Here is a 57,671-nt window from a genome sequence, read left to right as displayed (position 1 = left end):
CTGCATCCGGCTGGCGTCGGGCACGATCGCCACCACCGAGATCGCGTTCTTTCGCAATGCGTTCGGGCTGTTGGCCCTGTTGCCGCTGATCCTGCGCGCCGGCAAGGCGCCGCGCACGCGGCAATTGCCGCAGTACTTGGCACGCACCCTGATCGGCCTGGCCTCGATGCTGTGCGGGTTCTGGGCGATCGGCCACCTGCCGTTGTCGCAGGCGATCTCGCTGTCGTATTCCACCCCGTTGTTCGTCACCGTGCTGGCCGTGGTGTGGCTGCACGAACAGGTGCGCCTGCGCCGCTGGCTGGCGGTGGCGGCCGGATTCATCGGCGTGTTGGTGATCCTGCGGCCGGGCTCGTCGACCTTTACGCCCGGCCTGCTGATTGCGCTGCTGGCAGCGGTGATCAGCGCCGTGGTGGCGATCCAGATCAAGCAGCTCTCGCGCAGCGACGACTCGGACACCGTGGTGTTCTACACCTATGTGTTCTGGGTGCCGATGTCGCTGATTCCGGCACTGTTTCAGTGGAGCTGGCCGCAGGGCATCGACTGGCTCTGGCTGGCGGCGACCGGCATCTTCGGCACCGCCGGCCAGCTGTTCTGGACGCGCGCGCTCAAGCTGGGCGAAGTCTCCGCACTACAGCCGATCAGCTTCATGCAGCTGCCGCTGGTGGCGCTGCTGGGCTGGTGGCTGTTCGGCGAGGCGATCGAACACCATACCCTGATCGGTGCGGCCATCATCATCTGTGCCAATGTCTACATCGCCCATCGTGAAAGCGTGCTGGCGCGTCGCGCCGCCACGCACGCACCGCTGGAAGGCGCAAAACCGGGCGAGTGATCGAGCGTCTGCGAGCGGCCTGACCGTCTGCAAGATGGCGTGGCGACGATGCCGACGTACACTGCGCTGGTACGCGCTCCCCGGCCATCGAAGGGGCGATGCGCACCCACTTCGTTGACGGTTCCAAGGTGAGGTCGGCATGCCGGTTCCAAGCAAGACCATCGGCCTGATCGGCGGCATGAGCTGGGAATCCACCCTGCCCTATTACCGCATCATCAACCAGCGGGTGCGCCTGGCCTGCGGCGGCCTGCATTCGGCCAGGCTGTTGCTGTACAGCGTCAATTTCCATGAGATCGAGCGCCTGCAACACGCCGGCGACTGGGACGGCGCAGGCCAGGCAATGGCGGCAGCGGCGCGCGCGCTGCATGCCGGCGGTGCCGACTTCCTGGTGCTGTGCACCAACACCATGCATTGCGTTGCAGATGCGATCACCTCCGCAACGCCGCTGCCCTTGCTGCATATCGCCGATGCCACCGCCGATGCGTTGATTGCCGCAGGGGTCATCCGGGTCGGGCTGCTCGGCACGCGTTTCACCATGGAACAGCCGTTCTATCGCGAGCGCCTGGCTGCGCGTGGCCTGCAGGTGCTGGTACCGCCGGCCGACGCACGCGCGCAACTGCATCGGGTGATCTACGACGAACTCTGCCAGGGCATCATCCGGCCGGAGTCGCGCGGCTATTTCCGCCAGGTCATGGCCGACCTCGGCCAGGAGGGTGCGCAAGCGATCATCCTGGGCTGCACCGAGATTTCGCTGTTGGTGGACAGCACCGATGCGCAGCTGCCGTTGTTCGACACCACCGCACTGCATGCCGAAGCGGCGGCGCACGCAAGTGTGCGCGACTGATCGGCACCGAAGGCGCAGCCAGCGCGCCTTTCCCGAAGTGCATGCGCCTGGCCGTGGCGGGCAAGCGTGCAAGCTGGGCATTGCCGCAGCAATGGCACGGATGACTCATACCTCACTGCTCCAGCACGCGCATGCGCGCGGGCACCTGCCACAGGATGTCATGCCTTGAAGACCCCTTCCGCAACAGGCACTGCACCCACAAGCCAGCTCACACGCGGCGATTACAAGACCCTGGCCCTGTCCGCGCTGGGCGGCGCGCTGGAATTCTACGACTTCATCATCTTCATCTTCTTCGCGACGGTGCTGGGAGAGCTGTTCTTTCCGCCGGGCATACCGGACTGGATGCGGCAGTTGCAGACCTTCGGCATCTTTGCTGCCGGCTACCTGATCCGTCCGCTGGGCGGGATCGTGATGGCGCACTTCGGCGATCTGCTCGGTCGCAAGCGCATGTTCGCGCTGAGCATCGGATTGATGGCCTTGCCGACGCTGGCCATCGGCGTGCTGCCGACCTACGCGCAGATCGGCCTGGCCGCCCCGCTCCTGCTGCTGACGATGCGGTTGCTGCAGGGTGCGGCCATCGGCGGCGAAGTTCCCAGTGCATGGGTCTTCGTCGCAGAACACGTGCCTGCGCAACGCAGGGGACTGGCCTGCGGAACACTGACCGCCGGCCTGGCAGCCGGCGTGTTGCTCGGTTCGCTCAGCGCCGGGGCGATCAATCGCGCCTTCACGCCGCAGGAAATCGCCGACTATGCCTGGCGCCTGCCGTTTTTGGCCGGCGGCCTCTTCGGCCTGCTTTCCGTGTATCTGCGGCGCTGGCTGCACGAAACGCCGGTGTTCGCCGAGCTGATGGCGATGCGTGCCGTCGCGCGTGAAACGCCGCTCAAGCTGGTGCTGCGCGATCATCCACGCAGTGTGGCGCAGTCGTTGTGGCTGACCTGGATGGTGGCAGCCGGGGTGCTGGTGGTGTCGTTGATGACGCCGACGCTGCTGCAGAGCGCGTACCACTACCCGGCAGCGGTCGCCTTGCAGGCCAACCTGCTCGCGGTCCTGCTGCAGGCGATCGGCTCGATCGTGGCCGGCGCCTTGTCCGATCGCTACGGCAACGGACGCGTGCTGCTTGCCGGCAGCGTGTTCCTGGGCGCCAGTGCCTGGCTGTTCTATCGCCTGGCCGGTGATCCGCAGTTGCTGTTCCCGCTGTACGCCCTGCTGGGCGCGGCGCTCGGCGTCCTGGGAGCGGTTCCGCGCGTCATGGTCGAAGCGTTTCCTCCGGTGGTGCGCCTGTCCGGCGTGTCGTTCGCCTACAACCTGGGCTATGCGGTATTCGGTGGCCTGACCCCGCTGGTGGTGGTGATGTTGCTCAAGCAACACCCGATGGGCCCGGCGTATTACATGATTCTGCTGGCCGCAATCGGCAGCGTGATCGGGCTGCAGTTGTGGCGCCGGGAGCGCGTACGTCGTTACTGAGTCGAACGCCGTGCCGGTCTGCGTCAGTCCCGGTCACACGCCTGCGCCGACCACGTTCGACGTCGGCCCGGCCGTACCCTCAGGCCGAGGTGAGATGGCGGCGCCAATGCGGCCGCCGTGCGCCGCGAAACATCACCAGATACAGCCCGACCACCCATACCAGCGCGGCCGACCAGCCGCCCAGGATATCGGAGGGATAATGCACGCCCAGGTAGATCCGCGACACGCCGACCAGCACCGCGAACAGGCTGGCGGCAGTGGTCACCGGCCAGCGCCAGCGCGTGTTCCAGGCCAGCGCGATGACCACCGCAGCGAGCGTCATCGAGCCCATCGCATGCCCGCTGGGAAAGCTGAAAGTGCTTTCCGGGGCGATCGATTCCCACAGGCTCGGGCGGTCGCGCTGGAACACCTGCTTGGCGCCCATATTCAACAAGGCCGAGCCGCCAAAGCCGAGTGCGGCAAAGGTTCCCTCGCGCCAGCGCCGCAACATCAGCAACACCAGCACGATGGCGATATCGGCCGGGATCACCCCGTACTGGTAGCCGATCTTGGAGACCACCCCGAAAAACGCATCCAGCCCCGGCGTGGCGATGCTGCGCATGCTCCACAGCAGGGGTTCGTCGAAATAGAAATTTTCCAGCTCGTGGACTTCGTCGGCCAGGTCGACGAACAAGCCCAACGGCAACAGCACGCCGGCAAACAGCAACGCCATGCGCCACGCATTGCTGCGCAGCCATCCCCTGAAACCGGCCGGCGATTCAGCCGGCGCGGCGGACATAGGTACGTTCGACGTACTGATCGATCAGATCGATGAACTCATAGGCGATGTTTTCGCCACGCAAGGTGACGCTTTTTTCGCCATCGATGAACACCGGTGCCGACGGCGCCTCTCCGGTGCCCGGCAACGAGATGCCGATGTTGGCGTGGCGCGATTCGCCCGGCCCGTTGACCACGCAGCCCATCACCGCCAGGGTCATGTTTTCCGCGCCGGGGTTGCTGATCTTCCACTCCGGCATCTTGGCGCGCACATGGTTCTGCACCACGCCGGCCAGTTCCTGGAAGAACTCGGAGGTGGTGCGGCCGCAGCCCGGGCAGGCCGTGACCATTGGGGTGAAGGCGCGCTGGCCGGTGGTCTGCAGCAGTTCCTGCGCGACGATCACTTCCTGGGTGCGCGACTGGCCCGGTTCCGGCGTCAGCGAGATGCGGATGGTGTCGCCGATGCCTTCCTGCAACAGCACGCTCAGCGCGGCGGCGGAGGCCACGATGCCCTTGCTGCCGATGCCGGCCTCTGTCAGGCCCAGATGCAGCGCAAAGTCGCAGCGGCTCGCCATGTCGCGATACACCGCGATCAGCTCCTGCACACCGGATACCTTGGCCGACAAAATGATGCGCTCGCGCGCCAGCCCCAGTTCCACCGCGCGCTCGGCCGAATCCACTGCCGAACGGATCAAGGCCTCGCGCAGCACGCGGCCGGCATCCCAGGGCGTGGCGCGCTGCGAGTTCTCGTCCATCAGCTGCGCAGCCAGCGACTGGTCCAGCGAGCCCCAGTTGGCACCGATACGTACCGGTTTGTCGTACTTGATCGCGAACTCGATCAACTGCGCGAACTGCAGGTCCTTCTTCTTGCCGAAGCCGACATTGCCCGGATTGATGCGGTACTTGGCCAGCGCTTCGGCGCAGGCCGGCTCGGCGGCGAGCAACTGGTGACCGTTGTAATGGAAGTCGCCGATCAACGGCACCTCGATCCCCATCATGCGCAGCTTGTCGACGATGCGCGGAATGGCCGCGGCCGACTCGGCATTGTTGACGGTCAGGCGCACCATTTCCGAGCCGGCGCGCCACAGGTCGGCCACCTGCTTGACGCTGCCGGCGATGTCGGCGGTATCGGTATTGGTCATCGACTGGACGACCACCGGGTGGCCGCCGCCCACAGTCACGCTGCCGATCTTGACGGCCTGGGTGATGCGGCGCGGCCAGGCGGTGGCGTCGGCGGGAGGGGTTGGGCGAGTCACGGCGTCGTACATCGCGGTATTTTAGCCTGTCATCGGTCCGCTCGCAGCTGAAGCGCTGCGCAGGCCGTCTTCCGGGCCGATGCGACGGTTTGTCGCAGGCCGCCACGCCCCCGAGCGCATAGCATTGCCGTGATGAATTCCTCAGACGCCTCCTTCCTGCGGACCCTGTGCAGCCTGCGCTGGCTGGCCACCGCCGGCCAGGCCGCCACCATCCTGGTCGCCACCGGCCTGATGGGCCTGGACCTGCCGCAGCAACCCTTGTGGGCCGGCGTGGCCGCACTGGCGGTGTTCAACCTGTATGCGCAACTGCGGGTGGCCCACCGCGGCGCGGTCAGCCCGGCCACCGAGTTCGGCCACATCCTGGTCGATGTCACCGTACTGACCTGGATGGTGGGCTGGAGCGGCGGCATCGCCAACCCGTTCGGCTCGCTGTTCCTGGTGCTGATCGCGCTGGCCGCGCTGGCCCTGCCGCTGGGCTGGGCGATGGCCGTGGCGGCATCCTGTGTGGCCGGCTATGTGATCAGTGCGGCGTTCGGCCTGCCGCTGCCCTACGGCAGCTTCGACCCGCTCAGCCTGCACATGTGGGGCATGGCCGCCAACTTCCTGCTGTCGACGGTGGTGGTGCTGGCCTTCGCCACCCGGCTGGCCTTGTCGATGCGCGAGCGCGAGCGCGAGATCTCCACGCTGCGCGAGCGCTTTGCGCGTAACGAGGGCATCGTCGCGCTGGCCACGCATGCGGCCTCGGTGGCGCATGAGCTCAACACGCCGCTGGCGACGATGACCCTGCTGGTCGACGACATCGCCGACCAATGCGACCAGGGCGAATTGCGCGAGGATCTGGACACCCTGCGCGAGCTGCTGGTGCAGTGCCACGAGCGCGTGCTGGCGCTGGCAGCACCGGCCGACAACGGCCACCTCAGCCGCGAGGTGGCGGTCAAGGACGTGCTGGAACAATGGCGGCTGGTGCGCCCGACCATCGAGCTGCGCCGCAACGACGACGCACCGATGCGCCTGCTGCTGCAGCCAGGCGTCAGCCATCTGCTGATGGTGCTGCTCAACAATGCGGCCGATGCCGGCGAACGTGCCGGCCGGCCGCAGATCGATCTCACCCTGCGCGTGGAGCAGGACCATCTCAGCGGCGAAGTCCGCGACTATGGTCCGGGCTTCGACACCTCGCAGGCCATGTTGCCGGGCACCTTGTTCAACAGCGGCAAGCACGACGGCATGGGCGTCGGGCTGGCGCTCTCGCACGCCACCGTCGAGCGGCTGCAGGGCGAGTTGTGGATGCTGCCCGCCGAAGGCAGCGGCGCCCGCGTCGGTTTCCGTCTGCCGCTCTCCGAACACGAGGCACTCGCATGACAACCACTCCCCTGCGTACCGGCCTGCTGGTCGACGACGACACCTTGTACCTGCGCACGCTGCAGCGCAGCCTCGCCCGCCGCGGCGTGGAAACCCTGACCGCCACCGACGCGGCCAGTGCCCTGTCGACCGCACGCAGCGCCTTGCCCGATTTCGCCTTGATCGATCTCAAGCTCGGCCACGATTCCGGCTTGAGCCTGATCCAGCCGCTGCGCGAGATCCGCGCCGACATGCGCATCCTGCTGGTCACCGGCTATGCGAGCATCGCCACCGCGGTGGAGGCGATCAAGCTCGGCGCCGACGACTACCTGCCCAAGCCGGCCAATATCCCCACCATCATGCGGGCGCTGGGCGAAGAGGACGACGAGCTGCCGGAGCCGGACGAAGAAGAAACCGCGCGGGAAATGATGACACCGCTCAGCCGCCTGCAGTGGGAGCACATCCAGCAGGCGCTGCACGAAACCGGCGGCAATGTCTCCGCCGCCGCACGCCTGCTCGGCATGCACCGCCGCTCGCTGCAGCGCAAGCTGACCAAGCGGCCAAGCCCGGGGCCGTTACGCGAGCCCGGGCGTTGAGGCCTGACATCGAGACGTTGAACCATTGCGTTTTTCAGGCGCTACCCGCGGCTTGATTCCGTTCAACCATGGCGCTGTTTTTGGCGAGATCCGATACATAGCTCAAACGCTCGGTGAGTCGACAGCGCGGTGCCCTCGCCGCTTGCGGGACACGCCGTGCATCCGTCCATGGAGGCTCCTTGGCGGCGTCCATGCCGCCAAGGGTCCCGCAACCGGCAAGAACACCGCGCCGGACAGTTGGCCGGCTGCTTTCTTGAAAGCGTGTTGCTCGGCTTGCGGCAGCAGCTGCGACGTTTGCAGCTTGCGTGTTGAAAGCCCGTTTGCTGCTCGGCTTGCGACGCGAAAATGGTCAGAGGTTGATCAACCGCTTAGTGATCCGACCGGTGCACGTCCTGCGTCGCTTCCACTATGACACCGACCATCTCGACTGGTCCTTGCCCGCCCACCGTCGCGGGACCTTACGCGGCATGGATGCCGCGTAAGAGCCTACAAGGATGTACTTGTGGCGTGTCCTGCGATGGTGGGCGGGCAAGGGACCTGCAGCTAATTCACAGCGTCGAGGGCGCGGCAAGGACACCGCACCGGTTGCCGGCTGTTTTGTTGAAAACCATGCATACCGACCAGCTCGACAGGTCCTTGTCCGCCCACCGTCGCGGGACCTTACGCGGCATGGATGCCGCGTAAGAGCCTACATGGACGTACTTGCGGCGTGTCCTGCGATGGTGGGCGGGCAAGGGCCCTGCAGCCAACTCACAGCGTCGAGAACACAGCGAGGACACCGCACCGGTTGCCGGCTGTTTTGTTGAAAACCATGCATACCGACCATCTCGACTGGTCCTTGTCCGCCCACCGTCGCGGAACCTTACGCGGCATGGATGCCGAGTAAGAGCCTACAGGGACGTACTTGCAGCGTGTCCCGCGATGGTGGGCGGGCAAGGGCCCTGCAGCCAAGCCGCAGTTCAACTGCGCTGCAGCTCTGCAGCAAACTATCCAGGCATCCCGAAAACCAGAGACGCTGACCGCAGGGCGTCACTACTCTCAACGTGGTCCGAACACGCTCGCCCTGCGCGAGGTCGCAGTAATGCCATCGGCGCCGAGGATCAGGTTGCGCCCCCAGCTGCTGAGGCGCGTGGCGTTCCAGCCGATTGCGATATCCAGCGATTGCGTGCTGCTGTCATTTCCCGACCACGACCAGCCCAGATAGCCGACGTTGTAGTCGCGGGCACGGCGCATGATCGCTGCCTCGTCCACATGCGCGCCGCGATGGTCCCCACCGAACTCGCCGATCACCAGCGCCAGCTTTTTATCGCGGAAGGCGCGCAGATAATTGTTGACCGTCGCATCGCTGCCGAACACTTCGTACATGTGGACGCTGAAGATCAGGTTGCGGCGGCTGTCGCGCGCCAGCAACGCGGCAGCGTTGTCGCGCATGTAGAACTTCCAGTCCTGGCCCCAGTTCGGCGCATCCACCATCAGAGCGTGAGTCAATCCGGCCTTGCGCAATGCGGCGATTGCGGTTGCATGGCCGTTGACCCATTCGCTGGCGCTCAACTGATTGCCGAACGGCTCGTTGCCGATGTTGATGATGACCTGGTCTTCGTTGCCAATCAGCGCCTTGCGGATGCTGGTCCAGTACGCAGTAGCGTGGGCCAGGCCAGCGGCAGCGCCGTCTTCGCCATAGCCAGTGGTGTCGTGCACTTCCAGCACCGCGATCAGGCCCAGGCTTTTGCAACGCGCGATGATGCGCGACACCTCGGCCTCCGGCGTGCGGTTCCAGCGATAACCGGAACTGAGCACCACGCGCACGCTATTGGCGCCGGTGGCAGCGATGGCTGCCAGGGCCGCGTCGGTGCGGCTCGCGTACCAGGCATGCGGCAGATTGACGCCACGCAGGACCACGGTGTTGCCATTGGACTCACGCAGTTGTGTGCCGGACACCGACAGCCCCGCGTGCGCGGCAGACGACACTGCCAGGCCTGCAACGACCAGCAGCATGCGGTGGGCAAAACGAGACAACGGTGATTTCACGATCGATTTTTCCAGACAGAGGGGAGGAGGACGAGCGATGACGGCACTCACAGTGCGCGTGAACACTGTGTCAATTTGACGTGCCAGCCGATGCAACCCCTGTCACATATCGAACAAGCGCCGAAACAAGTGCGCTGAACGATTACGTTGTTGTGGGGGACAAGGCAGGCGCACCCTCAGTCATCGGCGAGGGGGCGGCAATGTTTAGCGGTCGTGCGCCAGCGCCGACCACGACGCCGCACGTTTGCTTACATCACGCATGACGCGTGAGTCAGAGCGACCGTCGACCTGGCGCGTAGGCCGCCTCGTCATGCTGTGGCCTGATGCCATCGCACCGCTGTTGTCCCTGCAGCGGCGTTGGCGCAGCCATCGCGCGGCAATGCCGCCTCAACTGAACGCCACCTAGCAGCGTCGATCAAGGGATTACGCTTCAGGCCGATAGAAGCACATGCAATCGGTGCTTGCTCCTGCCAATTCCCCTCTTCCGCCCGTGGTCGACGAGTCGACCCGGTTGTCCGTCCTGCGTGGCCTGTGCCTGCTGGACTCGCCGCCGGACCCGGTGTTCGAGACCATCGCCGCCATGGCCGCCCGCAACCTTGGCGCAGAAATCGCGCTGGTGTCGCTGGTGGATGAGCATCGTCAGTGGTTCAAGGCCCGCATCGGCCTGGAACCGCAGGAAACGCCGCGCGACCAGGCGTTCTGCGCGCATGCGATCCGTGCCCCCGAGGTGATGGTAGTGCCCGACGCGCAACTGGATCCGCGCTTTTGCGACAACCCGCTGGTGCTGGGGCCACCCTTCATCCGCTTCTACGCCGGCGCGCCGCTGACGCTGCGCGACGGCCACCGCATCGGCACCTTGTGCGTGATCGGGACAAGCCCGCGTCCGGGCCTGGACGCCGAAGCGATCACCCAACTGGAAGGCCTGCGCGACCTGGCGGTGCTGCGGGTGGAAAACCTGCGCAGCACCACCTACCGCGACGGACCGACCGGGCTGCCCAATCGGTCGCGCTTTGCCGAAGACCTGGATGCCTGGCTGTCGCAACGCGATAGCGCGCCGGCCACTACCGCGGTGGCGGTCGACATCTGCGGCAGCGATTACTTCCGTGACATGGTCAAGGCGCTAGGCTGGGATTATGCCGACGGTTATGTGGCGATCGCGCAGCGTCGGCTGGCAGCGTATCTGCCCGCCGGCACCGCGCTGTATCGGCTGGACCCGACCACCTTCGGCTTTCTGGCCCAGGCCGAAACGCAGCGTCTGTCCGCGCTGTGCACCAAGGTCTCCAAGGCCTTTGCCGAAACGCTGGAACATCAGGGCATTCCGCATACCGCAGTGGCCTCGATCGGCGCGGTCTCGCTGCAGACCAGCTATGGCGCGGCCGACACCATCCGCTCACTGACCACCTCGGTGGACATCTCGCGCGAACGCGGCGTGCCGTGGAGCATGTACGAGCGCAAGCACGACGTGGCCCAGCGCAATACCTTCCGCCTGCTGGCTTCCCTGCCCGCCGCGCTGGACAGCGCCAGCCAGCTGCGCCTGCACTACCAGCCGCGCGTGGACCTGCACGATCACCGCTGCGTCGGAGTGGAGGCGCTGCTGCGCTGGCAGCATCCGATGATCGGCCCGGTGATGCCCGCCGACTTCGTGCCGATGGCCGAAAAAACCGCGTTGATCAACCGCATTACCGCCTGGGTCATCGACAACGGCATCGCCCAGGCCGCGCGCTGGCAGCAACAGGGCCTGGATTTCAACCTGGCCCTGAACGTGTCGGCCGCCGATCTGGACCGGCCCGGATTCGTCGGCCTGCTGCGGCGTGGCCTGGAGCGCCACAACCTGGATCCGCGCCGGCTGGAGATCGAATTCACCGAAAGCGCGATGATCCGCCACCCCGAGCATCTGGCCGAGCAATTGGCGGCCATCGCGGCGCTGGGCGTGCATATCGCCATCGACGACTTCGGCACCGGCTACAGCAATTTCAGCTATCTCAAGCAGCTGCCGGCCAGCTCGTTGAAGATCGATCAATCCTTCATCCGCTCATTGCCGGACAACCGCACCGACCGCACCCTGGTGCCGGCGATGATCCAGCTCGGCCACAGCCTGGGCCAGCGCGTGGTCGCCGAAGGCATCGAGTCGGCGGAGGCCTACGCGCAGCTGCGCACCTGGGGCTGCGACGAAGGTCAGGGCTACTGGATCGCCAAGCCGATGCCGGCGGCCGCACTGGAAACCTGGCTGCAAACGCCGTGGCATGAGCAGCTGGAAGCGCCGGTCAATCTGCTCGCCGCAAGCCTGGCCGCGGCGCGGGTGTAAGCGAAAGCAGCACAGCAGCCAAAACGCACGCGGCGCGACACCTGAGTGTCGCGCCGCGTGCGCACAACCAATTTCAGCGGACTGGCTGGGCGATTACCAGAACACCGCGTACAGCGCGACCAGGATCACCACCACCCCGATTGCACCGACCTTGAAGCCCAGCGTGGTGCCGTAGGCCACATCGTCGGTACGGATCAGGTCGCGCGCCTGGGTGGGCGCGGTCATCAACGACACCAGCACTGCCAGCACCAGCGCCGCCACGAACACCACGCCGATGCGGTCCATGAACGGCAGTTCCGGCCAGGCGAACTTGAGCGCGAACGACAGCACCACCGAGCCGATCGCCGCGGTCAGCGCGCCGGCCTCGTTGGCGCGCTTCCAGAACAGGCCAAGCATGAAGATCACCACCACGCCAGGCGTAAAGAAGCCGGTGAATTCCTGGATGAACTGGAAGCCCTGATCGAAGTTGCCCAGCAGCGGCCGCGCGGTCAGGATGCCGATCACCACCGCCACGATGGCCACGATGCGACCCACGCGCACCAGCTGCTTCTGCTCGGTCTGCGGGCGGAACTTGGCGTAGAAATCCAGGGTGAAGATCGTCGCCACCGAGTTGATCTTTGAAGCCAGCGAGGCCACGATCGCCGCCACCAGCGCCGCGAACACCAGGCCCAGGATGCCGGTCGGCAACAGCTGCATCATGGTCGGATAGGCCTGGTCGGGCTTGGCCAGGTCCGGCGCCAGCACCACCGCGGCGATGCCCGGCACCACGATCACCAACGGCATCAGCAGCTTCAGGAACGCGGCGAACACCATGCCCTTCTGCGCCTCGCCGATGTTCTTGGCCGCCAGCGCGCGCTGGATGATGTACTGGTTGAAACCCCAGTAACTGATGTTCATCACCCACAGACCGCCCAGCAGCACGCTCAGGCCGGGCAGGTCCTTGTAGAACGGGTTGTCCTTGCTCAGGATCATGTGGAAGTGCTCAGGGTGCGCACTCCACAGGTGCTTGAAGCCGGCCAGCACGCCGGCACCGTCGCCGATCCGTGCCAGGGTCAGCCCGGCCACCAGCAGGCCGCCCAGCACCAGCAGCGTGACCTGCACGATGTCGGTCAAGGCCACCGCTTTAAGACCGCCGTACAGCTGGTAGACCAGCGCGAACACGCCGATCAACGCCAGCGCCAGGGTCTGGTCCATGCCGGTGACCTGGCTGACCGCGATCGACCCCAGCCACAGGATCGAGGTGAGATTGACGAACACGTACAGCAGCAGCCAGAACACCGCCATCAGCGTGCGGATCCACTTGCCGTACCGCTGTTCCAGGAACTGCGGCATGGTGTAGATGCCGTTGCGCAGAAAGATCGGCAGGAAGAACTTGCCGACGATCAGCAGCGTCAGCGCCGCCATCCACTCGTAGGAGGCAATCGCCAGCCCGATCGCGTAGCCGGAACCGGCCATGCCGATGATCTGCTCGGCCGAGATGTTCGCGGCGATCAGCGAGGCGCCGATCGCCCACCACGGCAACGACTTGCTGGCCAGGAAGTAATCCTCGGCGCTCTTGCTGTGACCTGCCTTCTCGCGCGAGACCCACTGCGCGAGCACGAAGATGCCGGTCAGATAGACCAGCACAATCACGGTATCCAACGTCGCCAAACCCACTGCACTCTCCTGTCTGGCTCTGGGCCGAGCGTCGTGGACCGGACAGGTCTGCAGACTGCCGCCGCCCGCACTGCGTGCGTGGCGGCAGCGCGGCGAACCGCAGCTGCAGGCCGTCCCGGCCGATCGACGCGCGCGTCCCGCGGCGGCTGATGACACCACCGCTGAGGGTGGCCGCTTTGACACGTCGCCGGGGCCGGCGACGCATGTATGGGGTTGTTACCTGGGCATACCCGCAAGCGCGCCTGCGGGTGTGCTGCTTACTTGACCGGGCAGTCGAGCGTGACTTCGGCCTCGTTGAGTGCGCCCAGCGCGATCTTCGACACCGACAGGTCCAGGGCCGCAGCGCTTTCGATGCCGGCGACCTGGGTCAGCTTGGTCACATCCGCACCGGCCACCGCGAAGCACTTCAACGGCACGCCGACCACCTTCCACTGGCCCTGCGGCAGCGCGGCCAGGGTCTTTTGCGCATCGACGCGGCCGCCGCACTTGTCGCCACAGCCCACGCCCAGCCATACCGGCGCGGTCACCGCGCTGTCGCGGCGCACGGTCAGCTGCAACTGCACATCGCCGTTGCTCTCACGCGAGACATCGACCGGCTTGCCGGACACCAGCAATACGCTGGAGGCCTTGGCACCGGACCAGACCAGGCGCCGCGCATCTTCCTGCGCCTTGTGGTCGACCGCGGTCATCTTCAGGCTGCCGTCGGACAGACCCACCGGCAGCGTGGTGGCCGGCATGTTGGCCTGGCCGGCATTGGACAGCTGCATCGCAATGCCCAGTGCCGGCTTGCCGCGCACGAAGTACACCCCGCCCACCGACTGCTCGCCGGACACGCCCGATTCCTCCGGCAACGCAGCCAGGTCGCCCTTGTCGGCGTAGGTCAGGCCGAAGCCGAACTTGAACTGCGGGTCGTAATCCTTCTGCCCGACGTTGTTGGCGAACTGCACCGCGGTCTTGGGCCAGGAGAAGCTCAGCTTGCCCTTGAAGTCGTTCTGTACCGTGCCATCGGCCTTGCGCAGCAGCACGTCGGCAATGCCCTCGCCTTCCGAACCGGGCAACCAGGCGGCGACGAAGGCATCGGCGGCATTGATGTACTGGTTCATCCACAACGGACGCCCGCTCAGGAACACAGCTACCACCGGGATGCCTTCGGCCTTGAGCTTCTTGATCAGCGCCAGCTCGCTCTCGTCGCCCGGCTTGTACAGCAGGGTGGCGATGTCGCCCTGGAACTCGGCGTACGGGTTCTCACCGAACACCACCACCGCCACGTCGGGCTTGGTCTTGTACGCACCATCGACTGCCAGCTCGGCCTTGCCGCCGGCAGCCTTGATCTGCTTGTCCAGGCCTTCCCAGATGGTGTTGCCATTGGGGTAGTCGCTGCGCTTGGTGCCGGTGCCCTGCCAGTTCAGCGTCCAGCCGCCGGACTGCTTGCCCATGTCGTTGGCACCATCGCCCAGCACCAGCACGCGCTTTTTTGGATCCAGCGGCAGGATGCCGGCCTGGTTCTTGAGCAGCACCAGCGACTCGCGCACCGCCTGGCGGGCGATCGCGCGGTGTTCCGGCGCGCCCAGCAATTCGTACTTGCCGCCGAGCGGGCGCTTGGACGGCTTGCCGGCTTCGAACAAGCCCAGGCGCAGCTTGACGCGCAGGATCCGGCGCACCGCATCGTCCAGGCGCTCGGCGGAGATCTGGCCCGACTTCACTGCCGCCAGTTCGGTCTCGTAGATACCCTTCCAGCTGTCGGAGGCCATCGCCATGTCGACGCCGGCAATGAACGAGGCCGGGCAGTTTTCGTTGGTGCAGCCCTTGACCTGGCCATGGCCATTCCAGTCGCCGACCACGAAACCGCCGAAGTTCATGCGGCCCTTGAGCACGTCGGTCAGCATGACCTTGTTGCCGTGCATCTTCTCGCCATTGAAGCTGTTGAACGAGGCCATCACCGTCTGCGCACCGGCCGCGATCGCCGGCGGGTAACCGGCCGCGTGGATATCGCGCATGGTGGCTTCGGACACCTTGGTGTCGCCCTGGTCCTTGCCGTCGGTGGTGCCGCCGTCACCGACGAAATGCTTCACCGAGGAAATCACGTGGCTGCCGTCGAGGAACTGCGGGGTGCCCGGCACGCCCTGCACGCCTTCGACCATCTTGCCGGCGAAGCTGGCCACCACCTCCGGCGACTCGGAATAGCCTTCGTAGCTGCGGCCCCAGCGGTCGTCCTGCGGCACCGCCACGGTCGGCGCGAAGGTCCACTCCATGCCGGTGACGCGGGTTTCGGCGGCGGTGACTTCGCCGATCTGCTTGATCAGCTCCGGGTTGCGCGTCGCACCCAGGCCGATGTTGTGCGGGAACAGCGTGGCGCCGACGATGTTGCTCTGGCCGTGCACCGCATCGATCCCGAAGATGATCGGAATCGCGTTGCCGCCCTTGGAGGTGTCCATCGACGCTTCATAGAAGGCGTCGGCCAGCTTCAACCATTCGGCCGGGCTGGCGTCGTACTTGCCGCCCGGATCGGAATTGCCGCCGGCCAGCACCGAGCCGATGCGGTACTTGCGCACATCGTCCGGGGTCATGCTGGCAATGTCGCCCTGGATGGTCTGCGCGACCTTCTCTTCGACGCTCATCTTGGCCATCACATCGGTGATGCGCTGCTCCAGGGCCTGGTCCTGGGCGAACGGCCACTTCGGCGACGGCCACTGGTCGGGATGGATCGTGGTGGACGCCTCGGCAGGTGCGACGGCCGGTGCGGTCTTGCTCGCCTCGGCAGCGGTGTCCTTGCCTTGGCAGGCGGCCAGCATCAGCACCGCTGCGGCGGTGGCCAGAGAGAGGGCACGACGCGCCACGGGCGCGGCGGTACGACGAAGCAGCTTGTCCAAGATCCAGGTCTCCAGGTGGTTCTCCCCACGGCGATGCGTGACGCCGCAGGCCATTAGGCGGCGTACGCTTGCGTGATTCCCCTACCCTGTCAACAACACGCGCTTGTATGCCAAACGCCGGCCAACTTATTGGCCCGGGCTATAGGCTTGGAATACCGGCAGCACCTGTCAAACCACGGCAAAGCGCCGAATCCGGCGTGGCGCTTGATCTTTCGCGGCGGCGCAGTTTGCTGCAATGCACCACTGTCCGCGATCACCATTGCGCAGCTCCTGTCACCTGCACGCGCGTTGCTGGGTTCGCTTGCTGCACCGTGTACGAACGCCCGCCAACGGGTGAGCTCGCCGTCAAACAACTGTCATACCCCGGGCCTAGCGTGACCGGCTTGCCGATGCGCCACCGGCCATCGTCGATCGTCGTCTTTGCCTGGAGTTTCGATGTCTGCCTCCCCCGATCCCGCCCGCCGCCGCCTGATGCAGTTGCTGGCGTCCGTCCCGCTGTTGCCGCTGGGCAGCGCCAGCGCCGCCGCCCTACAACACCTCGGCGGCGCGGCACTCGCCGCACACCCGTTGCGGCCGTCGGACAACCCGACCCAGCTGGTGTCGGCCACCTTCCATGGCATGCCCGCACCCAGCCTGGCCAACCCCGCGGCGATGGCCACCACCACCGTGGGGTCGGCGCTGACAGTGGCGCGCAGCGACGGCAGCACCCAGCGTTATGCGCTTGCGTACCACCCGTTCTTCGTCACCGGCGACCAGGTGCCCGACGGCAAGGGTGGCACCGTGCTGGCCGGTGGCTATTACGACATCCAGCATCGGCCGATCATCGACCGCTCCAAACCCGGTGCCGAACGCCCGTTCTTTTCCGATTGCCCGGACGGCTCCTCGCTGCTGACCCTGCCCGATGCCAAGGTGCCCGGGGTCAAGGGCAACCACGTGTTTGCGGTGGTGCAGTTCGAATACACCACCCGCGACCAGGCCGGCAACGACACCAACCGCCACCTGCCCGCGCCGATCGCGGTGCTGACGCTGGATCAGGACCCGGCCACCGGCAAGCTGTCGCTGGTGAAATACCACAACGTCGACACCGCGCCGGTGCACGGGCTCTGGACCACCTGCGGCGCCAGCCTGTCGCCGTGGAATACCCACCTGTCCAGCGAAGAGTACGAACCCGACGCCACCGCGCTGGCCGGCAACACCCAGTTCCGCAGCTACAGCACGCATCTGTACGGCGACCCGGAAAAAGCCAATCCGTATCACTACGGCCACCTGCCCGAAATCACCGTGCACCCGGACGGCACCGGGAGCGTGCGCAAGCACTACTGCCTGGGCCGCATCTCGCACGAGCTGGTGCAGGTGATGCCCGACCAGCGCACCGTGCTGATGGGCGACGACGCCACCAATGGCGGTCTTTTCATGTTCATCGCCGACCGCAAGGCGGACTTGTCGGCCGGCACCTTGTACGTGGGCAAGTGGCAGCAGACCTCGGGCGTGGGCCCGGGCGCGGCCACGTTGCGCTGGATCAAGCTCGGCCACGCCACCAGCGCCGAGATCCAGGCCATGGCCGACCGCCTGACCGCCGCCGACATCCTCGACGTGCATCTGAGCGACCCGGGCGATGCCTCGTTTACCAAGATCCCGTTCAACGGCACCTTCAACTGGATCCGCATCAAGCCGGGCATGGAGAAGGCGGCGACTTATCTGGAAACCCATCGCTACGCGGCACTGGCCGGCGGCAGCCTGGGCTTCACCAAGCTCGAAGGCACCACCGTCAACGCGCGCGACAAGATCGCCTACATGGCGATGTCCTACATCGTCACCAGCATGCGCAACGGCTCGGGCGACGTGAAGGTGGAGGGCCCGGATGCGGGTGCGGTGTACGCCCTGAATCTGCGTGGCGGCCAGCGCGACAACCACGGCGCGCCGATCCACAGCGACTGGGTGCCGATCGACATGGCCGCACCGGCCGCGCTCACCGGCCACGATCTGGCCAAGGCCGACGCGCTGGGCAACCTCGCTGACCCGGAACGGCTGGCCAACCCGGACAACCTCAAGTTCTCCGAAGCGCTACGCACCTTGTTCATCGGCGAAGACAGCAGCCTGCACGTGAACAATTTCCTGTGGGCCTACAACGTGGACAGCGGCACGCTGACGCGGGTGCTGTCGGTGCCGGCCGGCGCCGAATCCACCGGCCTGCATGCGGTCGACCAGATCCACGGCTGGACCTACGTGATGAGCAATTTCCAGCATCCCGGCGACTGGGAAAGCCCGCTGCACGACACCGTCAAGGCCACGCTGGATCCGCTGATCCGCGCCAACTACAAGAACCGTTTCGGCGCGGCGGTGGGCTACCTCACCGGCGACCCGGTGGCGGTGAAGCTGGGCAAGGCGTAAGCGCCGCTGTTGCAGTTGCAGCGCTGCGTGACGCTACAGCCGACACGTGCAGCATGGCGTCTCGCTGCTGTCGCAAGGCCGGTAGGAGCGCACCTGGGCGCGAGGAGCGTTGCCGGTATGGCCTGTCGCGCCCGGGTGCGCTCCTACGGGTGAGGCTGACACGTGCAGCGCGGCGTTCTCGCTGCTGTCACAAGGCCGGTAGGAGCGCACCTGGGCGCGAGGAGCTTTCCCGGTATGGCCTGTCGCGCCCGGGTGCGCTCCTACGGGCGAGGCCGACACGTGCAGCGTGGCGTTCTCGCTGCTGTCGCAAGGCCGGTAGAAGCGCACCTGGGCGCGAGGAGCTTTCCCGGTATGGCCTGTCGCGCCCGGGTGCGCTCCTACGGGCGAGGCCGACACGTGCAGCGTGGCGTTCTCGCTGCTGTCGCAAGGCCGGTAGAAGCGCACCTGGGCGCGAGGAGCTTTCCCGGTATGGCCTGTCGCGCCCGGGTGCGCTCCTACGGGTGAGACTCACACGTGCAGCATGGCGTTCTCGCTACTGTCGCAAGGCCAGTAGAAGCGCATCTGGGCGCGAGGAGCTGTCCCGGTATGCCTGTCGCGCCCGGGTGCGCTCCTACGGGTGAGACCGACACGTGCAGCATGGCGTTCTCGCTGCTGTCGCAAGGCCGGTAGGAGCGCACCTGGGCGCGAGGAACTTTGCCGGTATGCCTGTCGCGCCCGGGTGCGCTCCTACGGGTGAGGCTGACACGTGCAGCGTGGCGTTCTCGCTGCTGTCGCAAAGCCAGTAGGAGCGCACCTGGGCGCGAGGAGCTTTCCCGGTATGGCCTGTCGCGCCCGGGCGCGCTCCTACGGGTGAGGTCGCTGGATGTCTGGCCGTGTTGGTGAAAAGCAGATCAGACCGCAAGTGCCTGAGCGCGGTCAGGACTGCCGCAACTCCAGCGCCGCCATCACGATGGGCTTGGTCCAATCGGGCACCTGCGCCAGTTCTTCGGGCGTTTGCGGGTATTGCAGGCCATTACGGTCCAGTTCCAGCACCAGCAGCGGCGCGACCTGCCCGGTCGCGTCGGCAGGCGCGCTGTTGTCGTAGACATGCAGCACCGACAGGTGTGGCAACAGCGCGATCAGGTTGGCACGCGAGGCATCGTAACGCTCGCGGATCTTGTGCTCGGGGATGGCATGCCCGCCAGCGGCCACGCGCGCCGCCACACGTGCGATATGCAGCTCGACGCTCGACAGGCCGCAGAACCAGACCGCCACCGTGTGCGTCGCGCAGGCCTGCCACAGCAGGCGCGGGATGGTGGTCGCGCCCAGGGTGGTTTCGAACGCATAGTCGTGGCCGGCGTCCATGGCCTGACGCAGTCGCCGCACGCCTTCCTGCCAGGCTTGTGCATTGGCGTCTTCGGGTGACCAGCCCTGCTCCACCAGGTCCCGGGTGAACGCATCCGGGTTGAACCAGGTGGCGCCGGCTTCCCGCAGCAGGCTGCCCAGCAGCGAACTCTTGCCGGCGCCGTTGACGCCGGCCAGCACCAGAATGTTCCCCACGATTTAGAGCGACGGCCCCAGCGCGATCTTGCTGCCCCGGCGTGCCGGCTTGCCGATCACCTGGGCCAGGCCTGCGCCGTCGGTCACCGCCGCAAGATGTGCATCGAACCTGGCCTGCAGTGCCTGCAGCGACTGCGCACGCGTCGAGGCGGCCGTCGCTGCACTCGCCTGGCTGACCAGCCGGCGGTATTCCTCCGCGTCCACCACCACCGCCTCGGGGTGATTGTGGTTGGTGATGACCACTGCGCCATGAGAGCGCACCTTGCGCATCAGGCTGGGCCAGCCCTTCACCTTGATGTCGGCGGCGGGGGATTTTTCGAGCTCGGGCAGATCCTGGAGGCGAGACATGGGACGGTCCTGCGCGCTGTGGTGGCTTCAGCCTACTCCCAACGTCCCATTTTGGGAAATTTGGCCATTTAGTCCAAATTTATCGCCAGGCAGGTGCTCCAGAAACGAAACGGGGCCTGCAGGCCCCGTCGTCTGACACCCATCGATGCGCGACAGGCTCAGCCGCGCAACTTGGCCAACAGCTCGCGCGTCACCGGGTCGGCCACGTCGGCCGACTCGCCCTTCAGCGCCGGCAGCAACTGGCTGGCCAGATGCTTGCCCAGCTCCACGCCGAACTGGTCAAACGCGTTGATGCCCCACATCACCGACTGCACGTAGACGCTGTGCTCGTACATCGAGATCAGCGCACCCAGCGCCTGCGGGGTCAGCGCATCGAGCAGGATCACCGTGCTCGGGCGGCCGCCCGGGTAGCTGCGGTGCGGATCGCTGCTGTCCTGGCCGTTGGCCAACGCTTCGGTCTGCGCCAGCACGTTGGCCATCAGCGCGACGTGGTTCTCCGCATACGGATCGTCGTTGTGCACGGTGCCGATGAAATCGGCCGGCACCACGCTGGTGCCCTGGTGCAGCGCCTGGAAGAAGCTGTGCTGCACATCGGTGCCCGCACCGCCCCACCACACCGACACGGTGTCGCTGTCCACTGCAGAACCGTCGAGCTTGACCCGCTTGCCCAGGCTTTCCATCACCAGCTGCTGCAGATAGGCCGGCAGCAGGGCCAGGCGCTGGTCGTAGGTCATCACCGCATGCGTGGCGCTGCCGAGCAGGTTGCGGTTCCACACCGCGGTCAGGCCATGCAGCACGGCGACGTTTTCTTCCAGTGGCGTGTCGAGCACATGCGCGTCGAACTGCGCAGCGCCTTCCAGCAATTGTTCGAAACGCTCGAAGCCGATCGCCAGGGCGATCGGGAAACCTACCGCCGACCACAGCGAATAACGCCCACCGACCCAGTCCCACATCGGCAGCACGCGGCTCGGTGCGATGTCGAAGGCCTTGGCAGCGCGCTCGGGATTGGCACTCACCGCGTACAGGCGCTCGCTGCCGCCCAGCCAGGCGTGCAGGATGCTGCCGTTGAGCAGCGTTTCCTGGGTACCGAAGGTCTTGGAAATCAGGATGCCGGCGGTGTGTGCCGGGTCCAGCGTGGCCAGCGTGCGCTGCATCGCCGCGCCATCGACGTTGGAGACGAAATGCACGCGGAAACGCGCACCCGACGGTGCCCGCAAGGCATCGGCCACCAGCCGCGGCCCCAGGTCCGAACCGCCGATGCCGACGCTGACGATATCGGTGACGTCGGTGGCTTCCAGCTGCTGGATCAGCGCGCCCATGCGTTGGCGGACTTCCGCAGCGGTGGCATACGCTTCGGAGGCCACTGGCGCATCGGTCAGGTCGCCGCGCAATGCGGTGTGCAATGCAGCGCGCTGTTCGGTGACATTGACCTGCTCGCCGCGGAACAGGCGCTGGAACGCGCCGGCCAGGTCACGCTCGCGCGCGATGGCGAACAAGGCATCCAGCGCGGCGCGGTCGTACTTCTGCCGCGCGAAATTGAAATACAACGGACCGACCTGCCTGGCGTATTGCGTCGGCCGTTGCGGCTCGGCGGCAAGCAATGCGGGGATGGCAGCGCCGCGCAGGCGCTGGGCGTGGGCGTGAAGCGCGTCGAATCCGTTGGTATGTGTCATGCGGCCTGCGTGGGGATGCTGTGGTTGGTGTGGGTGATCGTGTTGCTGCCGTCCACATATACCAGATTGGGCTTGAAGGTCTCGGCTTCGGCTTCGCTCATGCTGGCGAAGGCGGCCACGATGATCAGGTCGCCGACCTGCACGTGACGCGCGGCGCCGCCGTTGAGCGAAATGATGCCGCTGCCTTCGTCGGCACGGATGGCATAGGTGCTGAAGCGCGCACCGTTGGTGACGTCCCAGATATGCACCTGTTCGAACTCACGGATGCCGGTGGCTTCCAGCAGCAGGCCGTCGATGGCGATCGAGCCTTCGTAATTGAGCTCGGAATGGGTGACGGTGGCGCGGTGGATCTTGGCTTTCAGCAGGGACAGGTGCATGACGGGCAACGGCAAAGGAAAGCCGGCATTTTAGCGGAAAGCGCCGATGTCCACCGGCCTGCCGCGCAACCGGTGGTGAGGGCTTCAGGCCGGCACTGGACAAACGCGCCTGTGCGCAGGATCGCAGGCGTTGCCGGTCGCGGCCTGACGCAGCGCCTGCAGCGGTATCAGACCGCTCAGAATTCCAGGTTGTCGATCAGCCGCGTGCTGCCCAGACGGGCGGCGATCAAGGCCACGCGCGCGCCGGCATGGCTGTCGCCCGGCTCGCTCAGGTCGGGCAGCCGCACCACCGCGTAATCGACGCGGAAACCGGCCTGTTCCAGCGCCTGGGTGGCGGCGCCCTCGACCTGCGCACGCGGCGTGCCGGCGGCGTAGCTGTCGCGCATCTGCAGCAGCACCTTGCGGATCTGGGTCGAGCGCGGGCGCTCGTCGGCGGTCAGATACTGGTTGCGCGAGCTCATTGCCAGGCCGTCGGCCTCGCGCACGATGCTGCCGCCCAGGATCTCGATCGGAAACGCCAGGTCGGCCACCATCTGGCGGATCACCGCCAGCTGCTGGTAGTCCTTCTTGCCGAAGGCGGCCACGTCCGGCTGCACCTGGTTGAACAGCCGCGCCACCACCGTGCACACGCCATCGAAATGCCCCGGCCGGCACACCCCTTCCAGCACGTCGCTGACGCCCGGCGCGTGGATCGGTGTGGCCAGTGCGGTGCCGAGCGGATACATGGTGTCCACGTCGGGCAGCCACAGTGCATCGCAACCGGCGTCTTCCAGGCCGCGCAGGTCGGCCTCGGGCGTGCGCGGGTAACGTGCGAAGTCTTCGTTGGGGCCGAACTGGGTCGGGTTGACGAACACGCTCGACACCACGCGGTCGGCGTACTGGCGCGCCAGCATCACCAGCGAATAGTGGCCGGCGTGCAGGTTGCCCATGGTCGGCACCAGCGCCACGCGCAGGCCCTCGCGCTTCCAGCCGGTGACCAGTGCGCGCAGGGTGGAAAGATCGGTCAGGGTCTGGATCATGCGGCGTACGCGTGCGCTGCGTCGGGGAAGCTGCCGTCGCGCACGGCCTGCGCGTAAGCGCGCACTGCGCCCGCCACCGAGCCGCCTTCGGCGAGGAAATCCTTGACGAACTTGGGCCGGCGGTGACCGCTGTCCAGGCCCAGCATGTCGTGCATCACCAGCACCTGGCCATCGCAGCCAGGGCCGGCGCCGATGCCGATGGTGGGCACGCCGAGCGCGGCGCTGATCTGGGTGGCGATCGGCGTGGGCACGCATTCCAGCACGACCAGGCTGGCACCGGCATCGACCACGGCCTGCGCGTCGCGGCGCAACTGTTCGCCGGCTTCGCCGCGCCCCTGCACCGTGTAACCGCCGAAACGCAGCACCGATTGCGGGGTCAGCCCCAGATGCGAGCAGACCGGGATCTCGCGCTCGACCAGATAGCGGATCACCTCGAGCTTGTGCCCGGCGCCCTCGATCTTGACCATCTCCGCGCCAGCCTGCAGCAGTTGGGTTGCAGCGTCCAGTGCGCGCTCGGGCGTGGCATCGGCCTGGAACGACAGATCGGCCACCAGCAACGCCCGCTCCAGCACCCTGGCCACTGCGGCGGTGTGGTAGACCATGTCGGCGGTGGTCACCGGCAAGGTCGAATCGTGCCCCTGCACCACCATGCCCAGCGAATCGCCAACCAGGATCAGGTCCACGCCGTTGGCATCGAAGGTCCGCGCAAAGCCGGCGTCGTAGGCGGTCAACATGACCAGTTTTCGACCCTCGCGCTTGGCCTGCGCCAAGGCGGGCACGGTCCAGGGCTTGCTGTCGGTATGGCTGCTCATGAAGTCATTACGTGGGGTGATAAGCCGGCCATTATCTACCCAATCGGCTCCAGCCCGCAGACATCGATGGCCTGCAGGGCGTGTCGCACTGTTCCATGGCCCGGAATGATCGCCTCCGGAGCGAGCTCAGACAGCGGCAGCAGCGCAAAGGCGCGCGCCTGCAGATGCGGGTGCGGGACCTGCAGGCGTGGCAGGTCGATCACCTGATCGGCGTACAGCAGCAGATCCAGGTCCAGCGTGCGCGGGCCCCAGCGCTCGCCGTCGATACGCTGCCGGCCGAAGGCCTGCTCGATGCCGAGCAAGGCCTCCAGCAGCTGCAATGGCGCCAGTGCGGTGCGCAGCTGCGCCACCGCATTGATGAAATCGGGCTGGTCTTTGCGGCCCCAGGCCGGCGTGCGGTACAGGCGCGAGGCGGCAATCAGGGTGGATTGCGGCAGCTCGCCCAGTGCGGCGATGGCCGCGCGCACACTGGCCTCGGCCGGGCCCAGGTTGGCGCCCAGGCCGACGAAGGCGATGTGCACGCCCTACTCGCCTGCCGGTGCGCCGGTGCGACGACGGCGGCGCCGCCGCTTGCGCGGTGCACCTTCCTCGCCTTCGTGATCGGCCTGCGCGGTTTCGATCGCATCGACCAGTTCCTGGCCGGAGGATTTCTGCGCCTCGCGCCAGAACTCCACATCGGCGGCGTGATCGGCCGAGGCGAACTGGCGCAACACCAGGAAATCGAACGCGGCGCGGAAACGCGGATGCGACAAGGTGCGGAACACGCGCTTGCGCTGACGCGAGGAGAAGCGCGTCTGCAGCAGCCAGATTTCCTGCATCGGCAGCGAGAAACGGCGCGGCAGCGCCACGCGCTCGAGCTGATGCAGGGTGACCCGGTCGGCGGCGCGACGCTGCGCGTCTTCCGGCTGCACGCCCTGCGCCTGCAGGCCCATCAGGGTGCGGCAGAACGCCGGCCAGAGCAGCAGGGCGAACAGGAACGCCGGCGACACCGGCTCGTCGTTGGCCACGCGCGCATCGGTATTGCGCAGGCCTTCCAGCACCATGGCGCGCAATGCGCCACTGCGGTTGGAGCGCAATGCGGCCGCACTCTCCGGGAACAGCGCACCGAGCAGGCCGTAACGCTCCAGCCCCTCAAAACTGGCCACACCGTGTCCGGACAGGAACAGCTTGAGGATCTCTTCGAACAAGCGCGCCGGCGCGGCCTCGGACAACAGACCGGCCAGGCGCGGGATGGGTTCTGCGGTGCCGGCTTCGATATCGAAGTTCAGCTTGGCCGCCAGACGCACCGCGCGCAGCATGCGCACCGGATCTTCCTGGTAGCGCAGTTCCGGGTCGCCAATCAGCTTCATCAGGCGCGCCTGCACGTCCTCGAAGCCGCCGCAGTAGTCGCGCACCGAGAAATCCTCGATCGCGTAGTACAGCGCGTTGCAGGTGAAGTCGCGACGGATCGCATCGTCTTCGATGGTGCCGTAGACGTTGTCGCGCACCAGCCGGCCGTTATCCAGCTCGCGGTCGCCGCTGCCGTCGTCAATGTTGGCGCGGAACGTGGCCACTTCGATGATCTCGCGGCCGAACACCACATGCGCCAGGCGAAAGCGGCGGCCGATCAGGCGACAGTTGCGGAACAGCGCTTTGACTTCTTCCGGCGTGGCGCTGGTGGCCACGTCGAAATCCTTGGGATGGCCACCGACCAGCAGGTCGCGGACGGCGCCGCCGACCAGGTAGGCACCAAAGCCCGATTCGCGCAGGCGGTACAGCACGCGCAGCGCGTTGGGGCTGATGTCCTTGCGCGAGATGGTGTGCTGATCGCGTGGGATGACGCGCAGCGTGAACGGAGATGTAACTGAGGGTTCGATGATGGCGCTTCCGTCTTGTGTTGCAGGATTGCCCAACGGGTTTTAGCGCACTATACTAGCGCGCTGCACAAGACGCACCAAACGCTCCCTTCGTCTAATGGTTAGGACGTGGCCCTCTCAAGGCTAAAACAGGGGTTCGAGTCCCCTAGGGAGCACCACCGTCGTCTGACTGCAGAACACGCCAAGACCCCGCATTGCGGGGTTTTTGCGTTATTGGCATGGGTAGTTGCCGCTGGTCGGATGGACGCGCCTCGATCTCGCATCGGTCAGACAAGCGCAGCTCCCATGGCAATGCCATCGAGTCAATGCGCTGAGATGCGCCGACTGGCTGAGGCCGGTTACGGCGCCGGGCGCAGCGGGTTGCGCCTTGCCGTCGATCGCGCACTTCAGTCCTGCGGCTGCACGTCGTGCACCCTGGCGGCGGCGCATGGGCGTTGCTCTTGCCGATCACCCCACTACAAAAATCATGTACGGCCCGATCAACACATAGGCCTGCGCGACGGCGCGTCCGCATCGCCGCAGCGTCCGATCGACCTCGCACTTGCACGCAGCAACGGCAGATCGACGTGGATGTTTGCACTGCATGGCAATTCCTCACTCGGCGAAGGAAGGAAACGCATCGGCATCGGCACTACTGTCGGTTTCGGCGGTGGCGTCATGGGCATGCAGACTTTCCAGGTGGCGCACCGCCACATGGAAGACGGCGTGGCGCTCGGCCAGCACCTTGCGCAACCGCCGCGCGGCATCTTCGACATACATCAGGTTGGCGCCATTCAAGCGGGCAAACGCCTGCTCGTCGATGCGCCGTACCGCCGCCTGCACCGGCGTCGCCAGTGCCTGTTCGCACAGGCTGACCAGCTCGCGGATGTCCAAGCGCTGCGCGCATGCGCTCAGCTCCACGCGCACCCGTGCCACGCTGCGCTGGCTATGCGGCGTGGCGTACGAACCGTTGTGTTGCAGCCATTGCGCAACCTCTGCGACTGGTAACGCATCGCGCCCTTGGTGCTGCTGCAAAAACGCATCGCTCAGCAACTGGCGCGACAAGGCCGCCGAACAGGGACAGGTGGAGGCGTACAGCACATCGACCTGCAACTGGATCTCGGTGTGGCCTGCCCTGGATTGCGCATCGATGCGCACCGGATAGGCGCGCCAACCGCTCAGTCCTTCGCTGCGCAGCGCCGGCATCCGCAGCATCAACTCGAAGTTCAGCCCCAGCCGCGCCGCACGGCTGCCGCAATCGGCATGACTGTCGATCAGCGCCTGCAGCAGCTGCGACACCATCGCCGGCGACACCGGCTGCTCCAGATGCCGATCCAGCAGGCGGTACAAGCGCGACATGTGGATGCCCTTAAGTTCCGGGCGCGGCAGATCCACCTGCACGCTGGCACGCGCGGCCACGCTGCCGCCGGGCCCGGCATCGGCCAGCCGCAGCGGCACGGCGATGTCCCGCATGCCGACCCAGCGCAGCGGCGCGCTCAGTGTGGAAGGTTCGGTAACGGCAACATCGGGCAGCATGGCGGACATCGAAAGCTCGTAGAAGGAGATGAGGGCAATCGCGCCTCAGGCGCGACCGGGAAACATCTGGAAGTAATCGTCGATACCGGCATGCAGCGTGTGCGCCAGTTCGTCCTGATGCGTATCGCCGCACAGCCGCCGGCAATCGTCGCGATTGCTCATGAAGCCGGTTTCCACCAGCAGCGACGGAATATCCGGCGACTTCAACACGGCAAAGCCGGCCTGCCCGACCTGGTCCTGATGCAGCCGCGTCACCTGCTGCAGCCGCCCGAGCATCACCTTGCCGAACGCCACGCTGCTGGCGATGGTGCCGCTCAGCGAAAGGTCGGCCAGCACCTGCGACAACACCGGGTTGCTTGGCACCCGCAGACGGCGCGTACTGTCGCCCATCTCGTCGGCGGCGTTTTCGCTGTCGGCGATCCAGCGCGCCAATGCAGAGCTGGCGCCGTTCTGCGACAAGGCAAACACCGACGCGCCGCGCGCCTGGCTGCTGGGCGCAGCATCGGCATGGATGGACACGAACAGATCCGCATTGCGGCGATGGGCGATCAACACCCGCTCGTGCAACGCCACGAAGCGATCGTCGCTGCGGATCATGGTCGGCCGGTAACGCGGATCGGCCGCCAGGCGCTGGTGCAGCCGCCCCGCGACCGCCATGGCCACATGCTTCTCGTAGCGCGCATCGGCACTGACCGCGCAGGGATCCTTGCCGCCGTGACCGGCGTCGATGGCGACCACGTAGGGATGCAGGCGGGAGCGCGTGGGCGCAGCCGCCGCAACGGCCGGCTCGGTCGGATCGGCCGCGGACAACGACGCAGTGCCGGACACAGCAGCAAGATCGACCACCAGTGCACCATCCTCCCAGCGCGCCGTGGCTGTCAGCGGCTGCGCCAGATCGAGCACCACGCGCAGCCCATCGCCATGCGGGCCGCTACGGATGGCGACGACCGCGAGATCGTCAGGCAATGGATCGATCTGCGGTGGTTGCGTCGAAACGCCCGGCAGGTCGATGACCAAGCGCGCTGGATTGGACAGGCTGAAGCTGCGGTAGGCGACCTGCGTACTCAATGCGAGCCGAAGTCGCAGTCCCGCGCCCTGACGCTGCAGATTGCAACTGCGCAGCAGCGGCTGCGGCTGCGCTTGGACCAGGTGCGGCGACAGCACCAAGGCGGCACCGACGGCGTGCAACACCTGCCGCCGCCTCATCGAGCCAACCCCGGAGGATCGACGTGGCCACCGCGCCACTTCGAGCACGGACGGTTCGGCATGGTGACCAGGCAAACGACACTCTGCGGCAAGGAACGCGACACGGCGTGACCGGACGAACGATGGATGAAGTGTTATAAAGTAACACTTGTTGCGCAAAATCAAGCCCGCCGTGCCCCGCCACTGCCCTCACGTTCACTTTTACCGAAGAGCGCCACGATGTCCCTCGCCATCCCCAACAGCTATACCGCCTGGCGCCACTGCATCGAAGTCGACTGCGCCCAGCCACTGACCGCCCCTTTCATCACCCAACGAATCGCCAGCCTGCGCGATCTGAGCGACCACCACACCCAGCAGTTCTTGCGTCGTTGGGGCGAATCTCATCACCGGCGAGTGATTGGATGGTTTGAACGTGCCGGTGGCGAACTCGAGCCGAGCCGCTAAATAGCGCGCGCGCTCCAGCACTGCACATCACGCCTGACCGGATAGGTCCAGGTAACAGCGGATGCGGTTGACTGTTCCTCGCTGATCGGCGGACGGTATGCCGCAGCGATTTTCTGCGACAAACAATCAACAAAATCTGCCATTCAACACGTAACGTATAAGCGCCTGAATCGCAGGCGGAGTTGCCCCATGCAGGGGGAAGGCAAAATCATGAAGAACGCAAAAAATTGGCTTATGGCTTTTTGCGTCGTTGCTGGAATGCTGTCGTCAGGCATGGCAATGGCTCAATGCTGTGCCAATGGTGGCGTCGGCGTACATGCAATGACAGGACTTGGCGACAGCAATCCCAAGGCAGCCAACCTAACGATGGATCCGTCGCTTGCCATTTATGAACTCCATCGCGATGGAGTGACATATCTCCAGATCAACGATGTAACTGGAGTGGTCCACGCAGTGGTAGCACGAGTGGACAACGCACTCTGGACCTTGCCAATGGGCAAGGATGTAGAACGCGTCGTGCTGCCGGCGGCAAACAGGATTTCGGCAGGCACGAGTTCAAACAATCCGCCAATGTTTGATTCAACTCAGCGTGATCAAGCACGACTTGTCTACAAAACAAAGAACTTCACGGTATTCAACTGGCGGGAAGCAACTGGGGAACACTGGATAGTCTCCCCCTGACTGCAACGGAGACTGGCTCGGCAACCAGAAAGGTCAGAACCAACGCATGGCGGCGGCGAAACATGCCGCCATGCGCTTTCAAGCGCGCCTTCAGTTCAGCTTCCACATCGACCGAGTCGTTCTTGGCCGCCTCAGCTGACGACGAATCCGCAATCACGCGCACCAACACGCCCTTAGCCCCTCTCCCTGTCCAAGCACGAGCCTGGATGAAGTGCCGACTAGCCGGCGGCAAGATCTCCACACAATTGAGCGTACTGCGATAAGCACTCAATTGGAGCTCCAATGACAGCTTCCTGCAGTCACCGCGAAACACGCATTGAAACTGAGATTGGCAGAAGCGTTCGAGTGCTGACGAACGCAGAGCCTGATACAGCCCATGCGTCTCGATTTCCAACGGATACAGCGCGGCGACATACTGCTGAAGCAATTGCGACTCAAGGACACCAAGCCGCGTCATCTCCATTGCTGCAGAATGCTGCCCTCTGCCCCTCAAATCAGCCACCACATCTTTGCGCATCTTGTTGATCTGAACATTGATGTCAGAGTATTCGAGCACCCGATTGCGCAGCATGCGCTCAGCACTGGAATAGCTTGCTCGGGCTAGTGTGAAGGCATCATCTTTTGGCTGGCTCGAAACCTTATCGCGGGCAGGCTTGCGCAGACGAGCATTGAAAACAAAAAGAGCCGTCGTCGTGACCGCATAGAGCAACTGGATACTAAAAACTTGTTGATCAAAAAACCCGATCTGATACACCCGAGGAAGCGAGAACTCAATTGCGAAGCTTGCCAATAGTGACCCTAGAGCACTGCCTCTCCACCCCTGCCTGAAAGTCAACACGACCATTGGCATGAGCATCGCAACCATCAAGATGCTTCGAGTCAATGGTTCCTGCGAGACCCCTAATAAGAAGAACAGACCGAGGATAACAGCCACCGCGATTCCGAGATCTCGCTGGAGACTCGGGCGTACAGGACCGTCATTCCAGTTCGCCCATAGCATCGCAGGAAGAAGCAAGACCAGCATGCCCAGATAGCTACCTGACCAATAGAGCACTATCAGGTCTAGTGCGGGGTCAGCCTGCGGTCCACCGAGGGCCGCGTTTATTAACAGGCTGCATATAGCGTTCCAGAGAGCTATCGCAAGAGCAGCAGGAATAAACCATTGCTGGCTTTTAACAATATGAGGAACTTGATATCGAAGCAGGCCAATCGCCCCAGCAATCAAAGGCGCATGAATGAAGGGACTCAGATATGACCATAACGGATTGAAGCCCTGTAACTCGCCTAGCGGAATACGCAAGAACAACATCGCCGCAGCGTCACCTGCCAACAGAAAAGGCCACTCGCGATAAGGCCGAAAGAGCAAGGCGACTACGCGCAGACCAACCGGCAGATACCATTGTTCGATCGACAAGCGCCAAAGCATCAGAAACACCAGGCAGTAGCACACGCTGATCAGCATGCCCCTGACAAGCTCTTTAGCTACCGCCATACCACCACTCCTTGGTTCCACGATTCGCCCTAGTCTGGAGGGAAACTGCCTGGTGGAGTATAGCGGTGGCGCACAATTTGCAAAAAGAGCCGGTGCCCTTGCAGGCGGTTATCGCCGTTGAAGACGCGCATTGCACTTTGGTGGTGCGTTGGGCCACGCGGAAATCAGGCCGCCCGACACAGCACAGGTCAGAGCTGCCGGCAGTCACGAGACGACGCACGCACCCAATCCAGCCCAACGATGACAGCCAGCGCGATTGAGGCGCCCGCAGGCATGCGAGACATCGGCAAGATCCCGGCGAGACCGTCAACGAACAAGGCCGCGCAGTGCGCGGCCTTGTTCGTCTTCCATGCCGATATCCGCATAACGGAGCAGATCAGCCCTCCATCTGCTCCAGCTCCTTGCCCTTGGTCTCGTAGACGTACTTGAGCACGAAGAACACCGAGATGAAGGCGGCCACGGTGTAGATGCCGTAAGCGCCGGCCAGGCCGATGCTGCCGAGCAGGATCGGGAAGCTGACGGTGATGGCGAAGTTGGAGGTCCACTGTGCGGCGCCGGCAATGGCCAGGCCCGAGCCGCGGATCTGGTTGGGGAACATCTCGCCCAGCATCACCCACATCACCGGGCCCCACGAGGCATTGAAGAACACCACGTAGACGTTGGCGGCCACCAACGCGAGCATGCCCATGGCATCGGACATGGCGAGCTTGCCGTTGGGGTCCAGCGAGGCGGTGGCGAAGGCATAGGTCACCAGGGCCAGCGAGACCGCCATGCCGGCCGAGCCGATCCACAGCAACGGCTTGCGGCCGATCTTGTCGACCAGCATCACCGTGACCAGGCAGGCGCCGATGCTCAGGCCACCGGAGAGCACGTTGATCAGCAGTGCGTCCTGCTCGGAGAAGCCCACCGCCTGCCACAGCACCGCGCCGTAATAGAACACCACGTTGATGCCGACCAGTTGCTGGAACACCGCCAGGCCCACGCCGATCCAGACGATCGGGCGGATCTTGCCGGTGGCCTTGTTGATGAGGTCGGAGAACTTTGGCTTGTGCTGGTCGGCCGACATCGAGGCCGAGATCTCGGCCAGCTTGGTCTGCGCGGCGGCGTTGCCGTACAGCCGCTTCAGCACCACCAGCGCCTGCTCGCGGCGGCCCTTGACCACCAGGTAGCGCGGGCTTTCCGGGATGACCAGCAACAGCAACAGGAACAGCAGCGAGGGAACCGCCTGCATCCAGAACATCCAGCGCCAGGCGGCCTGCCCGGCCCATAGCGGCTCGGTGGAGGCGCCGGCGGCGTTGGCCAGCAGGTAGTTGCTCAGGAATGCGCAAAACAGCCCGCTGATGATGGCGATCTGCTGCATCGTGGCGAGCCGGCCGCGATAGCGCGCGGAGGCGACCTCGGCGATGTAGGCCGGCGAGATGACGCTGGCGGCGCCCACCGCAAAGCCGCCCATCACGCGAGCGAAGATGAAGAAGCCGGAACTGTGCGAGGCACCGGCGCCAATGGCCGAGAGCAGGAACAGTGCCGCAGAAATGATCAGGACCGCACGGCGGCCCCAGCGGTCGGCCAGACGGCCGGCAAAGAAGGCGCCGATGGCGCAGCCCAGCAGCATCGAGGCGACTTCGAACCCGGTCTCAGCGGCACTGGAATTGAAGGTCTGCTTCAGGCCGTCGACAGTGCCGTTGATCACACCGCTATCGAAACCGAACAAGAAACCGCCGATCGTGGCTACGCAACTGATCAGGACGATAAAACGGGTGTTCTCACCGGCATCGGAGGCGCCGTTTACGGAGACACTGGACATGGATTCACCTGGAAGCATGCAAGGGAGCGGCCACGGGGGCGGCCGACATCGGCCGGCGACGCGCAGTGCGCCGCCGGCCACGGGACATCAACGCGTCAGATACTGGTTGATCAGGTTCTCGTAGGCTTCCTGGCGGCCACTGAGCTGCTTGGGTTCGTTGCCGGCGGCGTACTTGGCCAGATCCACCAGCGTGCTGCTGCCGTTGGCGAAGTCCGCGCCCGCGCCGCTGTCGAAGCTGGCGTAGCGCTCGGCGCGCCACTGCTCCAGCGGCGAGGAGGTCAGCAGCGCATTGGCCACTTCCAGCCCGCGTGCGAACGCGTCCATGCCGCCGATATGCGCCAGGAACAGATCCTGCGGGTCGGACGACTCGCGGCGCACCTTGGCATCGAAGTTCAAGCCGCCCGGTGCCAGCCCGCCCTGGCGCAGCACCACCAGCATCGCGCCGACGGTGTCGTACAGGTCGGTCGGGAACTGGTCGGTATCCCAGCCGTTCTGCGGGTTGCCGCGGTTGGCATCGATGCTGCCGAGCAGGCCAGCGTCGGATGCCACCTGCAGGTCGTGCTCGAAGCTGTGGCCCGACAGCGTGGCGTGGTTGGCCTCGATGTTGAGCTTGAAGTCCTGGTCCAGGCCGTGCTGGCGCAGGAAGCCGATCACCGTGGCGCTGTCGAAGTCGTACTGGTGCTTCATCGGCTCCATCGGTTTGGGCTCGATCAGGAAGTTGCCAGTGAAGCCAATCGCGCGGCCGTAGTCGCGTGCCAGGGTGAGGAAGCGCGCCATGTTGTCCTGCTCGCGCTTCATCTGGGTGTTGTGCAGGCAGGCATAGCCTTCTCGGCCGCCCCAGAACACGTAGTTCTCGCCGCCCAGCTCGACGGTGGCATCGATCGCGGCCTTGACCTGCACCGCCGCACGCGCCACCACGTTGAAGTCCGGGTTGGTCGACGCACCATTCATGTAACGCGGGTGCGAGAACAGGTTGGCGGTGCCCCACAACAGCTTGATGCCGGTATCGGCCTGGCGCTGCTTGGCGATGCCGACCATGTGCTTGAGGTTGCTCTGGTACTCACCGATGTCGTCGGCATCGGGCGACAGATCCACGTCGTGGAAGCAGTAGTACGGCACGCCGAGCTTGGTAAAGAACTCGAACGCGGCATCGGCCTTGGCTTCGGCGCGATTCAACGCGGTGTTGCCGATATCCCACGGGTACGCGCGCGTGCCCGGGCCGAACGGATCGGCGCCGTTGCCGCAGAAACTGTGCCAGTAGGCCACGGCAAAGCGCAGATGCTCGGCCATGGTCTTGTCGCCGACCTGCTTGTTGGCGTCGTAGACCTTGAACGCCAGCGGGTTGTCCGAGTCGCGGCCTTCGAAGCCGATCTTGCCGATACCGGGGAAATATTCCTTGGCGCCGATGTAGACGGTGTTGCTCATGGGGTGGAATGTCCTTGCTGCTGGGGGAGTTGTAGAAAGCGTGTCGATCAGCCGGCGTAGAGCGGGCTGACCACATGCAGGTGCTTGAGGAAGTGCTGGTAGTGCTGCTGATACTGGGCCACGCGCTGCGGATCCGGGCGCGCCGACAGGCTGTCGTCGACCTGCAGATGCTCCAGCACCACATCCGACAACGCGTGCGTACCGCCGTCATCGCGATCGCAGGCCCACAAGGCCTGCAACGCGGCACCGAAGGCAGCGCCTTCGGGCTGGGTCGGCACCACGACCTGCAGGTTGAAGATATCGGCCACCATCTGCCGCCATTGCGCGCTCTTGCTGCCGCCGCCGGTGAGCAGGATGGTGTCGAACTGCAGACCCGCCGCAACGAAGGCATCGAAGCCGTTGCGCAGGCTGTAGGTCGCCCCTTCCATCGCGGCGCGATAGAAATGCGCCGGGGTGGTGTTGTGCAGGTCCATGCCGAACAGGCAGCCGCGGGCGGCCGGCAAGTCCGGGGTGCGCTCGCCGTTGAAGAACGGCAGCAGCACCAGCCCATCGGCGCCCGGCGTGGTACTCGCGATCAAGGCGTCGGTCTGCTCGCGGGTGATCGAGAACATGCGCATCACCGCCTCGGTGGCGACGGTGCAGTTCATGGTGCAGATCAGCGGCAGCCAGCCGCCGCTGGACGAACAGAACGCGGCCCAGCGTGCCTCGTCGTCCACCACCGGGTGATCGGCATAGGCGAACAAGGTGCCCGAGGTACCCAGGCTCATGGTCAGGCGTCCCGGCACCACGTTGCCGGTGCCGATGGCGGCCATCATGTTGTCGCCGCCGCCGGTGGTGACACGCACGCCGGCCGGTAGATTCAAGGCATCGGCAGCTGCGTCGGACAAGGCATAGACCGCGCCGGTCTCCACCAGCGGCGGCAGTGCCTCGCGCAGGTCGCGCTGCGCGTCCACCGCGCCGAGCATGCGCTCGGACCACTGCCGCGTGCGCACGTCCAGCCAGCCGGTGCCGGAGGCATCGCCGACTTCGGCAAAGCGCTCGCCGGTGAGCCAGAAGTTCACGTAGTCGTGCGGCAGCATCACCGTGGTCATCGCCGCATACGCCTCGGGGCGATGCTTGCGCGTCCACGGCAGCTTGGAGGCGGTGTAGCCGGCCATGATCGGGTTGCCGGCGGTGGCCACACTGCCTGCGGCGCCGCCCACCGCATCCATGATTTCCTCGCATTCCAGTGCGGTGCTGGTATCGCACCACAGCTTCACCGGTGCGGTGACGCTGCCATCGGCGGCCACCGGCACGAAACCGTGCTGCTGGCCGGAGACCGAGATGCCACGCACCTGCGCACGCTGCTCGCCATCGAGCTGCGCGAAGCAATGCACGATGCCGTCAATCCACCACTGCGCCTGTTGCTCGCGGGTGCCGTCGTCGCGGCTGATCAGTTCCATCGGCGCGGCGATCGTGGCGACCACGGCGCGCTCCTGCGGATCGTAGGCCACCAGCTTGACGCTCTGCGTGCCCACATCCAGTCCTACGTACAAGCTCATTGCGTCACCAATCGGTTGTTGTTGAGGCCCACCTGCTGGGTGCGGCCAGCACCCAGTTCCAGGTCCAGGGTCTGCCCTGCGTAAGACAGTTGATAGCGCCCGCCCCGCTCGCTGTGCACGCGTGCCTGCTGCAGGCGGCCGCCCTCCCAGTGCAGGTCCACGCTGGCACCGCCGCGCACGCGCAAGCCACGCACACTGCCGCGCGGCCATGCCTTGGGCAAGGCAGGCAGCAGGAACACGCTGCCGCCCCAGCTTTGCAGCAGCATTTCGGTGATGCCGGCGGTGCCGCCGAAGTTGCCGTCGATCTGGAACGGCGGATGCGCGTCGAACAGATTCGGGTAGGTGCGCTCGGGCGAGATCAGCAGTTGCAGGATGCGGTAGGCATGCTCGCCATCGGCCAGCCGTGCCCACAGATTCAGCCGCCAGCCGATGCCCCAGCCGGTGGCGTTGTCGCCGCGCGTTTCCAGCGTGCGCTTGGCTGCGGCGGCAAGCTCGGGCGTATCGCGCAGATTGATCTGGCTCGAAGGATGCAAGGCGTACAGATGCGAGACGTGACGGTGATGGATCTCCGGCGCCTGCATGTCCCAGTCCTGTTGCCACTCCTGCAATTGCCCCGCCTTGCCGATGCGGTTGGGCGGCAATTGCTCGCGCAGCGTGCTCAGTTGTTGCGCGAAGGCGTCGTCGACCCTGAGCAGCTTGCTCATCGCGATGCATTGCGCGAACAGATCGCGCAGCAGCTGCGCATCCATGGTGGGGCCGGCACACAGCGCAGCGTTGAACAGATGCTGGTTTTCCGGCGACATCGACGGGTTGGTCACCATCGCGCCGGTCTGCGGATCGCGCACCAGCGTGGCGACGAAGAACTCCGCCGCGCCCTTGAACAAGGGGTAGATCCTGCCCAGATAGGCACGGTCGCGGCCGTAGTCCCAGCGATCCCATAGCTGCTGCAACAGCCAGACGCCACCCATCGGCCACAGGCTCCACTTGGCGCCATCGATCGGCCCGGCCTGGCGCCACAGATCGGTGTTGTTGTGCACCACCCAACCCGGTGCGTCGTACATCGCACGTGCGGTGTGCGCGCCGGTCTTGGCCAGATCGAACAACATGGATTCCAGCGGTTCGACGCACTCGTGCAGCGCGTTGGCCTCGCTGGGCCAGTAGTTCATCTCGGTGTTGATGTTGATGGTGTACTTGCTTTCCCACGGCGGCTGCATCAGGTCGTTCCAGATGCCCTGCAGATTGGCCGGCTGGGTGCCGGGCCGCGAGCTGCAGATCAGCAGGTAACGGCCGAACTGGTGATACAACGCGGCCAGCGCCGGGTCGTTGCCCTGCGCAAAACGCTGCACGCGCTCGTCGGTGGGCAGTGCCGCCGCCTCGCTGGTGCCCAGATCGATCGCCACGCGCCGGAACAGCCGCTGGTGATCGGCCAGATGCGCACGCAGCAATGCGGCATAGTCCAGCTTGCCGGCCTTCTGCATGCTTGCTGCGGTCAATGCCAACGGATCGCCATCGACTGCATCAAAGCGTTGGTAGCTGGTGGCGGCGGTGAGCAGCAGCACCACTTCATCGGCGGCGTCGATGCGCAGGCGGTCACGCAGCCCGCTGAGCGTGCCGCCCTTGACCTGCGGCAGCACGCGCAAGGCAAAACGCAGCTTGCCGTCGATGCCGGCGAAGCTGCCGTTGCGGCCGCTGAACAGCAGCCCGCCCTGCTCCACCGTGACCGCGCCGGTCTGCGGGCTGTCGATGCCCACGCGCAGGGAAATCGCGCGTGGCCGATCGCAGGACAGGCGCACCACGATGCATTGCGACTGCGCCGACACGAACACTTCGCGCTTGTGCACAGCACCGCCGGAGCGGAACGTGGTGGTGGCTACGCCGGTATCCAGATCGAGCTGGCGGCGATACTCGCTGATGCCGTCGGCACGATCGAAATCCAGCAACAGATCGCCCAGCGGTTGATACGGCATCTGCTTGAGCGGACGCGAGAGCATCTTGGCGTCGGCCAGGGTTTCGGCTTCGGCATAGCGCCCGGCAAACACGAGCGCGCGCACCTGTGGCAAGGCTGCCAGCGCGTCGGGGCTGGTGGCATCGTACGGGCCACCTGCGTACAGCGTGTCCTCGTTGAGTTGCAGGCGCTCGTGGGCAATGCCGCCCCACACCATCGCGCCCAGCCGGCCGTTGCCGACCGGCAGCGCCTGCACCCATTCGTTGGCCGGTTCGCGGTACCACAGCTGCAAGGCATCGCCCGCAGCAACGGCAGGCAGCGATTGCTCGCCGGCAGCCTTGGCCGGCGCAGCAATGGCGGACGCAGCCGGCGCAGCGCCCAGCGCCGCGAGTGCGGCACCGGTTGCCTTGCAGACTTCCCTGCGGGTCAGCACGTGCACCAACGTGCTGCATGACCGGACCTGCACGCCCGAGCCTTGCGGCGATCCGGCATCTGCGCACTCACTGACTGACAACGAGTTGCGATCATCGACGACGCGCTTTGCCGGACGCAATCTTGCGCTGCAACACGCTGACCGGATTGCCGTCGTACTGGATGCTGGCATCGGTCCTGGGCTCCAGCGCACCGGCGTCCTCGCGCGGGCCGTCGACGAAGCGCACGTTGACGGTGCGCTTGGCCTGCATGCCGGTCCAGCTGCCTTCGCGCTTGCCGATGCTCAGCTCGCCCTTGGCCTGGTTCCAGCTCAGCGGAATGCGGCTGAACTCGCCCTTCTCGTAGCCGTAGCCCTTGCCGTCGTCCTCATACAGCGAGAACTGGCCGTCGGCGCCGGTGTAGACCACCACGGTGAGCGGCGCATCCGGCTTCTGATCCACGTATTCCTGCACCGGGCCGGTCGGCACGATGGAACCGGCGCGCACGAACAACGGCATGCGCTCGATCGGCGCGGCCGCTTCGATGCTCTGGCCGCCTTCATAGCGCTTGCCGGTGGCGAAATCCAGCCAGCTGCTGCCGGCCGGCAGATAGACCTGACGCGAGGTGGCGCCGAAGCGGGTCACCGGTGCGACCAGGAAGGCCGGGCCGAACAGGTACTGGTCGTTGATGTCGCGGACCTTGGGGTCGTTCGAGAAGTCCATCATCATGCCGCGCATGATCACGCCATCGCGCTGGTAGGTGTCGCCGGCCAGGCTGTAGATGTACGGCAGCAGCGCGTAACGCAGGCGGTTGTAGTACGCCATGCTGTCGTAGAACGGCGTGCCTTCCGGGGCAATGTTCCAGATCTCGCGGTACGGGAACTGGCCGTGCGAGCGGAAGATCGGCACGAATGCGCCGAACTGGAACCAGCGCGTGTTGAGTTCGCGCCATTCCGGCAGGTGCGCCGGGTCCTGGTTCTCGTAGCGCTTCTCCACCGCAAAGCCGCCGATGTCGAAGGTCCAGTTGGGCAGGCCCGACAGCGCCATGTTGACACCACCGGAGATCTGGTCGCGCATGTCGTCCCAGCGCGAGACGATGTCGCCGCTCCACACCGCCACCGCATTGCGCTGGGTGCCGGCATAGCCCTTGCGCGAGAGGATGAACACGCGTTTGTCGTCGGCCGCACGGTCGCCCACGTACACGCCATGGGTGTGCGGCAGCGGGTAGGAGTTGAAGTATTCGGTGGACGAGCCCAGCGCGTTAGGCGTGGTGCGCGCCTTGCGCTCGCCGATGTCCAGGTTGGAATGCACGTCCGGTTCGTCGGCGTCCATCCACCACGCATCGAAGCCCTTGCTGTTGAGCTTTTCGTTGACCTGGCGCCAGTAGATCGCCTGCGCCTTTTCCGAATACGGATCGTAGAACGAGTTCTTGTAGCCGTTGCCGATCCAGTCCAGCTCACCCACTTCCACGTTGCGCTTGAACATGAAACCGGCCGCGTCCAGTTCCTTGTAGTTGGCGGTGGTGGGATAGAACTTGGGCCAGATCGAAATCATGATCTGCGCATGCATGTCGTGCACCGCCTTGACCATGCCGTCCGGATCGGGGAAGTGCTGCGGGTCGAAATCGTGCGAGCCCCAGGCATTCTCGGGCCAGTACGACCAGTCGAGCACGATGTTGTCCAGCGACAACTTGCGCTTGCGGTATTCGGCCACCGCGCCGACCAACTCGTCCTGGCTCTTGTAGCGCTCGCGGCTCTGCCAGAAGCCGTAGGCCCACTTGGGCAGCATCACCGACTTGCCGGTGAGCTCGCGGTAGCCGGCCACGGCCTGATCGTAGGAATCGGCGGAGACGAAGTAGTAGTCGATCATCTGGCCGGCTTCGGACCACAGCGACAGGTCCTTCGCTTCGGCGGCCGGCAGCGGGTCGCGGTGCAGCAACGCGATGTAGCTGGGGTCGATCAGGTCCCACTCGACCTTGACGGTGTGGCGCGTGCCCGGCTCCAGATCCAGCTTGAACTCGTGATTCCAAGGGTTCCAGTTCTGGCGCCAGCGATCGACGACCAGCTTGCCGTCCACGTACAGCTTGGCGTACTCGCTCGAATACAGCGAGAAGGTGTGCTCGCCACCGGTGAGCGCTTCGATCTCGCCCTCCCAGGTGACCTGCATGCGGCTGTCCTTGTCCTTGGTGATCGCCTTCTTCGGATACTTGGTCAGGTCGCTGAGGTACTGGTAGTTCACCTCGCTCTCGCGGCGTTCGACGATCTGCTTGCCGTTGATCGCATAACGCGCGGTCAGCGCACCGGCCTTGCCCTTGGCGTCGTACAACTTCAACGTCTTGGGCAGCGGCTGCAGGCCGCGCGGGTCGCCCAGGCGGCTGATCGAGTTGTTGTCCCACAGCAGGCCGTAGTTGCGGCTGGACACCAGGTACGGCACCGCCATGTCGATATTGTTCTGCTGCAACTCGATGTTGCGGCCCTTCTGGTTCATCCAGCCCTGCTGGTGCTGGCCGAAGCCGTACAGCGCTTCGTCGTCGGGCGACTGGAAGCGCTGACGCACGCTCAGGTACTGCTTGCCCTCCACTTTCAGCGGCGCAAAACTGCGCCCGCCGGCAACCTCCGACAACACCGGCTTGCCATTGGCATCGGCGAAGCTGACATGGCCATCGACGGTGGACACGGTGGCGGTGACCTTGCCGGTCTTCAGCTGCACGCTGTCGCCCTGCTCGGCCAGCTGGAAGTTGCCATCGCCCTGCACCGGTACGCGCATCAGGCTGGGGCTGCGCGCGAAGTCGCCGTCCGGGTCGGCACTGACGCGGATGATGCCGGCATCGACCACCTGCAGACGCACCGGTGCGGCGCCCTTGGCGCTCGGCACCACGGTGACGCCATCGGCGGCCTTGCGCACTTCCTGCGCGTGCGCGGCATTGGCCAGCAAGGCCAGCGACAACGCCAGGCACTGCGCAAGCGGGGTACGTCGGGTGGCTGGCGCATGGCCGGCGGAACGGTTGATGGTTTGCATGTTCACTCCCTTGGAATTACGAAACGCTGCCGCGGGGGCGGCAACGCATGGGTTCATTGCGTTCGACCTGGAAGCCGGCGTGCTGCGCAGCGATCTGGCTGCGCAGCAAGTGGCCGTGCAGGTTTACTTGTAGGTGGCCAGCTTGATCTTCAGCAGCTGCGGCGCGCTGGAAAAATTGACGCCGTAATCGGTCTGGTCGCCGTTCCAGTTGCGCTCGAACTTCCAGTCGCTGCCGTCGTAGACGCCTTCCTCGACGCGGTCGTAGAGCATGTTGGCGGTCGCCTCGCTGGCCGGATGCAGGGTCACGCGCACGTGGTAGCCGGTGACCAGGAATTCGTCCGGGCCGAGCTCGGCGATCAAGGCCGCGCCGATCGGCTCGGGGTTGCCCGGCGGCTCGCCCTTGAACCAGAACTGCGGCACGCCGTAGGTGATGGTGGCGCCCCAACGTTCGTTGAGCTGCAGCTCCTGCACCGCCTGGCCGGGTTCTTCGGCCGTGCCGTGCAGCTTGCCTTCGGACGCGGCCTTGGCGAACGGGCGCATGCCGCGCTTGACCAGCTCGAACCCCAGCGCGAACGGGGCCAGGGTTTCCTCGTTGACGTGCTTGGCGCCCAGCGGATAGTTGGAATAACGCGTGTAGTCCATGCCGAACGCCGACCAGCCGATGCCGTCGTGGCCCAGCGCGGGGAACAGATAGCGCGCGTATTCCGGGCGGTTGCCGGTTTCGGCGACGAACAGCGCATTGTCCGGGCGGGCGTAGCGCTCCAGTACCGTGGTGTAGGTACGGTACTCGGGCATGTAGATGTCCGGCGCCAGCAGGTCGATATGCGGGCCGGCGGCCTTCCACACATCCAGCACGTTGTCGGTGGGGCCGCCGCTGGCGTACTGGCCGGGCTGGCCGGGATTGAACGGGCCACGCAGTGCGGCGTTGACGTACATGGGCAGCGGGTATTCGGCCTTGCCGGCTTCGGCCACCTGGTCGATGTAGCGACCGATCGACCAGGCATGGAAGATCTCGTCCGCATCGGCGCCGAACACCTGTGCCCAGCTGCCCGGCTGCTTGTTCAAGCGCTTGAGCAGCTCTTCCGGCACCGGGCCGTCGAACAGCTTCTGCGCCATCGGCGAGAAGTCGCGCACGCTGCCGTAGGTGCCCGGCTCGTTCTCGGGCTGGATCATGATCACGGTGTGCTGCGGATCGACCTGCTTGAGGTGCTGCATGAAGGCGACAAAGGCCTTGCGGTCGGCATCCAGGGTGGCCTGCGCATGCGGCGACAGCGACCCGATCGCCTTGCCCTCGCGCGTCACCACGCGCGGGAAGCGCTGGTTGTCGGTCTTGACCCAATGCGGCGCATACGCCGGGCCGTTGTTCTTCCAGGTCGCAAACCACAGCAGCACCAGCCGCACCTTGTGCTCGCGTGCCTGCGTGAGCAGCGTATCGACGAAGGAGAAATCGAACTTGCCTTCTTCCGGCTCGACCTGCTCCCAGGCGATCGGCACCTGCACGGTGTTGGGGCCCAGCACCTGCATCGCCGGCCACACCTTGTCCATCACGCCGGGATAGTTGCTGGAGTTGTTGACCTGCGCGCCCAGGATCAGGAACGGCGCACCATCGACCATCAATGCGTGTTTGCCGTCCTTGCTGACGAACTGCGGCATCGGCGTCTGCGCAGCCGGCGCCGCTGCCGTGGCAGGCGCGGTCGCTGCGCTACCGGCAGTCGGTGCGACTGCGGCCGGTTTGGCTTGGTCGTCCTGCTCGCCGGATTGGCACGCCGCCAGGGCCAGCGTCAGCGCGGACAGCAGCAGCGGACGCAGGTAACGGCGTGCAGGGGAAGAAGCGATCACACGTGCAACGGGGGAATGCATGGACATAAGACTCCGTGTCACCAGGTATCGGTGCGGAAGGGGGAAACGGGAAGCTGTTCGCGATTGACCAGGTTGGCGTCGTCCGGGTTTTCGCTCCAGCCGTAGCGCACCGCGACCGGTGCAGCCACCGCGTCGCTGCGCACGATCACGCGATCACCCTCGATGCGTGCGGTGGCCGGATGGAAGTGTTTGTCGGCACCGGCGACGCGGAAGCCCTGCACTTCGCCACCGTTACGCACCTGCAAGGCACTGCCCTGCAGATCGAAACTCAGCATTGCCTGACCATCGGCAAAGCGCGCCTGCTTGAACACCGGCGCGCTGTACACCAGCGTTTCGCCATACGCCACATGACGTGCAGCAATCGCAAGGCGATGGCCGACATCGCGCTTGTTGGTGGGATGGATATCGGTGGGGTTGCCGATATCGATGATCACCGCCTGCCCGGTCGCCGGCAGCGCCAGCGTCTTGGACTGCGACTCGCGCAACAGTGCCCACGGACTCAGCTCGCCCTTGTCGCCGCCGGCCTTGAAGTTGGCCAGCTGCACCCACAGGAACGGCAGCGTTTTCGCGCCACGTTCGGCGCGCCATTGCTGGATCATCGCGGCGAACTGTTCACGGTACTTCAGCGCGCCGGTGTCGCTGGCGTTGGTTTCGCCCTGGTACCAGATCACGCCCTTGACCGGGAACGGCTGCAGCGGATGGATCATCTGGTTGTACAGCAGCGTGGGCAGCTGATTCTTGTTGTCGACCAGCGATACGCGCACGGCGGCGGGGCGGAATTTCCAGCCGCCCAACGCGCGTTTGGCACCGGCGCTGGTCTGCACGAAGCGCTGCTCGTCCGGACCATGCATGCCGCCACCGCCACTGAGATCTTCCACCCGCACCGCGATGTGGTTGACCCCTGCATGCAAGGCCGAAGCCGGCACGCTGTAGACGCGCGGCAGGTTCCACTGCTTTTCGGTCGTGCCGACCTGCTGGCCATTGACGTAGGTGATGTCCGAGTCGTCGATCTGTCCCACGCCCAACGTGATGCCGGCCTTGGCTTCGGCAGCGCTCAGGGTGACCGTGGTGCGATACCAGGCGATCCCGTCCATGCCGTCATAACCACTGGATTCCCACTGCTGGGTGGTCGGGATGCTGTCCCAGTCGCTGTCGTCGAACGTCGCTTCGCGCCACTGCGGCATCTCGCCATCCACCTTGGGCCAGCGCGCGATGCGCTTGCCGGTGGCCGCCTGCGCAGCGGCATCGCGCTGCTTGATCGCCTCGATCGCGCCCTGGTTCTGCCCGGCATCCAGGCCCAGCGAGGTCGCATCCATCCACGCCTCGATCGCGCTGCCGCCCCAGGTGCTGTTGACGATGCCGATCGGCACGCCGGTGCTGGCGCGCAGCTCCTTGGCGAAGAAATAACCGACTGCGGTGAACTCGCCGGCGTTGTCCGGCGTGGCGGGCTTCCAGTCGCCGCCGGTCAGGCGCGCTTCCGGCTGCAGCGACCACGACTTGGGCACCTTGAAGTGCCGCAACTGCGGGTCGTTGGCCGCCGCCACCGCCTGCGGGCCATCGCTGGCCTGCGCCAGCGGCCACTCCATGTTCGATTGACCGCTGGCCAGCCACACATCACCGACCAGCACATCGCGCACCTGCAACTCGCCGCCGTCGCCCTGCACGCTCAGCACATAGGGGCCGCCGGCCTTGTGCGCGGGCAGGCTGACCTTCCACTGGCCTTTGGCATCGGCCTTGGCGGTGGCCCGCTTGCCGTCGAAGCTGACCGTGATGGCGGCATGGGGCGTGGCCCAGCCCCACACCGGCATCGCCTGGTCGCGCTGCAGCACCGCGCCATCGGCAAACAACAACGGCAGGCTCGGTTGCGCCAATGCGGCAGGGCTGGCGAGCACCAGGCCCAACAGGCAGCCACGACGGATGAGGGAAACGGTCATGCAGTGATCTCCAGGGTCGGCGCGGCCACTCGGCGCGCAGCGATGCGACGGCGCATGCCGCCGTACACGGTAAGACAGCGCGATGACGCGCACAGGGACGCAGCGCTCATCGTGGATCGCCGTAGAAGATGCCACGCCCACCGGTGGCGAAGTACACGCGCCCGGGGAGGCGCGGATCACCGGTGACGCTGTAGGGCTTGCCGAACCGGTGCGCGTCGTCGTTGATGCGCAACCAGTGCGCGCCTTCATCGTCGGAGCGGAATACGCCGTCCACGCCATCCACGCGGCCGGCCAGATACAGCGCCGGCGGTGCGCCATCGCGCAACGCCTTGCCGATGCCCAGCGAACGCGCCTCATCCGGCCTGGACAAGGTCTGCAAATGCCCGTCCTGCCAGCGCATCACGCCCAGCGCGGGGCTGGCCAGATATGCCACCCCCGCCCGCCACGGATCCGGGCGCAGCTGCGGGCGCGCCCGTTCGTCACGCGCCGGGTTGCCGGCCTGGGCACCGGTGTCGCGAAAGCTCGCTGCACCATCGCCGCTCTCGTACAAGCGCCCGCTGGCGGTATCCACTGCATACCAGCGCCGCGCATCGACGCGATCGGCCACCGCCACCGCGGTCTCGGGCAACCCCTGCACACGCTGCCAGTGCTTGCCGAAATCGGCGGTGCGCCAGTTGCCGCCTTTCTCGGGCGCCCACACCACATGGGATGCATCGGCGGCGATGGCGATGTTGCCGGCGCCCTGCCCGGCTGGCGGCTCGCTGGCGAACGCCGTCCACTGCGTACCGCCATCGCGCGAATACAGCGCACGGATCTCGTCGTTGTGGCGATCGCGCACGGTGCCGCTGCGCACCACCCATTGCGCGGCCTGCCCGGCGGCATCGATGCTCTCACCATTGGTCAGGCGCGGGCCGGCGTACTGCAGCTGCGCACGCTCCAGATCGTCATGCCGGAAGCCGTCGATATCGCCCAGCGCACTGAGCAGATGCGCGCCCTGCATCGGGCTGAGCAGATCCAGCGGCACGGTCTCTTCCAGCCCCCGATCCTGGAACCACCACTGCAACGGCCGCTGCTGCCTGGCGAAATCCTGCAGGTTGCGCGAAGCCCAGATGCCGTAGCCGGTGACGAACAGCGCGTGGTTGCTGTCGAACGGATCGATCGCCAGCGCACCCATCCAGTGTGGCTTGGCCTGCGCGGTCCACGGCGCTGCGCTGTGATCGAACTGCGCGCCCGCCAGCAGCGGCGTCCAGCTGCGCCCGCCGTCGACGCTGCGGAACAGCTCATCGCGCGGGCTACGACGGCGGAAGGTGCTGGCCAGCAGCACCTGCGGCTGTTGCGGATCCACCGCCACCGCGCCCCAGCCGAAACCATCGCCGCTGGCCGGCTGCGCGATCGGGCTGATCTCGGTCCAGCGCCCCTGCGCCGCGGTGTATTTCCACAGCGCGCCGCCGGCCATCAGGTCCGGCCCGGGCTGGTCGCCGTAGCTCAGGTACCACTGCCCATCGCTGCCGCCGGCCATATGACTGGGACGCAGGCCCTTGGGCTGCCCGGCCACCGCCGACCAGCTGCGACCGGCATCGTCGGAGACATACAGACTGGCCTGCGCGGTGGACACGCCGACATAGATGCGCGGGGTCGGACGGCCGGCGCGGCCGCTGGCGCCATCGAAGACGACAAAGGCAATACCCACCGCCTGCTCGCGTCCGACATGATTGCGCGCCGTCGCGCCCGCCATTGCCTCGGCGGGAAATGCATCCACCCGCGCCCAGTGCGCGCCGCGATCGTCGCTGCGCCACAGGCCTGCATCGCGTGAGCCCAGCAACAGCACACGGCCATCGTGCGGGTCCACCGCCAGCCGTTCGCCATTGGCACGGCCCAATTGATTGCCGCCGAGTTTGAACGGCAACTCGGCACGCTCGAAACTGCGGCCGCGGTCGAACGAGCGCAGCACCGCGGCATTGCCGGCGCGCTCGTGCATATAGGTGCCCGCAGCCAGATACAGCGCCTGCGGGTCGGCAGGATCGACCGCGAACGCATCGATCCCCATCAGGTTCCAGTCGTCGGCGCCCAGCCAGTCGGTCAGCGCCACCCACTGCTGCGCGCGCGCATCCCAGCGGTAGGCACCACCGACATCGGTACGTGCATACGCAAGGTCGCGCTCGGCGGGATGAAACAGCACACCGGTGACGAATCCGCCACCGCCGATGGCGACGCTGCGCCATTGGTAAGGCCCCTGGGACGCCGGATCGGCGGCCTGCAGCGGCAGGATCGAAAGCGACAACAGCACCAGCAGTGCCAGCCATACACGGACCGGCCACATCGCTGCGGTAACGCGGCGCACAGTAGGCGGATCGATCACAGCGATCATTCCTCCGGCTCCTCTTGCGATCGACGGCCTGCCGTCGATAGGAAAAACACCGGCCCGACGGGCTGCCTGCACAGCTCGCCGGACCGGAGACGCACTTCCTACGGCGCGTTCTACAGGCTGGCCCGCAATGTCAGGCCATACCGACGATCGTTGATCACGAAGTCACGGTAGCGCGACTCGGTGCCCAGATAGCTTTCGCGACGGGTATCGAGCAGATTCACGCCATCGAGCGAAATCGACCACACATCATTGATGTTGAAACGCAGCGAGGCATCCAGCTGGCCGAAGCCCTTGTTGTAGACCGGCAGGTTGCCGGTGCCGTTGCCCGCGGTGGTCACCAGCCAGTCGCTGCGCCAGTTGTAGGCCACACGGCCCTGGAAGCGCGAGGTTTCGTAGCTGAGGATCGCGTTGTAGCTGTTCTTGGACAGGCCTTCCAGCGGCACGGTCAGCGCCTGGCCGTTGGTGTCGGTGGCGGTGGGGCTCGGCGCCTCGCTGTCGACATAGGTGTAGTTGGTCTGCAGGCCGAAGCCGCTCAGCCAGCCCGGCAGGAAGTCGAAAAACTGCGTGTAGCCCAGTTCCGCACCGCGGATCTTGCCGGCATCGCCGTTGACCGGACGGGTGATCTGCCAGACCTGGCCGTCGTAGACCTCGTTGAAGACCGCATTGGCGATGAAGCCTTCGACCTTCTTGTAGAACAAGGTGCCGTACATCATCGAGCCCTGGCCGAAGTACCACTCCAGCGCGGTGTCGAACTGGTCGGCCTTGACCGCTTCCAGACTCGGGTTACCCGCGGTACCGGTGAAGGTCGAGGCACCATTGGAGGTGCCGGTGCTCAGGCTCAGGTTTGGGTTGAGCCGGTCGAAGGTGGGACGGGAGATGCCGCGCGAGGCCGCAAAACGCCACTGCAGCTGATCGCTCAGCATCCAGCGCAGGTTCAAGCTGGGCAGCACGTCGGTATAGGTCTGCTGCGCATCCACCGGGATCAGTCCGCCGCCTTCGCTGTCGGTTCCGGTGCGCACGCCCTGCGAGCCCACCTCGGTCCGCACCACGCGCACGCCGATGTTGCCGTCGAACGGAATCGAGTCGCTGTCCACGCCGAAGCGCAGCACGCCATAGGCCGCGTAGGTCTTCTCGTTCTGCGTATTGATGTTGTTGGGCGCAAATTCCAGCGGGCTGGCACCGAAGGTAGCCAGGGTCTGCTCGTAGTTGGCCACTGCCGAGTCGGCAGCCGTCAGCGTGCGGCCGAAGGTGCTGCTCTCACCGCGGAAGAAGTCGGTGATCGGGTTGGTCACCAGACCGATGGTCGGGTACTGCGAGAACGGCGTGCCCGAGCAATCGTTGATGCACATGAAGCGGTAGATATTGCCCTTGGTCTCGGCATCGCGGTCGGTGTAACGCACACCGGCCTTGAAGCTGCGCACGAAGTCGCTGTCGAAGGCCAGGTCCATGTCGGCGCGCCAGGCGAACTCGGTGCCCTTGTTGTCGTCCTTGTTGTCCAGGTGCCAGCGCCAGCCGTCGTAGTTGTTGGCATCGGCCAGATAGCCTTCCGCGCCGCTGGCATCGGTCACCGACAGGCGCGGCAGATCGCCACGGAAGTCGACGTTGAACTGCGGGCTGGTGTCCTGCCCGGTGGCGACGATGTAGCGCGTGCCCTTGGTGGTGGCATCGACGTACTGGAAGTCGGTGCTCAGGGTCAGCTTCTCGTTGACCGTCCACTTGGCGCCCAGCGAGTAATCGGTGGTCACCGAATGCCGCTCGGTCAGGCTGGTGTTGGATTCGGTCGGCACGTTCTGGAACGAGCCATTGACGAACTCGTTGCGGTCGTTGACCTGGATGCCCGGCAAGCCCTGCATCGGGTTGGCGCCGGTCAGGGCGAAGAACGAATAGTCGTGCCAGCTGAAGTCGTAATCCGAACGCAGCACCTGCGTGTAGACCTCGACCGAATCGTTCGGACGCCACTGCATCGCGAACGCACCGGTCTTGCGCTCGCGCTCACCGATGGTGGTGTTGATGCCGGCGCCGTGCGGCACCGACACGCCCTGGCCTTCATAGCCCGGCAGATCGGTTTGCGTGTACCACGGCTCGATCGAGATGGTGTCCTGGCGGAACGGGCTCTTCTGCTGCGAGTAGTTCACCAGCAGGCCGATCTCGCCGATGCCGGTCTGCCAGCGATCGCTGAACAGGCCCGAGAACGCCGGCTTGCCGTCGTCGGCCAGGTCGTAATAGTTGTACTGGACGCTGCCGGCGATCTTGCGGCCGTCGTAGTAGAACGGCAGGCGCGTGCGCAGGTCGACGGTGCCGCCCAGGCCACCTTCGATCATGTCGGCCGAGGGATTCTTGTACACGTTGACGCCGCCGAGCAGTTCGGCCGACACGTCCTCGAAGCTCAGGCCACGGCCATCGTTGGCGGTGAAGATGTCACGGCCATTGAGTTCGGTGCGCACCTGGGTCAGGCCGCGGATGGCGATCGAGCTGCCTTCGCCGTAGTTGCGCGAGATTTGGATACCGGAGATGCGCTGCAGCGCCTCGGCGACGTTGTTGTCGGGCAGCTTGCCGATGTCTTCGGCAACGATGGAATCGACGATCTGCTCGGCATTCTGCTTGACCAGCTGCGCCTTGGTGACGCTGCTGCGCGTGCCGGTGACCTGCACCGTGTCGAGCTGCTGGGTGGTGGCGTCCTGAGCCGGGGTGGCTGTGGTGGTCGCGTCCTGCGCGTAGGCCTGCGTACTCAACAGCGTGGCCACACTGAGGGCCATCACGGAGCGGCGGAAATCACGGATCGAACGCTGACCCACAGTCCGGCCTGCCGGAATGTGGCGATGTTGCACTGACATGGTGCTCCCTCCCAGGACGCATGTACTTCTAATTTTTAGCGGGCCGGTGCGCGAACGCCCTGCCCGTCGTTGGTGCTGGCCCGCATCCGCCCACGACCGGAAGGCCGGGCGGTGCGATGCGTGGTAATCCTGACGAGGCTTACCTAGCGGCTGCGGCCGGAGCATAGGGCGGCGCTGATGTGCCACACCAATGAAATATTCCTGGAAAGGTATTCGTAAAACCTATAACAACGCCGACAAACCCGCTGGGTCTGGCATTGCGGATCCGGATGGCCGGAGCGGCCAAAGCGGGCTCAAGTCTGCGAGCCCGCGCACGGCAGTTCCGTGATGGCCCGCGCTTACCAGTTCATGCGCAGCACCAGCGAATAGCGCCGGTCGTTGACGAACGAGGAGCGCGTATACAGACGCGGATCCACCTCGCCGCCTTCGTACGAGGTCGGCCCCATCAGCACCTTGGTCACCGTGTTGGTCAGGTTGTTGGCCTGCACGCCCAGTTGCAGATGCTCGTTGAAGCGGTAGAAGAACGAGCCGTCGAGCTGGCCGTAGTCATCGGCCCAGGTCGGCAGACGGGTGGACGCATCGCTGGTGGTCAGCAGGTAACGCGAGCGCCAGTTGTAGGCCAGGCGCAGCGACAACGGGCCCTTTTCGTAGATGCCGGCCAGGTTGTAGCTGCGCCGCGACAGGCCTTCCAGCGGCAGCTCGACACCGGTGACGGTGGTATTGGTGTACGGGTCGGTGGCGGTGTTGGCGCCGCCCTGGCTGTCGACGAAGGTGAAGTTGGCATTGACGCCGAACCCGCTCAACCAGCCCGGCAACTGGTCGAAGAACTGGGTATAGCCCAGCTCCGCGCCGCGGATGGTGCCCTCGTCCATGTTGTACGGGCGCGTCACCAGCCAGGGGCGGTTGTCGTATACCTCGCTGCGGGTCTGGGTGGAGAAGTAATCCTTGACCTTCTTGTAGAACAGCGTGGCGTACAGCATGTCGCTGGTGTCGAAATACCACTCCAGCGCAGTGTCGAACTGGTTGGCCACCATCGGCTTGAGGTTCGGGTTGCCGGCGGTGCCGACAAAATCGGTCGCCTGGCCGGCGTCGTTGGTTTCCACGTTGAGCAACACATACGGCTGCAGCTGAGTGTAGTCCGGGCGCGCCATCGCCTTGGAGGCGGCAAAGCGCCACTGCAGGCTGTCGGTGAAGCGCAGCCGCAGGTTCAGGCTGGGCAGCACGTTGGTATAGCTGCCCTGAGAGTTGTTCTCGAAGTACTGCCCGGTATAGCGCGCCTGCAGTTCCGGCGAGACATTGAGCCCGGCCAGGTTCTGGAACTGGCCGAAGCCCTCGGCCTGGGTCTTGGTCTGCACCACGCGGATGCCGACGTTGCCGTCCACCGGCACGCCCCAGGCCTCGTCGTTGCCGAAGTACAGCGCCGCGTAGGCGGCCTGGGTGCGTTCGTGCTGGCGGTTGGTGTCCTGTGGCTGATAGGTGTCCGGCGCCCAGCCGTAGCCGCGCAGCGCCACGATCTGCTGGATCATCTGCGAGGCGGAGCGGTAGTTGTTGACCAGGCTGCTGTTGGGCACCACCAGCGTGGTCGGCACGTTCACCCCGCCGCGGAAGAAGTCGGAGAAGGTGAACAACGACGACTGGTCGGTCATGAACTCGGACATATTCGCCAAGCCGTTGCTGGTGCCCGGAATGGCGGCCCAGTTGTCGGAGATCACGCCCCAGTTGTAGCCGGAATTCTTGTTGATCTGATTGCGGTCGGTGGCGCGCATGCCGAAGCGCGCAAAGCGCAACCAGCTGCTGTCATCGAAGGTGTATTCCAGATCCACGCGCGTGGACAGCTGCCGCCCGCGGTTCTTGCCCAGATGGTCCATTGCCGCCGCCCAGAAGTAGTTGGACGGGTCCTGGGTAAAGCCCGGATTGGCGATCTGCACGCTGGGATACTTGCCCGACACGTCGTACGACAGGCCCGGCAGATAGGTCGCACTGAACACGGTGAAATCCAGCTGTTCGTTCTCCGACTCCACCAGCTGCATATCGCCCTTGATCTGCAGGTTGTCGTTGAAGAAATGGCTGAAGCCCACCGACATGTCGGTGGTGGTGGTGCGCTGTTCGGAATAGCGGTTATCGGTATTGAAGCGCACACCATCGCCGGTGAGCACCCCGCGCCACGAGCTGGATACCGGCGAGCCGCGCAGGAAGGCGCCGCGATCGTCGTAGTCGAAGGTGGTGCCCGGTGCCGGCGTGATGCTGTTGTTGCTGTCGTTGAAGAACGCGGCGCGCTCCTGCCAGTTCATCTCGTAGCGCGAGCGCAGGAACTGCGCATAGATCTCGGTGGCGTCACTGGGCTTCCACTGGAACGCCGCCGCGATCCCGTCGCGCTTGCGCTCGAAATCCAGCTGACGCCAGTTCACCCCACCCGGCACGAACACTTCGCTGCGCCCGCTGCCGGCCAGCACGGCCTCATCGGTCCGCCGCACGTACGGCTCCACCTGGATGCCGTCCGAGCGCGTGGCCAGCTCCGAATGCGCGACGTCGATCATGAAGCCCATTTCGCCGATGCCGGTGTTCCAGCGGTCGCTGAACAGGAACGAGGCCGACGGCTTGTACTTCTTGCTCATGTCGCCGTAGTTGTAATCGACATTGCCGCCGACGATCCGGCCCGGATTGTCGAACGGCATGCGCGTACGCAGATTGACCGTGCCGCCCAGCCCGCCTTCGATGATTTCCGCCGAGGGGTTCTTGTAGACGTCCACACCGGCCATCAACTCGGCCGGCACGTCTTCGAAGCTCAGCCCGCGGCCGCTGGCGGCGCTGAAGATGTCGCGCCCATTGAGTTCGCCGCGCACCTGGGTCAGGCCGCGGATCATCACGCCGCTGCCTTCGGCGGAGAAATGGTCCGGATCGCTGCGTGCGGCGAAGTGATCGATGGTCACGCCGCTGACGCGCTGCAGGGTTTCGGTGACGCTGCGGTCGGGCAAGGCGCCGATGTCTTCGGCACTGACCGAATCCACGATCTGGCTGGCATCGCGCTTGATCACCTGCGACTTGATCAGGCTGGCGCGCACGCCGCGCACTTCCACCGTGTCCAGATCCACCGCGCTGGTGCCGCCATTGGCGCTGGAGGCGGCCTGCGACGACTGCGCCTGTTGCGCATAGACGGGGGCGGCGAGCAGCAACCCGATGCTGACGGCCATGGCCGAATGACGCAAACGCGGGGTACGACGTGCGTGCACGCCCGTCCCTGCCGAGGCATGGCTTGAAAACTTGTACATCTGAATCCCTCCCAGGACGCAAGACGACTGAAGACTGGTTGTCGCGGCGCCGCGACGCGGCCCGCGTGATCACGGCGGAGCCGGCACGGACGCCTGCCCCTCCCTCTATCTGACGGTTTGCCCGCCGATCACCTGCCCGACTTCACGTGCGCTTCAGCGTGCGATCTGGCTCACAGATATAGGCGCGTGGTCTAGCGCCAGCCAATGAAAAATTCACAGCCTGGTATGCCGTGCCGGAATACAAATGGAAGAGCCCGCTTAACCGGCGGATTCCGGCCCGCGCAGACCGGGGTACAAACGCCGCGCGGTGGTGCGCAGCGCCTGCAGAATGCGCTCGGCCCCGGGCGGCAGGATGTAATCGCGCCGCCGGATGATGCCGAACGACTCCATGCGGACGCCCAGCTCGATCGGCAGCACGGTCAGCAGCTTGGCCTGGATCAGCGGCGCCACCGACTCCACCGGCAAGGCGGTCAGCATGTCGGTGCCACGCAACAGCGTGGAGGTCACCGGCAGCGACGAGGTCTCGATCGCATTGGTCGGCGTCTGCACGCCGTGCTCCATGAACATTGAATCCAGCCGCGCGCGCAGCACGCTGTCGGCCGGCGGCAGGATCCAGCCATGCCGCACCAGATCCGCATGCTGCAGGCCGGTCCGACTGGCCAGCGGGTGGCCGGCACGCGCGATCACCGAATGCGGCTCGTCGGCCAGCGGCTCGAACTCCAGCTCGCCCACGCCCTCCGGCCCCAGGATGCGGCCGATCACGATGTCCAACTGGCCGTCCAGCAACTTGGCCACTAGCGGGCGGCTGTAATCCATTTCCACCCGCACCAGGATGTCGGGGAACTCGCGCTTGACCTCGGCGATCGCCTGCGGCACCAGGTTAGTACCCGGATTGACCACCGTACCGATCGAGGCTTGGCCCATCCTCCCGGCGCGCAGCGCGGCGATTTCCTCCTGCGCCCGTCCGATCTCCGACATCGCCGCACGCGCACGCCGGATCAGCACATGACCGTACCAGGTGGGCTCCACCCCGCGGGCATGCCGCTCGAACAGTTTCACCCCCAGCATGTCTTCCATTTCCGCCAGCAGCTTGGAGGCGGCCGGTTGGGTCATGCTGGCGGCCTCGGCCGCGCGCAGCACCGAGCGTTGTTCGTGCAGATGCAGCAGCAGCAGGAGCTGGCGCGTCTTGAGGCGGGCAGCGTTGAACCAGGGAGTACCGGAATTTGCCATGGGGTATCGCCACGCAGCTGTATTCGTAGGAGGAATAGAATATGCCGAAAATTTCATTTGCAGCACATATCTCCCCGCGCGAGGCTATCGAACGCCGCAGCAGGAGCCCCTACCTCCCGGGCGCGGCCAGAACAGACGTGACCCATCTTCCACGAGATGGCAACACGCACGCCATGATTGCGGAGGTGGACGACGATGACGGCAACTTGCCGGCCAATTACAGGCCGTTGGAGTGCGCACGCAAGTGCGGCAGCCACCTCGTCGCGGCTGCCTGCCGCCCTCCGCGCGCTGCCGTGCAGCGCTGCAACTTCCCCCGACGCTGGCGCCCATCCGGGCGCTGACGGCCGCTTTCCGCTCTATCGCGAGTAACACGATGACCTCAGACACCACCGCCAGCCTGTTCGCCCTGCCGCTGATCGCCATCCTGCGTGGCATCACGCCGGAAGAAACGCTCGACCATGTCGGTGCACTGATCGACGCCGGCTTCGACGCGATCGAGATCCCGCTCAATTCGCCGCGCTGGGCCGAGAGCATCGCCCTGGCCCAGCAGACCTACGGCGAGCGCGCCTGGATCGGCGCCGGCACCGTGCTGCGCAACGACGATGTCGACACCCTGGCCGAGATCGGTGCGCGCTTCATCGTCACCCCGAATACGCGCCCCTCGCTGATCCGCCATGCGGTGTCGCGCGGGCTCACCGTGGTCGCCGGTTTCGCCACCGCCAGCGAGGCGTTCGACGCCATCGATGCCGGCGCCACGATCCTGAAGCTGTTCCCGGCAGCCACCTATGGCGCCGCGCATGTGCGCGCGCTGCGCTCGGTGCTGCCCAAGCACATTCCGGTCTACGTGGTCGGCGGCGTCAGCCCGCAGACCCTGGCCGGCTTCCTTGCCCAGGGCGCCGCTGGCGCCGGCATCGGTGGCGAACTGTACAAACCCGCGCAATCGCTCGAAACGACCCAGACGCATGCACGCGCCTTCGTGCAGGCCTACCAGGAACTGCAAGGATGAAGATCACCCGCCTCACCACCTACCATGCCGCACCGCGCTGGCTGTTCCTCAAGGTCGAAACCGACGAGGGCATCACCGGCTGGGGAGAGCCGGTCATCGAAGGCCGCGCGCGCTCGGTGGAAGCCGCCGTGCACGAACTGGCCGGCTACGTCGTCGGCAAGGATCCGGCGCGCATCAACGACCTGTGGCAGACCATGTACCGCGCCGGTTTCTACCGTGGCGGCGCCATCCTGATGAGCGCCATCGCCGGTATCGACCAGGCCTTGTGGGACATCAAGGGCAAGGCCCTGGGCGTGCCGGTGTACGAGCTGCTGGGCGGGCTGGTGCGCGATCGCATGAAGACCTATCGCTGGGTCGGCGGCGACCGCCCGGGCGCGATCATCCAGCAGATCACCGACTACCGTGCGCTGGGCTTTGACACCTTCAAGTTCAACGGCACCGAGGAAATGAAGCTGATCGACAGCGCGCGCGCCGTCGATGCCGCCGTGGTCAAGGTCGCCGAGATCCGCGAAGCCTTCGGCAACAGCATCGACTTCGGCATCGACTTTCACGGCCGCGTCGGCGCGCCGATGGCCAAGGCGCTGCTGCGCGAGCTGGAGCCGTTCAAGCCGCTGTTCGTCGAAGAACCGGTGCTGGCCGAGCAGGCCGAGTACTACCCGCGCCTGGCCGCGAGCACCTCGATTCCGCTGGCGGCCGGCGAGCGCATGTTCTCGCGCTTCGAATTCAAGAACGTGCTGTGCGCCGGCGGTATCGGCATGGTGCAGCCGGACCTGTCGCATGCCGGCGGCATCACCGAGTGCGTCAAGATCGCCGCGATGGCCGAAGCCTACGATGTCGGCTTCGCCCCGCACTGCCCGCTCGGGCCGATCGCGCTGGCCGCCTGCCTGCACGTGGACTTCGTTTCGCACAACGCGGTGCTGCAGGAACAGAGCATCGGCATCCACTACAACGAAGGCGCCGACCTGCTCGATTACGTCATCAATAAAGACGATTTTCAGTGTGTCGATGGCAGTATCGCCGCGCTGCCCAAACCCGGGCTCGGTGTGGAGATCGACGAAGACATGCTCAAGCGCGCAAACGAAAATCCGCCGGACTGGCGCAACCCGGTCTGGCGTCACAGCGATGGCAGTATCGCCGAATGGTGAGCACGCCAGAACACACCGCCGTGCTGGCGGTCGACAGCCGCTGCACGCATGGCGAAGGCGTGCTGTGGTGCGAGCAACGTGAAGCGCTGTACTGGGTGGACATCAGCGAGAAGCGGCTGTGGCGGCATCATCCGCACAGCGCACACACGCAGTACTGGACGCTGCCGGACCGCCCCGGTTGCCTCGGCCTGATGGACGACGGCCGCGTGATGATCGCGCTGGCCAAGTCGGTCTGCATCGCCGACCCCGACAACGCCGACGCCGACACGCTGCCGCTCGAGCACCTGGCCGATATGGAAGTCGACAACCCGCACACGCGCAGCAACGACGGCCGCGCCGACCGTAACGGCAACCTCGTGTTCGGCACCATGGACGAGCACGACCACAAGGCCGCACGCGGCGCGATATACCAGTTTTCGCTGCGCCACGGCCTGCGTGCGTTGCCGCTGCCGGGCGTGTCGATCCCCAACTCGATCTGCTTCAGCCCCGACGGCCGCACGCTCTATTACTGCGACTCGCTGCGCCCGCAGATCCTGTGCTGCGATTACGACGCCGACACTGCGCAGACCAGCAACGTGCGCGTGTTC

Annotated in this window: 40 protein-coding genes and 1 tRNA gene (2 of these 41 running past the window's edge); 14 read left to right on the top strand and 27 right to left on the bottom strand. The window is 65.7% G+C overall.

The genetic code is table 11. The features are described from left to right. The 3 genes from AC1PLS_RS09375 to AC1PLS_RS09365 form a co-directional block, all read left to right on the top strand. Window positions 1-829, top strand: partial view of a DMT family transporter gene (locus tag AC1PLS_RS09375; protein WP_046342396.1) — the 3' portion only. Its footprint begins 80 nt before the window's first position; the window shows 829 of its 909 coding nt (coding positions 81-909); its start codon lies off the left edge, out of view; the stop codon is at window positions 827-829. A gap of 139 nt (window positions 830-968) precedes the next feature. Continuing rightward, window positions 969-1,673, top strand: coding sequence for an aspartate/glutamate racemase family protein (locus tag AC1PLS_RS09370; protein WP_065032288.1), 705 nt, complete (start codon window positions 969-971; stop codon window positions 1,671-1,673). 165 nt (window positions 1,674-1,838) lie between these two features. Continuing rightward, a complete protein-coding gene (locus tag AC1PLS_RS09365) occupies window positions 1,839-3,137 on the top strand; it encodes an MFS transporter (protein ID WP_104576780.1) in 1,299 nt (432 codons plus the stop codon). A gap of 79 nt (window positions 3,138-3,216) precedes the next feature. On the opposite strand, the gene AC1PLS_RS09360 is transcribed toward AC1PLS_RS09365, so the two are convergent. Both AC1PLS_RS09360 and ispG read right to left on the bottom strand, forming a co-directional pair. Then, a complete protein-coding gene (locus tag AC1PLS_RS09360; RefSeq protein ID WP_065050070.1) occupies window positions 3,217-3,915 on the bottom strand; it encodes a phosphatase PAP2 family protein in 699 nt (232 codons plus the stop codon). Beyond that, entirely contained in the window at window positions 3,896-5,161 is a 1,266-nt protein-coding gene (ispG, locus tag AC1PLS_RS09355; protein WP_016903102.1) for a flavodoxin-dependent (E)-4-hydroxy-3-methylbut-2-enyl-diphosphate synthase, read from the bottom strand. The genes AC1PLS_RS09360 and ispG overlap by 20 nt, the downstream gene beginning before the upstream one ends. 120 nt (window positions 5,162-5,281) lie before the next feature. On the opposite strand from ispG, the gene AC1PLS_RS09350 reads away from it, so the two are divergent. Together AC1PLS_RS09350 and AC1PLS_RS09345 are read left to right on the top strand one after the other, a co-directional pair. Then, window positions 5,282-6,508: an ATP-binding protein gene (locus AC1PLS_RS09350; protein ID WP_016903101.1), complete on the top strand. Its 1,227-nt coding sequence runs from the start codon at window positions 5,282-5,284 to the stop codon at window positions 6,506-6,508. Then, window positions 6,505-7,083: a response regulator transcription factor gene (locus AC1PLS_RS09345; protein WP_184434704.1), complete on the top strand. Its 579-nt coding sequence runs from the start codon at window positions 6,505-6,507 to the stop codon at window positions 7,081-7,083. Before AC1PLS_RS09350 ends, AC1PLS_RS09345 begins: the two co-directional genes overlap by 4 nt. Before the next feature lie 1,038 nt (window positions 7,084-8,121). Here AC1PLS_RS09345 and AC1PLS_RS09340 read toward each other — a convergent pair. Then, on the bottom strand, window positions 8,122-9,078 hold the full coding sequence (locus AC1PLS_RS09340; RefSeq protein WP_046342393.1) for a glycoside hydrolase family 5 protein: 957 nt from the start codon (window positions 9,076-9,078) through the stop codon (window positions 8,122-8,124). A gap of 481 nt (window positions 9,079-9,559) precedes the next feature. Between AC1PLS_RS09340 and AC1PLS_RS09335 the strand changes: the two genes are divergently transcribed. After that, window positions 9,560-11,416: a putative bifunctional diguanylate cyclase/phosphodiesterase gene (locus AC1PLS_RS09335; RefSeq protein ID WP_126966403.1), complete on the top strand. Its 1,857-nt coding sequence runs from the start codon at window positions 9,560-9,562 to the stop codon at window positions 11,414-11,416. A 93-nt stretch (window positions 11,417-11,509) separates the two neighbouring features. Here the strand turns inward: AC1PLS_RS09335 and AC1PLS_RS09330 are convergent, their stop codons facing one another. After that, entirely contained in the window at window positions 11,510-13,072 is a 1,563-nt protein-coding gene (locus AC1PLS_RS09330) for a sodium/sugar symporter (protein ID WP_481104415.1), read from the bottom strand. Between the two features lie 257 nt (window positions 13,073-13,329). Then, entirely contained in the window at window positions 13,330-15,942 is a 2,613-nt protein-coding gene (locus AC1PLS_RS09325) for a glycoside hydrolase family 3 protein (RefSeq protein ID WP_184434706.1), read from the bottom strand. Window positions 15,943-16,377: 435 nt separating this feature from the next. Between AC1PLS_RS09325 and AC1PLS_RS09320 the strand changes: the two genes are divergently transcribed. Continuing rightward, window positions 16,378-18,333 (top strand): PhoX family protein, encoded by a 1,956-nt coding sequence (locus tag AC1PLS_RS09320; RefSeq protein WP_026064900.1) that lies wholly within the window; start codon window positions 16,378-16,380, stop codon window positions 18,331-18,333. Window positions 18,334-19,248: 915 nt separating this feature from the next. On the opposite strand, the gene AC1PLS_RS09315 is transcribed toward AC1PLS_RS09320, so the two are convergent. From AC1PLS_RS09315 to pcnB, 8 genes are all read right to left on the bottom strand, one after another. Beyond that, on the bottom strand, window positions 19,249-19,872 hold the full coding sequence (locus tag AC1PLS_RS09315) for an ATPase (protein ID WP_184434708.1): 624 nt from the start codon (window positions 19,870-19,872) through the stop codon (window positions 19,249-19,251). A 3-nt stretch (window positions 19,873-19,875) separates the two neighbouring features. Further along, window positions 19,876-20,220 carry a type II toxin-antitoxin system prevent-host-death family antitoxin gene (locus AC1PLS_RS09310; protein WP_024939765.1) on the bottom strand — a complete coding sequence of 115 codons (345 nt, stop codon included), beginning with the start codon at window positions 20,218-20,220 and terminating at the stop codon, window positions 19,876-19,878. Window positions 20,221-20,378: 158 nt separating this feature from the next. Continuing rightward, window positions 20,379-21,893 carry a glucose-6-phosphate isomerase gene (gene pgi / locus AC1PLS_RS09305; protein WP_184434710.1) on the bottom strand — a complete coding sequence of 505 codons (1,515 nt, stop codon included), beginning with the start codon at window positions 21,891-21,893 and terminating at the stop codon, window positions 20,379-20,381. Next, complete coding sequence (gene panD, locus AC1PLS_RS09300; protein WP_024939767.1) at window positions 21,890-22,270, bottom strand: aspartate 1-decarboxylase; 381 nt, start codon at window positions 22,268-22,270, stop codon at window positions 21,890-21,892. The genes pgi and panD overlap by 4 nt, the downstream gene beginning before the upstream one ends. 176 nt (window positions 22,271-22,446) lie before the next feature. Continuing rightward, complete coding sequence (panC, locus tag AC1PLS_RS09295) at window positions 22,447-23,289, bottom strand: pantoate--beta-alanine ligase (RefSeq protein WP_184434712.1); 843 nt, start codon at window positions 23,287-23,289, stop codon at window positions 22,447-22,449. Continuing rightward, window positions 23,286-24,101 (bottom strand): 3-methyl-2-oxobutanoate hydroxymethyltransferase, encoded by an 816-nt coding sequence (panB, locus tag AC1PLS_RS09290; RefSeq protein WP_039510407.1) that lies wholly within the window; start codon window positions 24,099-24,101, stop codon window positions 23,286-23,288. Before panB ends, panC begins: the two co-directional genes overlap by 4 nt. A 35-nt stretch (window positions 24,102-24,136) precedes the next feature. Then, on the bottom strand, window positions 24,137-24,622 hold the full coding sequence (folK, locus tag AC1PLS_RS09285; protein ID WP_184434715.1) for a 2-amino-4-hydroxy-6-hydroxymethyldihydropteridine diphosphokinase: 486 nt from the start codon (window positions 24,620-24,622) through the stop codon (window positions 24,137-24,139). A 3-nt stretch (window positions 24,623-24,625) separates the two neighbouring features. Beyond that, window positions 24,626-25,993, bottom strand: coding sequence for a polynucleotide adenylyltransferase PcnB (pcnB, locus tag AC1PLS_RS09280; protein WP_024939771.1), 1,368 nt, complete (start codon window positions 25,991-25,993; stop codon window positions 24,626-24,628). A 47-nt stretch (window positions 25,994-26,040) separates the two neighbouring features. Between pcnB and AC1PLS_RS09275 the strand changes: the two genes are divergently transcribed. Beyond that, a tRNA-Glu gene (locus tag AC1PLS_RS09275) sits at window positions 26,041-26,115 on the top strand. 436 nt (window positions 26,116-26,551) lie between these two features. On the opposite strand, the gene folE2 is transcribed toward AC1PLS_RS09275, so the two are convergent. Both folE2 and AC1PLS_RS09265 read right to left on the bottom strand, forming a co-directional pair. Beyond that, window positions 26,552-27,481 carry a GTP cyclohydrolase FolE2 gene (gene folE2 / locus AC1PLS_RS09270; RefSeq protein ID WP_184434718.1) on the bottom strand — a complete coding sequence of 310 codons (930 nt, stop codon included), beginning with the start codon at window positions 27,479-27,481 and terminating at the stop codon, window positions 26,552-26,554. A gap of 36 nt (window positions 27,482-27,517) precedes the next feature. Further along, window positions 27,518-28,678: an N-acetylmuramoyl-L-alanine amidase gene (locus AC1PLS_RS09265; protein ID WP_184434721.1), complete on the bottom strand. Its 1,161-nt coding sequence runs from the start codon at window positions 28,676-28,678 to the stop codon at window positions 27,518-27,520. A 219-nt stretch (window positions 28,679-28,897) separates the two neighbouring features. Between AC1PLS_RS09265 and AC1PLS_RS09260 the strand changes: the two genes are divergently transcribed. Then, complete coding sequence (locus AC1PLS_RS09260) at window positions 28,898-29,122, top strand: hypothetical protein (RefSeq protein ID WP_184434724.1); 225 nt, start codon at window positions 28,898-28,900, stop codon at window positions 29,120-29,122. A gap of 189 nt (window positions 29,123-29,311) precedes the next feature. Continuing rightward, the gene (locus AC1PLS_RS09255; RefSeq protein WP_102581221.1) at window positions 29,312-29,803 is read left to right on the top strand and encodes a hypothetical protein; all 492 of its coding nucleotides are present in this window, start codon (window positions 29,312-29,314) and stop codon (window positions 29,801-29,803) included. Here AC1PLS_RS09255 and AC1PLS_RS09250 read toward each other — a convergent pair. The 6 genes from AC1PLS_RS09250 to AC1PLS_RS09225 form a co-directional block, all read right to left on the bottom strand. Next, the gene (locus tag AC1PLS_RS09250) at window positions 29,757-31,295 is read right to left on the bottom strand and encodes an MASE1 domain-containing protein (protein ID WP_184434727.1); all 1,539 of its coding nucleotides are present in this window, start codon (window positions 31,293-31,295) and stop codon (window positions 29,757-29,759) included. The genes AC1PLS_RS09255 and AC1PLS_RS09250 overlap by 47 nt on opposite strands. Window positions 31,296-31,671: 376 nt before the next feature. After that, the gene (locus AC1PLS_RS09245; RefSeq protein ID WP_184434731.1) at window positions 31,672-33,099 is read right to left on the bottom strand and encodes a sugar porter family MFS transporter; all 1,428 of its coding nucleotides are present in this window, start codon (window positions 33,097-33,099) and stop codon (window positions 31,672-31,674) included. Window positions 33,100-33,186: 87 nt separating this feature from the next. Then, window positions 33,187-34,524 (bottom strand): xylose isomerase, encoded by a 1,338-nt coding sequence (gene xylA, locus AC1PLS_RS09240; RefSeq protein ID WP_104568532.1) that lies wholly within the window; start codon window positions 34,522-34,524, stop codon window positions 33,187-33,189. A 47-nt stretch (window positions 34,525-34,571) separates the two neighbouring features. Beyond that, a complete protein-coding gene (gene xylB / locus AC1PLS_RS09235) occupies window positions 34,572-36,065 on the bottom strand; it encodes a xylulokinase (protein WP_016903224.1) in 1,494 nt (497 codons plus the stop codon). Continuing rightward, the gene (locus tag AC1PLS_RS09230) at window positions 36,062-38,443 is read right to left on the bottom strand and encodes a glycoside hydrolase family 95 protein (protein WP_481104414.1); all 2,382 of its coding nucleotides are present in this window, start codon (window positions 38,441-38,443) and stop codon (window positions 36,062-36,064) included. Before AC1PLS_RS09230 ends, xylB begins: the two co-directional genes overlap by 4 nt. A 91-nt stretch (window positions 38,444-38,534) precedes the next feature. Next, complete coding sequence (locus AC1PLS_RS09225) at window positions 38,535-41,438, bottom strand: TIM-barrel domain-containing protein (RefSeq protein ID WP_184434319.1); 2,904 nt, start codon at window positions 41,436-41,438, stop codon at window positions 38,535-38,537. Between AC1PLS_RS09225 and AC1PLS_RS09220 the strand changes: the two genes are divergently transcribed. Next, on the top strand, window positions 41,437-41,571 hold the full coding sequence (locus AC1PLS_RS09220; RefSeq protein WP_255618376.1) for a hypothetical protein: 135 nt from the start codon (window positions 41,437-41,439) through the stop codon (window positions 41,569-41,571). The two genes, AC1PLS_RS09225 and AC1PLS_RS09220, sit on opposite strands and share 2 nt — an antisense overlap. Here AC1PLS_RS09220 and galD read toward each other — a convergent pair. From galD to AC1PLS_RS09190, 6 genes are all read right to left on the bottom strand, one after another. Next, complete coding sequence (galD, locus tag AC1PLS_RS09215; RefSeq protein WP_104542109.1) at window positions 41,562-43,232, bottom strand: GH35 family beta-galactosidase GalD; 1,671 nt, start codon at window positions 43,230-43,232, stop codon at window positions 41,562-41,564. The two genes, AC1PLS_RS09220 and galD, sit on opposite strands and share 10 nt — an antisense overlap. 83 nt (window positions 43,233-43,315) lie before the next feature. After that, window positions 43,316-45,232 carry a sialate O-acetylesterase gene (locus AC1PLS_RS09210; protein WP_184434313.1) on the bottom strand — a complete coding sequence of 639 codons (1,917 nt, stop codon included), beginning with the start codon at window positions 45,230-45,232 and terminating at the stop codon, window positions 43,316-43,318. 106 nt (window positions 45,233-45,338) lie between these two features. After that, window positions 45,339-47,600 (bottom strand): beta propeller repeat protein, encoded by a 2,262-nt coding sequence (locus AC1PLS_RS09205; RefSeq protein WP_184434310.1) that lies wholly within the window; start codon window positions 47,598-47,600, stop codon window positions 45,339-45,341. 110 nt (window positions 47,601-47,710) lie between these two features. Then, window positions 47,711-50,434 carry a TonB-dependent receptor gene (locus AC1PLS_RS09200; protein ID WP_481104413.1) on the bottom strand — a complete coding sequence of 908 codons (2,724 nt, stop codon included), beginning with the start codon at window positions 50,432-50,434 and terminating at the stop codon, window positions 47,711-47,713. Between the two features lie 338 nt (window positions 50,435-50,772). Then, a complete protein-coding gene (locus AC1PLS_RS09195; RefSeq protein WP_481104412.1) occupies window positions 50,773-53,703 on the bottom strand; it encodes a TonB-dependent receptor in 2,931 nt (976 codons plus the stop codon). 258 nt (window positions 53,704-53,961) lie between these two features. Continuing rightward, complete coding sequence (locus AC1PLS_RS09190; protein ID WP_104608143.1) at window positions 53,962-54,933, bottom strand: LysR family transcriptional regulator; 972 nt, start codon at window positions 54,931-54,933, stop codon at window positions 53,962-53,964. 373 nt (window positions 54,934-55,306) lie between these two features. Between AC1PLS_RS09190 and AC1PLS_RS09185 the strand changes: the two genes are divergently transcribed. The 3 genes in view from AC1PLS_RS09185 to AC1PLS_RS09175 are tightly spaced (each overlapping or abutting the next) and all read left to right on the top strand, a layout consistent with a single transcriptional unit that may run on beyond the window. Then, entirely contained in the window at window positions 55,307-55,939 is a 633-nt protein-coding gene (locus AC1PLS_RS09185; RefSeq protein ID WP_039520823.1) for a 2-dehydro-3-deoxy-6-phosphogalactonate aldolase, read from the top strand. Then, complete coding sequence (gene dgoD / locus AC1PLS_RS09180) at window positions 55,936-57,084, top strand: galactonate dehydratase (protein ID WP_024939784.1); 1,149 nt, start codon at window positions 55,936-55,938, stop codon at window positions 57,082-57,084. Before AC1PLS_RS09185 ends, dgoD begins: the two co-directional genes overlap by 4 nt. After that, window positions 57,078-57,671, top strand: partial view of an SMP-30/gluconolactonase/LRE family protein gene (locus AC1PLS_RS09175; protein WP_184434307.1) — the 5' portion only. Its footprint extends 318 nt past the window's final position; only the first 594 of its 912 coding nucleotides appear in the window; the start codon lies at window positions 57,078-57,080; the stop codon falls past the right edge of the window. The genes dgoD and AC1PLS_RS09175 overlap by 7 nt, the downstream gene beginning before the upstream one ends.

The sequence above is a fragment of the Xanthomonas sp. NCPPB 3218 genome, assembly GCF_056725185.1.
Note: the sequence above shows the minus strand (reverse complement) of the source record. Positions and strands in the feature narration are given on the sequence as shown.

Coding starts and splice junctions, on each gene's coding strand:
- AC1PLS_RS09320 (WP_026064900.1), top strand. CDS start 16,378: ATGTCTGCCTCCCCCGATCCCGCCCGCCGCCGCCTGATGCAGTTGCTG.
- xylB (WP_016903224.1), bottom strand. CDS start 36,065: ATGAGCTTGTACGTAGGACTGGATGTGGGCACGCAGAGCGTCAAGCTG.
- panC (WP_184434712.1), bottom strand. CDS start 23,289: ATGATCCAGACCCTGACCGATCTTTCCACCCTGCGCGCACTGGTCACC.
- AC1PLS_RS09335 (WP_126966403.1), top strand. CDS start 9,560: ATGCAATCGGTGCTTGCTCCTGCCAATTCCCCTCTTCCGCCCGTGGTC.
- AC1PLS_RS09225 (WP_184434319.1), bottom strand. CDS start 41,438: ATGCAAACCATCAACCGTTCCGCCGGCCATGCGCCAGCCACCCGACGT.
- pgi (WP_184434710.1), bottom strand. CDS start 21,893: ATGACACATACCAACGGATTCGACGCGCTTCACGCCCACGCCCAGCGC.
- AC1PLS_RS09310 (WP_024939765.1), bottom strand. CDS start 20,220: ATGTCTCGCCTCCAGGATCTGCCCGAGCTCGAAAAATCCCCCGCCGCC.
- panB (WP_039510407.1), bottom strand. CDS start 24,101: ATGAGCAGCCATACCGACAGCAAGCCCTGGACCGTGCCCGCCTTGGCG.
- AC1PLS_RS09345 (WP_184434704.1), top strand. CDS start 6,505: ATGACAACCACTCCCCTGCGTACCGGCCTGCTGGTCGACGACGACACC.
- panD (WP_024939767.1), bottom strand. CDS start 22,270: ATGCACCTGTCCCTGCTGAAAGCCAAGATCCACCGCGCCACCGTCACC.
- AC1PLS_RS09190 (WP_104608143.1), bottom strand. CDS start 54,933: ATGGCAAATTCCGGTACTCCCTGGTTCAACGCTGCCCGCCTCAAGACG.
- AC1PLS_RS09250 (WP_184434727.1), bottom strand. CDS start 31,295: ATGGCGGTAGCTAAAGAGCTTGTCAGGGGCATGCTGATCAGCGTGTGC.
- AC1PLS_RS09185 (WP_039520823.1), top strand. CDS start 55,307: ATGACCTCAGACACCACCGCCAGCCTGTTCGCCCTGCCGCTGATCGCC.
- AC1PLS_RS09245 (WP_184434731.1), bottom strand. CDS start 33,099: ATGTCCAGTGTCTCCGTAAACGGCGCCTCCGATGCCGGTGAGAACACC.
- xylA (WP_104568532.1), bottom strand. CDS start 34,524: ATGAGCAACACCGTCTACATCGGCGCCAAGGAATATTTCCCCGGTATC.
- AC1PLS_RS09340 (WP_046342393.1), bottom strand. CDS start 9,078: ATGCTGCTGGTCGTTGCAGGCCTGGCAGTGTCGTCTGCCGCGCACGCG.
- AC1PLS_RS09350 (WP_016903101.1), top strand. CDS start 5,282: ATGAATTCCTCAGACGCCTCCTTCCTGCGGACCCTGTGCAGCCTGCGC.
- folE2 (WP_184434718.1), bottom strand. CDS start 27,481: ATGTCCGCCATGCTGCCCGATGTTGCCGTTACCGAACCTTCCACACTG.
- AC1PLS_RS09205 (WP_184434310.1), bottom strand. CDS start 47,600: ATGATCGCTGTGATCGATCCGCCTACTGTGCGCCGCGTTACCGCAGCG.
- dgoD (WP_024939784.1), top strand. CDS start 55,936: ATGAAGATCACCCGCCTCACCACCTACCATGCCGCACCGCGCTGGCTG.
- AC1PLS_RS09220 (WP_255618376.1), top strand. CDS start 41,437: ATGTTCACTCCCTTGGAATTACGAAACGCTGCCGCGGGGGCGGCAACG.
- AC1PLS_RS09370 (WP_065032288.1), top strand. CDS start 969: ATGCCGGTTCCAAGCAAGACCATCGGCCTGATCGGCGGCATGAGCTGG.
- AC1PLS_RS09195 (WP_481104412.1), bottom strand. CDS start 53,703: ATGTACAAGTTTTCAAGCCATGCCTCGGCAGGGACGGGCGTGCACGCA.
- AC1PLS_RS09255 (WP_102581221.1), top strand. CDS start 29,312: ATGCAGGGGGAAGGCAAAATCATGAAGAACGCAAAAAATTGGCTTATG.
- AC1PLS_RS09360 (WP_065050070.1), bottom strand. CDS start 3,915: ATGTCCGCCGCGCCGGCTGAATCGCCGGCCGGTTTCAGGGGATGGCTG.
- AC1PLS_RS09200 (WP_481104413.1), bottom strand. CDS start 50,434: ATGTCAGTGCAACATCGCCACATTCCGGCAGGCCGGACTGTGGGTCAG.
- AC1PLS_RS09210 (WP_184434313.1), bottom strand. CDS start 45,232: ATGACCGTTTCCCTCATCCGTCGTGGCTGCCTGTTGGGCCTGGTGCTC.
- AC1PLS_RS09265 (WP_184434721.1), bottom strand. CDS start 28,678: ATGAGGCGGCGGCAGGTGTTGCACGCCGTCGGTGCCGCCTTGGTGCTG.
- AC1PLS_RS09260 (WP_184434724.1), top strand. CDS start 28,898: ATGTCCCTCGCCATCCCCAACAGCTATACCGCCTGGCGCCACTGCATC.
- ispG (WP_016903102.1), bottom strand. CDS start 5,161: ATGTACGACGCCGTGACTCGCCCAACCCCTCCCGCCGACGCCACCGCC.